General features: G+C 69.6%; 49 protein-coding genes, 5 pseudogenes and 1 riboswitch. Of the genes and pseudogenes, 22 read left to right on the top strand and 32 right to left on the bottom strand.

Annotated elements, in window-relative coordinates; translation table 11 throughout:
- The first annotated feature begins 229 nt into the window (after positions 1–229).
- A complete protein-coding gene (locus ACHBTE_RS33695; RefSeq protein ID WP_394729168.1) occupies positions 230–718 on the top strand; it encodes a DUF4396 domain-containing protein in 489 nt (162 codons plus the stop codon).
- A gap of 22 nt (positions 719–740) precedes the next feature.
- Here ACHBTE_RS33695 and ACHBTE_RS33690 read toward each other — a convergent pair whose 3' ends face one another.
- A complete protein-coding gene (locus ACHBTE_RS33690) occupies positions 741–1,373 on the bottom strand; it encodes a sulfite oxidase-like oxidoreductase (protein WP_394729166.1) in 633 nt (210 codons plus the stop codon).
- Positions 1,374–1,549: 176 nt separating this feature from the next.
- Here ACHBTE_RS33690 and bfr point away from each other — a divergent pair, with 176 nt between their 5' ends.
- Positions 1,550–2,026, top strand: a complete 477-nt coding sequence (bfr, locus tag ACHBTE_RS33685; protein ID WP_394729164.1) for a bacterioferritin — start codon at positions 1,550–1,552, stop codon at positions 2,024–2,026.
- Here the strand turns inward: bfr and ACHBTE_RS33680 are convergent.
- Positions 2,023–2,280, bottom strand: coding sequence for a bacterioferritin-associated ferredoxin (locus ACHBTE_RS33680; protein WP_394729162.1), 258 nt, complete (start codon positions 2,278–2,280; stop codon positions 2,023–2,025). The genes bfr and ACHBTE_RS33680 overlap by 4 nt on opposite strands.
- Positions 2,281–2,448: 168 nt before the next feature.
- Positions 2,449–3,801: a class II 3-deoxy-7-phosphoheptulonate synthase gene (locus tag ACHBTE_RS33675; protein ID WP_394729160.1), complete on the bottom strand. Its 1,353-nt coding sequence runs from the start codon at positions 3,799–3,801 to the stop codon at positions 2,449–2,451.
- Between the two features lie 96 nt (positions 3,802–3,897).
- Here ACHBTE_RS33675 and ACHBTE_RS33670 point away from each other — a divergent pair, with 96 nt between their 5' ends.
- Entirely contained in the window at positions 3,898–3,954 is a 57-nt protein-coding gene (locus ACHBTE_RS33670) for a trp operon leader peptide (protein WP_071528813.1), read from the top strand.
- A 94-nt stretch (positions 3,955–4,048) separates the two neighbouring features.
- Positions 4,049–5,986 carry an anthranilate synthase family protein gene (locus tag ACHBTE_RS33665; protein WP_394729158.1) on the top strand — a complete coding sequence of 646 codons (1,938 nt, stop codon included), beginning with the start codon at positions 4,049–4,051 and terminating at the stop codon, positions 5,984–5,986.
- A 66-nt stretch (positions 5,987–6,052) separates the two neighbouring features.
- On the opposite strand, the gene ACHBTE_RS33660 is transcribed toward ACHBTE_RS33665, so the two are convergent.
- The 4 genes from ACHBTE_RS33660 to ACHBTE_RS33645 all read right to left on the bottom strand — a co-directional run bounded on the left by ACHBTE_RS33660 (position 6,053) and on the right by ACHBTE_RS33645 (position 9,913).
- Positions 6,053–7,081: a 6-phosphofructokinase gene (locus tag ACHBTE_RS33660; protein WP_394729156.1), complete on the bottom strand. Its 1,029-nt coding sequence runs from the start codon at positions 7,079–7,081 to the stop codon at positions 6,053–6,055.
- Positions 7,082–7,219: 138 nt separating this feature from the next.
- Positions 7,220–7,921 carry a response regulator gene (locus tag ACHBTE_RS33655; protein WP_394729154.1) on the bottom strand — a complete coding sequence of 234 codons (702 nt, stop codon included), beginning with the start codon at positions 7,919–7,921 and terminating at the stop codon, positions 7,220–7,222.
- On the bottom strand, positions 7,918–9,147 hold the full coding sequence (macS, locus tag ACHBTE_RS33650; RefSeq protein WP_394729152.1) for a MacS family sensor histidine kinase: 1,230 nt from the start codon (positions 9,145–9,147) through the stop codon (positions 7,918–7,920). Before macS ends, ACHBTE_RS33655 begins: the two co-directional genes overlap by 4 nt.
- A 34-nt stretch (positions 9,148–9,181) precedes the next feature.
- A complete protein-coding gene (locus ACHBTE_RS33645) occupies positions 9,182–9,913 on the bottom strand; it encodes a lysophospholipid acyltransferase family protein (RefSeq protein ID WP_394729150.1) in 732 nt (243 codons plus the stop codon).
- A gap of 205 nt (positions 9,914–10,118) precedes the next feature.
- Here ACHBTE_RS33645 and ACHBTE_RS33640 point away from each other — a divergent pair, with 205 nt between their 5' ends.
- Both ACHBTE_RS33640 and ACHBTE_RS33635 read left to right on the top strand, forming a co-directional pair.
- A complete protein-coding gene (locus tag ACHBTE_RS33640) occupies positions 10,119–10,895 on the top strand; it encodes an alpha/beta hydrolase (protein ID WP_394729148.1) in 777 nt (258 codons plus the stop codon).
- Entirely contained in the window at positions 10,888–11,619 is a 732-nt protein-coding gene (locus ACHBTE_RS33635) for a hypothetical protein (protein WP_394729146.1), read from the top strand. The genes ACHBTE_RS33640 and ACHBTE_RS33635 overlap by 8 nt, the downstream gene beginning before the upstream one ends.
- An 86-nt stretch (positions 11,620–11,705) precedes the next feature.
- Here the strand turns inward: ACHBTE_RS33635 and ACHBTE_RS33630 are convergent, their stop codons facing one another.
- The 6 genes from ACHBTE_RS33630 to ACHBTE_RS33605 form a co-directional block, all read right to left on the bottom strand.
- Entirely contained in the window at positions 11,706–12,455 is a 750-nt protein-coding gene (locus ACHBTE_RS33630; RefSeq protein WP_394729144.1) for an endonuclease/exonuclease/phosphatase family protein, read from the bottom strand.
- Between the two features lie 126 nt (positions 12,456–12,581).
- Positions 12,582–13,535, bottom strand: coding sequence for an ROK family glucokinase (locus tag ACHBTE_RS33625; RefSeq protein WP_394729142.1), 954 nt, complete (start codon positions 13,533–13,535; stop codon positions 12,582–12,584).
- A 137-nt stretch (positions 13,536–13,672) separates the two neighbouring features.
- Entirely contained in the window at positions 13,673–14,203 is a 531-nt protein-coding gene (locus ACHBTE_RS33620) for a DUF5304 domain-containing protein (protein ID WP_394729140.1), read from the bottom strand.
- Between the two features lie 57 nt (positions 14,204–14,260).
- Positions 14,261–15,439 carry an ArsA family ATPase gene (locus ACHBTE_RS33615; RefSeq protein ID WP_394729138.1) on the bottom strand — a complete coding sequence of 393 codons (1,179 nt, stop codon included), beginning with the start codon at positions 15,437–15,439 and terminating at the stop codon, positions 14,261–14,263.
- A gap of 127 nt (positions 15,440–15,566) precedes the next feature.
- Positions 15,567–16,007 (bottom strand): SRPBCC family protein, encoded by a 441-nt coding sequence (locus ACHBTE_RS33610; RefSeq protein ID WP_394729136.1) that lies wholly within the window; start codon positions 16,005–16,007, stop codon positions 15,567–15,569.
- Between the two features lie 155 nt (positions 16,008–16,162).
- On the bottom strand, positions 16,163–16,960 hold the full coding sequence (locus tag ACHBTE_RS33605; protein WP_394729134.1) for a metallophosphoesterase: 798 nt from the start codon (positions 16,958–16,960) through the stop codon (positions 16,163–16,165).
- Positions 16,961–17,256: 296 nt separating this feature from the next.
- Here ACHBTE_RS33605 and ACHBTE_RS33600 point away from each other — a divergent pair, with 296 nt between their 5' ends.
- Positions 17,257–19,053: an AMP-dependent synthetase/ligase gene (locus ACHBTE_RS33600; RefSeq protein ID WP_394729132.1), complete on the top strand. Its 1,797-nt coding sequence runs from the start codon at positions 17,257–17,259 to the stop codon at positions 19,051–19,053.
- Between the two features lie 43 nt (positions 19,054–19,096).
- Here ACHBTE_RS33600 and ACHBTE_RS33595 read toward each other — a convergent pair whose 3' ends face one another.
- Together ACHBTE_RS33595 and ACHBTE_RS33590 are read right to left on the bottom strand one after the other, a co-directional pair.
- Positions 19,097–20,683, bottom strand: a complete 1,587-nt coding sequence (locus ACHBTE_RS33595; RefSeq protein WP_394729172.1) for a GMC oxidoreductase — start codon at positions 20,681–20,683, stop codon at positions 19,097–19,099.
- A gap of 238 nt (positions 20,684–20,921) precedes the next feature.
- Complete coding sequence (locus ACHBTE_RS33590; protein ID WP_394729130.1) at positions 20,922–22,064, bottom strand: glycosyltransferase family 4 protein; 1,143 nt, start codon at positions 22,062–22,064, stop codon at positions 20,922–20,924.
- A gap of 119 nt (positions 22,065–22,183) precedes the next feature.
- Here ACHBTE_RS33590 and ACHBTE_RS33585 point away from each other — a divergent pair, with 119 nt between their 5' ends.
- Positions 22,184–23,419 carry a glycosyltransferase 87 family protein gene (locus ACHBTE_RS33585; RefSeq protein WP_394729128.1) on the top strand — a complete coding sequence of 412 codons (1,236 nt, stop codon included), beginning with the start codon at positions 22,184–22,186 and terminating at the stop codon, positions 23,417–23,419.
- 676 nt (positions 23,420–24,095) lie between these two features.
- Here the strand turns inward: ACHBTE_RS33585 and ACHBTE_RS33580 are convergent.
- The 5 genes from ACHBTE_RS33580 to ACHBTE_RS33560 all read right to left on the bottom strand — a co-directional run bounded on the left by ACHBTE_RS33580 (position 24,096) and on the right by ACHBTE_RS33560 (position 29,511).
- The gene (locus ACHBTE_RS33580) at positions 24,096–25,289 is read right to left on the bottom strand and encodes a hypothetical protein (RefSeq protein WP_394729126.1); all 1,194 of its coding nucleotides are present in this window, start codon (positions 25,287–25,289) and stop codon (positions 24,096–24,098) included.
- Between the two features lie 71 nt (positions 25,290–25,360).
- Entirely contained in the window at positions 25,361–26,374 is a 1,014-nt protein-coding gene (locus ACHBTE_RS33575; protein ID WP_394729124.1) for an NlpC/P60 family protein, read from the bottom strand.
- 273 nt (positions 26,375–26,647) lie between these two features.
- Positions 26,648–27,682 (bottom strand): NlpC/P60 family protein, encoded by a 1,035-nt coding sequence (locus tag ACHBTE_RS33570; protein ID WP_394729170.1) that lies wholly within the window; start codon positions 27,680–27,682, stop codon positions 26,648–26,650.
- Positions 27,683–27,893: 211 nt separating this feature from the next.
- On the bottom strand, positions 27,894–29,237 hold the full coding sequence (locus ACHBTE_RS33565) for an NYN domain-containing protein (RefSeq protein ID WP_394729122.1): 1,344 nt from the start codon (positions 29,235–29,237) through the stop codon (positions 27,894–27,896).
- Between the two features lie 34 nt (positions 29,238–29,271).
- The gene (locus ACHBTE_RS33560) at positions 29,272–29,511 is read right to left on the bottom strand and encodes a hypothetical protein (RefSeq protein WP_394729120.1); all 240 of its coding nucleotides are present in this window, start codon (positions 29,509–29,511) and stop codon (positions 29,272–29,274) included.
- Positions 29,512–29,677: 166 nt separating this feature from the next.
- Here ACHBTE_RS33560 and ACHBTE_RS33555 point away from each other — a divergent pair.
- The 6 genes and pseudogenes from ACHBTE_RS33555 (at position 29,678) to ACHBTE_RS33530 (ending at position 32,123) form a co-directional block, all read left to right on the top strand.
- Positions 29,678–30,508 (top strand): annotated as a pseudogene (locus tag ACHBTE_RS33555) (rhomboid family intramembrane serine protease).
- Positions 30,505–30,786, top strand: coding sequence for an Lrp/AsnC family transcriptional regulator (locus ACHBTE_RS33550; RefSeq protein ID WP_095756134.1), 282 nt, complete (start codon positions 30,505–30,507; stop codon positions 30,784–30,786). Before ACHBTE_RS33555 ends, ACHBTE_RS33550 begins: the two are co-directional and overlap by 4 nt.
- A 214-nt stretch (positions 30,787–31,000) precedes the next feature.
- Positions 31,001–31,174 (top strand): annotated as a pseudogene (locus tag ACHBTE_RS33545) (small secreted hydrophilic protein); the annotation flags it as partial.
- Positions 31,158–31,737, top strand: a pseudogene (locus ACHBTE_RS33540) (two-component sensor histidine kinase); the annotation flags it as partial. The pseudogenes ACHBTE_RS33545 and ACHBTE_RS33540, both read left to right, overlap by 17 nt.
- 1 nt (position 31,738) lies before the next feature.
- Positions 31,739–31,879, top strand: a pseudogene (locus tag ACHBTE_RS33535) (glycerate kinase); the annotation flags it as partial.
- A gap of 19 nt (positions 31,880–31,898) precedes the next feature.
- Positions 31,899–32,123, top strand: coding sequence for a hypothetical protein (locus tag ACHBTE_RS33530; protein ID WP_394729174.1), 225 nt, complete (start codon positions 31,899–31,901; stop codon positions 32,121–32,123).
- Here ACHBTE_RS33530 and ACHBTE_RS33525 read toward each other — a convergent pair.
- The 3 genes from ACHBTE_RS33525 to trpD all read right to left on the bottom strand — a co-directional run bounded on the left by ACHBTE_RS33525 (position 32,078) and on the right by trpD (position 36,680).
- Positions 32,078–33,445 (bottom strand): aminotransferase class V-fold PLP-dependent enzyme, encoded by a 1,368-nt coding sequence (locus ACHBTE_RS33525; protein WP_394729118.1) that lies wholly within the window; start codon positions 33,443–33,445, stop codon positions 32,078–32,080. The two genes, ACHBTE_RS33530 and ACHBTE_RS33525, sit on opposite strands and share 46 nt — an antisense overlap.
- 144 nt (positions 33,446–33,589) lie before the next feature.
- Positions 33,590–33,706: riboswitch (SAM riboswitch) on the bottom strand.
- 247 nt (positions 33,707–33,953) lie between these two features.
- Positions 33,954–34,628 (bottom strand): undecaprenyl diphosphate synthase family protein, encoded by a 675-nt coding sequence (locus ACHBTE_RS33520; RefSeq protein WP_394729116.1) that lies wholly within the window; start codon positions 34,626–34,628, stop codon positions 33,954–33,956.
- 987 nt (positions 34,629–35,615) lie between these two features.
- Positions 35,616–36,680: an anthranilate phosphoribosyltransferase gene (trpD, locus tag ACHBTE_RS33515; protein WP_394729114.1), complete on the bottom strand. Its 1,065-nt coding sequence runs from the start codon at positions 36,678–36,680 to the stop codon at positions 35,616–35,618.
- A 557-nt stretch (positions 36,681–37,237) separates the two neighbouring features.
- Here trpD and ACHBTE_RS33510 point away from each other — a divergent pair.
- From ACHBTE_RS33510 to ACHBTE_RS33480, 7 genes are read left to right on the top strand one after another with little or no spacing between them, the layout of a single operon-like run.
- Complete coding sequence (locus ACHBTE_RS33510; RefSeq protein WP_394729112.1) at positions 37,238–38,197, top strand: 3-oxoacyl-ACP synthase III family protein; 960 nt, start codon at positions 37,238–37,240, stop codon at positions 38,195–38,197.
- A 59-nt stretch (positions 38,198–38,256) separates the two neighbouring features.
- The gene (locus ACHBTE_RS33505) at positions 38,257–38,937 is read left to right on the top strand and encodes a hypothetical protein (protein WP_394729110.1); all 681 of its coding nucleotides are present in this window, start codon (positions 38,257–38,259) and stop codon (positions 38,935–38,937) included.
- Between the two features lie 32 nt (positions 38,938–38,969).
- The gene (locus ACHBTE_RS33500; RefSeq protein WP_394729108.1) at positions 38,970–40,745 is read left to right on the top strand and encodes a thiamine pyrophosphate-binding protein; all 1,776 of its coding nucleotides are present in this window, start codon (positions 38,970–38,972) and stop codon (positions 40,743–40,745) included.
- 40 nt (positions 40,746–40,785) lie between these two features.
- A complete protein-coding gene (locus tag ACHBTE_RS33495; RefSeq protein WP_394729106.1) occupies positions 40,786–41,805 on the top strand; it encodes a phytoene/squalene synthase family protein in 1,020 nt (339 codons plus the stop codon).
- A 30-nt stretch (positions 41,806–41,835) separates the two neighbouring features.
- The gene (locus tag ACHBTE_RS33490) at positions 41,836–42,846 is read left to right on the top strand and encodes a beta-ketoacyl-ACP synthase III (RefSeq protein ID WP_394729104.1); all 1,011 of its coding nucleotides are present in this window, start codon (positions 41,836–41,838) and stop codon (positions 42,844–42,846) included.
- A gap of 28 nt (positions 42,847–42,874) precedes the next feature.
- Positions 42,875–43,114, top strand: coding sequence for an acyl carrier protein (locus ACHBTE_RS33485; protein WP_394729102.1), 240 nt, complete (start codon positions 42,875–42,877; stop codon positions 43,112–43,114).
- Positions 43,114–44,091, top strand: coding sequence for an aminotransferase class I/II-fold pyridoxal phosphate-dependent enzyme (locus ACHBTE_RS33480; RefSeq protein WP_394729100.1), 978 nt, complete (start codon positions 43,114–43,116; stop codon positions 44,089–44,091). Before ACHBTE_RS33485 ends, ACHBTE_RS33480 begins: the two co-directional genes overlap by 1 nt.
- A gap of 67 nt (positions 44,092–44,158) precedes the next feature.
- Here the strand turns inward: ACHBTE_RS33480 and idi are convergent, their stop codons facing one another.
- From idi to ACHBTE_RS33450, 6 genes and pseudogenes are all read right to left on the bottom strand, one after another.
- Positions 44,159–44,731, bottom strand: coding sequence for an isopentenyl-diphosphate Delta-isomerase (gene idi, locus ACHBTE_RS33475; RefSeq protein WP_394729098.1), 573 nt, complete (start codon positions 44,729–44,731; stop codon positions 44,159–44,161).
- Between the two features lie 281 nt (positions 44,732–45,012).
- Positions 45,013–46,647, bottom strand: coding sequence for a cytochrome bc complex cytochrome b subunit (locus ACHBTE_RS33470; RefSeq protein ID WP_394729096.1), 1,635 nt, complete (start codon positions 46,645–46,647; stop codon positions 45,013–45,015).
- 303 nt (positions 46,648–46,950) lie between these two features.
- A pseudogene (locus ACHBTE_RS33465) lies at positions 46,951–48,597 on the bottom strand (cytochrome bc complex cytochrome b subunit); the annotation flags it as partial.
- The gene (locus tag ACHBTE_RS33460) at positions 48,594–49,643 is read right to left on the bottom strand and encodes a Rieske 2Fe-2S domain-containing protein (RefSeq protein ID WP_394729094.1); all 1,050 of its coding nucleotides are present in this window, start codon (positions 49,641–49,643) and stop codon (positions 48,594–48,596) included. The gene ACHBTE_RS33460 and the pseudogene ACHBTE_RS33465, both read right to left, overlap by 4 nt.
- Positions 49,640–50,452, bottom strand: coding sequence for a c-type cytochrome (locus ACHBTE_RS33455; RefSeq protein WP_394729092.1), 813 nt, complete (start codon positions 50,450–50,452; stop codon positions 49,640–49,642). Before ACHBTE_RS33455 ends, ACHBTE_RS33460 begins: the two co-directional genes overlap by 4 nt.
- A 79-nt stretch (positions 50,453–50,531) precedes the next feature.
- Positions 50,532–51,152: a heme-copper oxidase subunit III gene (locus ACHBTE_RS33450; RefSeq protein ID WP_062143284.1), complete on the bottom strand. Its 621-nt coding sequence runs from the start codon at positions 51,150–51,152 to the stop codon at positions 50,532–50,534.
- Between the two features lie 145 nt (positions 51,153–51,297).
- Between ACHBTE_RS33450 and ACHBTE_RS33445 the strand changes: the two genes are divergently transcribed.
- Positions 51,298–51,699: a hypothetical protein gene (locus ACHBTE_RS33445; protein ID WP_394729089.1), complete on the top strand. Its 402-nt coding sequence runs from the start codon at positions 51,298–51,300 to the stop codon at positions 51,697–51,699.
- A 28-nt stretch (positions 51,700–51,727) separates the two neighbouring features.
- Here ACHBTE_RS33445 and ACHBTE_RS33440 read toward each other — a convergent pair whose 3' ends face one another.
- From ACHBTE_RS33440 to ACHBTE_RS33430, 3 genes are all read right to left on the bottom strand, one after another.
- On the bottom strand, positions 51,728–52,978 hold the full coding sequence (locus ACHBTE_RS33440) for an Ig-like domain-containing protein (protein WP_394729087.1): 1,251 nt from the start codon (positions 52,976–52,978) through the stop codon (positions 51,728–51,730).
- A gap of 129 nt (positions 52,979–53,107) precedes the next feature.
- Complete coding sequence (locus ACHBTE_RS33435; protein ID WP_394729085.1) at positions 53,108–53,506, bottom strand: cytochrome c oxidase subunit 4; 399 nt, start codon at positions 53,504–53,506, stop codon at positions 53,108–53,110.
- Positions 53,503–53,944 (bottom strand): cbb3-type cytochrome c oxidase subunit I (locus ACHBTE_RS33430; RefSeq protein WP_394729083.1); only part of this gene is annotated, 442 nt, incomplete at its 5' end. The genes ACHBTE_RS33430 and ACHBTE_RS33435, both read right to left, overlap by 4 nt.

The following is a 53,944-nucleotide window of genomic DNA, read 5'->3' as shown; positions in this document are numbered from 1 at the left end:
CCATCGCTGCCACACCGCACTCGGCGGCCAGCCACCGATCAGCCGTGTGAACAACCCTGCGGGTCAATACACCTAGGGCCTGTCGTTGGATCATGCCGACCTGATCCAACGAGAGACCCTGGCTCGCCGCCCGGCCCGCGCGGGGATTCCCCGGAGCATTCGGGAATACCCCCAGGGGGTATATGGTTCGACTCGATGCAGGCACCGCGAACCGGCATTGGGGGCACCCATGGAGCACCAAGCGCACCAGGCACCCGCTCAGCACCACCCGGTGGCCGTCGCCGGCACCTGGGCGATGGCCGTCCGGGCCACCCTGCACTGCCTCACCGGCTGCGCCATCGGCGAGGTGCTGGGCATGGTGATCGGCACCGCGCTCGGCTGGGGTGACGTGCCGACGCTGATCCTGGCGATCACCCTCGCCTTCGCCTTCGGCTATGCGCTCACCCTGTGGGGCGTGATGAAGGCGGGCGTCGGCCTGCGGGCCGCGCTCAAGGTGGCACTGGCCGCGGACACGCTGTCGATCGCGGTGATGGAGCTGGTGGACAACGGTGTGATCGTGCTGTGGCCGGGTGCCATGGACGCCGGACTCGCCGACCCGCTGTTCTGGTGGGTGCTGGCGATCGCGCTGGCCGTCGCCTTCGTACTGACCATGCCGGTGAACAGGTGGATGATCGGCCGGGGCAAGGGTCACGCGGTGGTGCACCGGTACCACCACTGACGGGCGGCGACGGGGCCGGGGATCAGAGCTCGGGGCCGTCCCCGGGCTCCTCCTGGTACGAGTAGCGCTGCTCTTTCCAGGGATCGCCGATGTTGTGGTAGCCGCGCTCCTCCCAGAAGCCGCGGCGGTCGGCGGTCATGTACTCCACGCCCCGGACCCACTTGGGCCCCTTCCAGGCGTACAGATGGGGGACGACCAGACGGAGGGGGAAGCCGTGCTCGGCGGTGAGCAGCTCGCCGTCCTTGTGGGTGGCGAAGATCGCGCCCGCGGCGGCGAAGTCGGCCAGACGGAGGTTGGAGCTGAAGCCGTACTCCGCCCACACCATCACATGAGTGACCGACGAGGCGGGCGGGGCGATCTCCAGGATCGTGCGGGCCGGGATGCCGCCCCACTCCGCGCCGAGCATGCTGAATTTTGTGACGCAGTGCAGATCGGCGACGACGGTGGTGTACGGCAGGGCCGTGAACTCCTCATGGGTCCAGCAGTGCTTCTCGCCGTCGGCGGTGGCCCCGAAGACCCGGAACTCCCAGCGCTCGGGACGGAACTTGGGGACCGGGCCGTAGTGCGTGACCGGCCAGCCGCGCTGCACTCGCTGTCCCGGCGGAAGTTCGGAGTGTGCTGCTGCTCCAGATTCGCGCTCCACCGGCTGACCCATGACTCCATCCTGACAGACCTCGGGCGGTGTACCGGACCACCCTCCCCTCAAACCACATCAAACCGGACTAAGCATGCCCTTACTTACTAAGTGAAGACTTACTGGACGATCTTCGCCGCCAGTGCAATCATGCGGCGCAACCTGCCAGTTCCCCCCGCTTGGAAGGAGCCGCTGCGATGCAGGGCGACCCCGAGGTTCTCGAATTCCTGAACGAGCAGCTGACCGGCGAGCTGACGGCGATCAACCAGTACTGGCTGCATTACCGGATCCAGGACAACAAGGGCTGGACCAAGCTCGCCAAGTACACGCGTGAAGAATCCATCGACGAGATGAAGCACGCGGACAAGATCACCGAGCGCATTCTGATGCTGGACGGCCTGCCCAACTACCAGCGGCTGTTCCATGTCCGGGTGGGCCAGACGGTCACCGAGATGTTCCAGGCCGACCGACAGGTCGAGGTCGAGGCCATCGACCGCCTCAAGCGCGGCATCGAGGTGATGAGGACCAAGGGCGACATCACGTCCGCGAACCTCTTCGAGTCGATCCTCGCGGACGAGGAGCACCACATCGACTACCTGGACACGCAGCTGGAGCTCATCGACAAGCTCGGTGAGGCGCTGTACATCGCCCAGCAGATCGAGCAGCCCAGCTAGGCCGCAGCCTCGCGGCCGGACCAGGCCGCGTCCTCCAGCTCGGAAAGCACCGGCCTGCCCTGGTCGGCCAGCTCACGGCGCGGGCACGCGCCCCTGCCCAGGATCGCCTGGATGCGTCGTACGCACGAGCCGCAGTCGGTGCCCGCCTTGCAGGCCGACGCGATCTGGCGGGGCGTGCAGGCGCCGCTCTCCGCGTGCTGCTGGACCTGCTGCTCGGTGACGCCGAAGCAACTGCACACGTACACGCGGTTCACCTCCCGCCGGGGTTCGATAAGTCGTGCCGTACCGATTTACCGAGTGACCCTCTTGATCGGTGAGGCTAACCTAACCTTACCCGGCGGACAGGAGCCGCAAAAGTGGGGTGGGGCGCGGATCGTATGTGATCCGCGCCCCAATCCATGCTCGGGTGGCAACCCGCCAGGTCACTGGTCCCGGTACATCTCCGCGACAAGGAAGGCCAGGTCGAGCGACTGGCTGCGGTTCAGCCGCGGGTCGCAAGCCGTCTCGTAGCGCTGGTGCAGATCGTCGACGAAGATCTCGTCGCCGCCGCCCACGCACTCGGTGACATCGTCGCCGGTGAGCTCCACGTGGATGCCGCCCGGGTGGGTGCCGAGGGACTTGTGGACCTCGAAGAAGCCCTTGACCTCGTCCAGCACGTCGTCGAAGCGGCGGGTCTTGTGCCCGGAGGCCGCCTCGAAGGTGTTGCCGTGCATCGGGTCGGTCACCCAGGCCACGGTGGCGCCCGAGGCGGTGACCTTCTCGACCAGCTCGGGAAGGCGGTCGCGGATCTTGTCGGCGCCCATCCGGACGATGAAGGTCAGCCGGCCCGGCTCGCGCTCGGGGTCGAGGCGGTCGATGTACTGCAGCGCCTCCTCGGCCGTCGTGGTCGGGCCGAGCTTGATGCCGATCGGGTTGCGGATCTTCGAGGCGAACTCGATGTGCGCGCCGTCCAGCTGCCGGGTGCGCTCACCGATCCACACCATGTGCCCGGAGACGTCGTACAGCTGCCCGGTCCGCGAGTCGACCCTGGTCAGGGCGGACTCGTAGTCGAGCAGCAGCGCCTCGTGCGAGGCGTAGAACTCGACCGTCTTGAACTCCTCCGGGTCGGCCCCGCAGGCGTGCATGAAGTTCAGCGCCTGGTCGATCTCGCGCGCGAGCTGCTCGTAGCGCTGGCCGGACGGGGACGACTTCACGAAGTCCTGGTTCCAGGCATGCACCTGGCGCAGGTCGGCGTAGCCGCCGGTGGTGAAGGCACGCACCAGGTTGAGCGTGGAGGCGGACGCGTTGTACATCCGCTTCAGGCGCTCGGGGTCGGGGACGCGGGCGGCCTCGTTGAAGTCGAAGCCGTTGACCGAGTCGCCGCGGTACGTCGGCAGGGTCACGCCGTCGCGGGTCTCGGTGCCCTTGGAGCGCGGCTTGGAGTACTGGCCGGCGATACGGCCGACCTTCACCACGGGGACGGACGCGGCGTACGTCAGCACTGCGCCCATCTGGAGCAGGGTCTTGAGCTTGTTGCGGATGTGGTCGGCGGACACCGCGTCGAACGCCTCGGCGCAGTCGCCGCCCTGGAGGAGGAACGCCTCTCCCTTGGCGACGGCCGCCATCCGGGCGCGCAGCTGATCGCACTCGCCCGCGAAGACGAGCGGCGGATACGACTCGAGGTCCGCAACGACTGCGCGCAGAGCCTCAAGGTCGGGGTACTCGGGCTGCTGCGCCGCGGGCAGATCTCGCCAGGTGTTGCCAGCGCTTGCGCTGGTCTTAGCGTTCACGGTCACGACCTCAACACTACGGGGTCGTGTCGGGCGTCCTGCCCCATGCCCAGCAATTGAGACACGAGGTACACGACTCGGACATGCGGTAGGGTGCCTGTCATGTTCGCGCACTCGACCCAGAACTGGTGGTGGACCGCTCATCCGGCGGCCCACTGACTGCGCGTACGACAGACTTCGCGAAGGCCGCCCGAGGGGCGGCCTTCGGTGTTTCCCGGGGTCCGTTCCTCCCAGCGAGAAGGAAAACGGACCCATGCAGCTGCTCGACCTGCTCGACGATCCCCGACCGTTCGCCCTGCTGCGCCGCCGCACCCCGGGCCACGACGAGGACACCGTGGAGGTGCTCCTCGGCCCGGTCGCCGCCTGCGACCGCATCGCCGATCTCCCCGACGAGGGCCTCGCCCTCGTCCCCTTCCGCCAGATCCGCGAGCGCGGCTTCGACGTGACGGACGACGGCACGCCGTTGTCCGTCCTGGTGCCCGAGGAGACGTACGGCATCTCCCTGGCCGACGCGCTGGCGCAGCTGCCCGCACATGACGTCCGGGTCGAGGGCGGCGGCTTCGACGTGGGCGACGAGGAGTACGGCGAGATCGTCGGGCGTGTGCTGCGGGAGGAGATCGGGCGGGGCGAGGGCGCGAACTTCGTGATCCGGCGGACGTACGAGGGCCGGATCCCCGGATTCGGGCGGGCCGACGCGCTGGCGCTGTTCCGGCGGCTGCTGGAGGGCGAGCGAGGCGCGTACTGGACGTTCGTCGTGCACACCGGAAATCAGACAGGGCCCGAAGGGCCTTCGTTGCAAGGGCGGGGGCGGGAGACGGGTGGGCGGACGCTGGTCGGGGCCAGCCCCGAGGTGCATGTGCGGATGTCCGGCGGGACCGTCGTCATGAACCCGATCAGCGGGACGTACCGCTATCCCGCCGAGGGGCCGACGCCCGAGCACCTGCTGGACTTCCTCGCCGACGGCAAGGAGATCGAGGAGCTGTCGATGGTGGTCGACGAGGAGCTCAAGATGATGTGCACCGTCGGTGACATGGGCGGGGTGGTCGTCGGGCCCCGGCTGAAGGAGATGGCGCACCTCGCGCACACCGAGTACGAGCTGCGCGGGAAGTCCTCGCTGGATGTGCGGGAGGTGCTGCGCGAGACCATGTTCGCGGCCACCGTGACCGGCTCACCCGTGCAGAACGCGTGCCGGGTGATCGAGCGGCACGAGGTCGGAGGGCGCGGGTACTACGCGGGGGCGCTGGCGCTGATCGGCCGGGACTCCGGCGGGGCCCAGACCCTCGACTCCCCCATCCTCATCCGCACCGCCGACATCGACGCGGACGGCGGCCTGCGGGTACCGGTCGGTGCCACGCTGGTGCGCGGCTCGGACCCGGCCGGCGAGGTCGCGGAGACCCATGCGAAGGCGGCGGGGGTGCTGACGGCCCTCGGCGTGCGTCCGTCCCGGTCGAGTGCGGAGCACGCGCGCGTGCGCCTCGCCGACGATCCACGCGTGCGTGCCGCGCTCGACGGGCGCCGGGCCTCGCTGGCCCCGTTCTGGTTGCGGATGCAGGAGCCCGCGGCGCGGGAGGCCGGGCTCGGCGGGCACGCGCTGGTCGTGGACGGGGAGGACACCTTCACGGCGATGCTGGCGCACGTCCTGCGGTCGGGCGGCCTGGAGGTCACCGTCCGGCGCTACGACGAGGAAGGGCTGCGGGAGGCGGTGCTCGCGCACGAGGGCCCGCTGGTGCTGGGCCCCGGCCCGGGTGACCCGTCCGACCTCACCGACCCGAAGATGAGCTTCCTGCGCGATCTGGCCTCCGAGGTCATCCGCGGCCATCGCCAGGGTGTGCTCGGCGTCTGCCTCGGGCACGAGCTGATCGCGGCCGAGCTGGGGCTGGAGATCGTACGCAAGGAAGTGCCGTACCAGGGCGCGCAGACCACGATCGACCTGTTCGGACGGCCGGAGACGGTCGGCTTCTACAACTCCTTCGTGGCGCGCTGCGACGACGAGGCCCTGGAGGAGCTCACCGCGCACGGCGTCGAGGTCAGCCGGGCCGGCAACGGTGAGGTGCATGCCCTGCGCGGCCCCGGGTTCGCCGGGGTCCAGTTCCACCCGGAGTCGGTGCTGACGCTGAACGGCGCGGCCGTGGTGCGGGAGCTGGTGGGCCGGCTGCGCGGCACGTTCTCCGAGCAGCCGTCGGCTTCGTAGGGGCGGCTTCGCGGCGGCCGGCGACGAGGGGCGCCGGCCGCCGCGCGTGCGGGTGCGTGTCCGGGATCAGCCGAAGAAGACCCCGACCTCGTCGTAGAGCTTCGGGTCCACCGTCTTCAGCCGGGCCGTGGCGTCGGCGATCGGGACGCGGACGATGTCGGTGCCGCGCAGGGCGACCATCTTGCCGAAGTCGCCGTCGTGGACGGCCTCGACGGCGTGCAGCCCGAAGCGGGTGGCCAGCCAGCGGTCGAAGGCGCTGGGCGTACCGCCGCGCTGGACATGGCCGAGGACGGTCGTGCGGGCCTCCTTCCCGGTCCGCTTCTCGATCTCCTTGGAGAGCCACTCGCCGACGCCGGACAGCCGGACGTGCCCGAAGGAGTCCAGCGACTCGTCCTTGAGGACCATGTCACCGTCCTTGGGCATGGCGCCCTCGGCGACGACCACGATCGGGGCGTAGGACGCCTTGAAGCGCGAGGTCACCCACGCGCACACCTTGTCGACGTCGAAGCGCTGCTCCGGGATGAGGATGGCGTTGGCGCCGCCGGCCAGGCCGGAGTGGATGGCGATCCAGCCCGCGTGACGGCCCATCACCTCGACGACCAGGACACGCATATGGGACTCGGCGGTGGTGTGCAGCCGGTCGATGGCCTCGGTCGCGATGCCGACGGCGGTGTCGAAGCCGAAGGTGTAGTCGGTGGCGGACAGGTCGTTGTCGATGGTCTTCGGCACGCCGACGCAGGGCACGCCGTACTCGTCGGACAGCCGGGTGGCGACGCCGAGGGTGTCCTCGCCGCCGATCGCGATGAGCGCCTCGATCTCCTGTTTGGCGAGGTTCTCCTTGATACGGCGGATGCCGTCCTCCTGCTTGAGGGGGTTGGTGCGCGAGGAGCCGAGGATGGTGCCGCCGCGGGGCAGGATGCCGCGCACGGCGGGGATGTCGAGACGGACGGTGTCGTTCTCGAGCGGACCTCGCCAGCCGTCCCGGAAGCCGACGAAGTCGTAGCCGTACTCCTGCACGCCCTTGCGGACGACGGCCCGGATGACGGCGTTGAGACCGGGGCAGTCGCCGCCTCCGGTCAGTACTCCGACCCGCATGGAAATATCCCTTCGCCGCGGTTGCCTGGTGAGGCCACGCTAATGGTGAGCCAGGTCACAACGGGATGGGTCGGAACGGCAATTCCGGTGAACCGCCGGGTGTTCGGTTTACGCGCCGTCAAACGGACGACCGTTGGATCACTCGTCGTCGAGGCCGCGCTCTATCGCGTACCGCACCAGCTCCACGCGGTTGTGCAACTGGAGTTTGCCGAGGGTGTTCTGGACGTGGTTCTGGACCGTGCGGTGGGAGATGACCAGGCGTTCGGCGATCTGCTTGTAGCTCAGGCCCTTGGCGACGAGGCGCAGCACCTCGGTCTCACGCTCGGTGAGCTGCGGGGCTCCCGGCTGGTCGGCGTCGAGCGCGGCGGGCGCCGGTTCGGAGGCGAGGCGGCGGTACTCCCCGAGGACCAGTCCGGCGAGGCCCGGGGTGAACACGGGGTCGCCGACGGCGGTACGGCGCACCGCGTCCAGCAGCTCCTCGGTGGACGCCGACTTCAGCAGATAGCCGGTGGCGCCGGACTTCACGGCCTCCAGGACGTCGGCGTGCTCTCCGCTCGCGGACAGGACGAGGACGCGCAGGGCGGGGTTGTGGCCGACGAGTTCCTTGCAGACCTGGACGCCGGGCTTGGCCGGCAGGTTCAGGTCGAGAACGAGGACGTCGGGGGCGGCGGCCTTGGCGCGGCGCACCGCCTGGTCGCCGTCGCCCGCGGTGGCGACCACGTCGAAGCCGGACTCGGCGAGGTCGCGGGCGACGGCGTCGCGCCACATGGGGTGGTCGTCGACCACCATGACCCTGATCGTGCCCTGCTGTGCGTCCGGTCCGCTCGCGGTGTCCGTCATCGCTGCCTCGCCTTCCCCCGTGAAGCGCTGCTGTGCTTCGGTACTTTCAGTTCCACTTCGGTGCCCTGCCCCGGTACCGAGATCAGCTCGGCGCTCCCGCCGAGGTCCCGCAGCCGCCCCCGGATCGACAGGGCGACCCCGAGCCGCCCCTCGCCCTCGGCCTGCGCGAGCCGGCCCTCGGGGATGCCGGGGCCGTCGTCGCGCACGGTGACGATCACCTCGTCGGGCTCGTCCTCGACGAGGATCCACGCGCGCGCGTGCTCCCCCGCGTGCCTGCGGACGTTGTCCAGGGCGGCGCCCACGGCGGCGGCCAGCTCACGCGCGGCGGCCGGTGCCAGCGGGACGGGCGCGCCGGGCTCGGCGAGGCTGACCTTCGCGCAGGCGTACGGGGCGAGCAGCGCGCGCAGATCGACCGGTCCCGCGGCGTCGTCCGGTTCGTCCACGGCGTGTACGAGGGCCCCGTCGGCGGCGTCCTCCGAGACCCGTGAGACGGGCACCAGCCCGCCCGAAACCAGCGTGCGCAGCGCGACCTCCTGCTCGCCTGCCATCCGGCCGAGCTCGGCCGCCTCACCGCCGATGACGGCGCCACGCCGCTGCACCATCGCCAGCACCTGGAGCACGCTGTCGTGGATGTCCCGGGCGAGCCGCTCCCGTTCACGGGTGGCCGCCTCGATCTCCAGGGCGCGGGCGAGGGTGCGCTCGGAGGCACGGGCGACCTCGACGACGTAGCCGATCGCGATCGAGGCGATCCACACGAGCAGCACCATGTGGACGGTGTCCCGGGTGGGCACCCCCGAGCGTTCGATCAGGTTGGCGGCGGCGACCAGCGTGGAGGCGAACGCGGCCCAGCGCCAGCCCCCCTTGATGGCGAACGCCAGCACGGCGCCCGCCGTCCATATCGACGGCAGGGTCGGAGCGCCGGCGTCGATCCGCTCGGGCGACTCGGCGAGCCGGGTGAGCAGGATGCCGGTCAGGGCGATGGTGAGGTCCACGGCGAGGAAGCGCCTGGTGCAGCTCGCCGCGCCCGCGACCCTGGGCAGGGTGGCCAGCGTCCAGACGGCCAGGACCGCGTAGTAGGCGATGGCCACCCAGGGCCTGGCGACCTGGTCGTGGGCGCTGATGAACAGCCCGATCGCGTACACCAGGGTCAGCACGCGGTACCCGGTGAGCGCACGCCACAGCGGCTGCTCGACGGACATCCTCATGACCCGCTCGCGCTTCGCCACTGGCCCCCACCCCCCGGCTCGGATGCCGCCGACTCTATTCGGACTGTTCCTTCTTCTTCCGCGCCTGTTCCTTCTCGGCCTTCGCCGCCTCGGCGATCTGGCGCTTGGCGGCCGTCGCGTACATGTCGACGTACTCCTGGCCGGAGAGCTTCATGATCTCGTACATGACCTCGTCGGTCAGCGCGCGCAGCACGAAGCGGTCGTGCTCCATCCCCTGGTACCGGCTGAAGTCCATGGCCTCGCCGATCCGGATGCCCGGGCGCATGAGCTTGGGCATGACCTGGCCCGGCGGCTGGATCTTCTCCGTGTCGATCATGGCGACCGGGATCACCGGCGCGCCGGTGGCGAGCGCCACGCGCGCGAGGCCGCCGGGCTTGCCCCGGTACAGGCGGCCGTCGGGCGAGCGCGTGCCCTCCGGATAGATGCCGAACAGCTCACCGCGCTCGAGCACGTCTATGCCGCTCTTGATCGCCGCCTCACCCGCACCGCGCCCTCCGGAGCGGTCCACGGGCAGCTGGCCGACGCCCTTGAAGAACGCGGCCGTGAGCCGGCCCTTGACGCCCGGCGTCGTGAAGTACTCGGCCTTCGCGATGAAGGTGACCTTGCGGTCGAGGACCGCGGGCAGGAAGAACGAGTCCGAGAAGGACAGGTGGTTGCTCGCCAGGATCGCGGGCCCGTCGGCGGGAATGTGCTCCAGCCCTTCCACCCAGGGCCTGAAAGCGACCTTCAGCGGTCCCCCGATGGCCACCTTCATCGCGCCGTACAACAACCGAGTGCCTCCTGTGTCTGTAGATCAGACCTTAACCCGGAGCACTGTCAAAGACTCCGACGACCCTGGTCGGTGTCAGTGCGGTCGCGTACGGTGAAGCACACCTGGCTGTATCGCCGTGCGGCTCGGCCGCGTGGGTTCGTGCCGCCGCGCTCGTTGTGCCCGTTCCTGCCGTCCTTCTCACGAACAGGAGACCGTCAAGGTGCCGCTCCTTCCCGGAGCCGAGCCGTACCGCCATGAGGGCGGGGAGGTCGGAGTGCTGCTCTGCCACGGCTTCACCGGTTCCCCCCAGTCGCTGCGCCCGTGGGCGGCGTATCTCGCCGAGCGCGGGCACACCGTCTCGCTGCCGCTGCTGCCGGGGCACGGCACCCGCTGGGAGGACATGCAGCTCACCGGCTGGCAGGACTGGTACGCCGAGGTGGACCGCGCCCTGCGCGACCTGCGTGACCGCTGCGAGCGGGTCGTCGTGGCCGGCCTGTCCATGGGCGGCACGCTCGCCCTGCGGCTCGCCGCGAAGCACGGCGAGGACGTCGCCGGTGTCATGGTCGTCAACCCGGCGAACAAGGTGCACGGCGTGTCCGCCTCCGCCCTTCCGGTTCTGCGCCATGTGGTGCGTACGACGCGCGGGATCACCGGGGACATCGCGCAGGGCGGCGTGGAAGTCGGGTACGACCGGGTGCCGCTGCACGCAGCGAACTCGCTGCGCACCTTCTACCGCATGGTCGACGGCGAGTTGCCGCAGGTCACCCAGCCGCTGCTGGTGCTGCGCAGCGCCCACGACCATGTGGTCCCGGCGGCGGACACGGCGCGGATCCTGAGCAGGGTGTCCTCGACGGACGTAACGGAGATCGTGCTGGAACAGAGCTGCCACGTCGCGACGTTGGACCATGACGCGAACCGGATCTTCGAGGAGAGCCTCGGCTTCATGGACCGGCTCGCGACCGGCGCCGGCAGAGAAGGGACGACCGCAGGTGGCTGAGCACGACTCCGACCGCGACAGGCGCGAGGACAGCGACGATCGCGAGCCGGAAGAGCAGCACGTCCCGTTCGACGAGGACGCCGCCTGGGCCGCGATCGTCGCCGGGTACGGCGACGAGCCGGCGGACCCGCCGGGTACGAAGCCCTTCAAGTCCATCAAGGACCTGGCTCTGCCGGAACCCGACCCGAAGGACGGCACGAACGACGCCGCGGGCGACGGGACGGGCGACCGGCCGAGCGGGAAGTCCAGGTCCGCGACCGGCACGCAGGACGCCGGGGCCGACCAGGATGAGGCGTCCGAGGAGCGCGTGGAGGCCGGGGAGCCGGCGGAAGCAGGTGAATCCGCTGGGGCTGCGGGGGTCGGGGTGGACAAGCCGGTCAAGCCGCTCGGCAGCTCCATCTCCTTCGCGCCCGGTGTCGGACCGCGCGACTACACCGTGCCGGAGCCGTCCGAGGACGACTTCGACGCCGACGACGAGGGTCATTTCGTACCGCCGGAGCCGCCCCCGCTGCCCGTCGCCGACGCGACGGCGAAGTTCGCCTGGCTCGGGGTGCTCGGCGGGCCGGTCCTGCTGCTGCTCGCCGTGGTGTTCGAGTGGGACATGACCTGGTGGCTGGGCACGCTGGGCGTCGGCGGGTTCCTGGGCGGCTTCGCCACGCTGGTGATGCGGATGCGGCCGGACGACGAGGACGACGACGATCCGGGGCGGGGCGCCGTGGTCTGACCCGAGGCGAGGCGCTCCCGCCGCCCGGTGTACCGCGTTCGCCCGGCGTACCTCGTTCCTGAGCCGCCCGGCGTACCTCCTTCGACCTAGTGAACCGCGGGAATTCTGAGGGCGGCCAGCACCGGAAGGTGGTCCGTGGCCGCCCTCAGGTCTGCCTCCGTCACCCCTGGGTGGCCCACGGGGACTCCGCAGCCGAGCACCTCGACGGCCTTGGTGGCGAAGATCGCGTCGATGCGCTGATGCGGGTCGAGGGGGGTCGAGGTGTACTCGCCGCCCCAGGGCGCGGTGGCCCAGCAGTCCTGAAGGCCCTCGGCGATACGGCGGAAGGTGCGGCCGGCGGGGCGTTCATTGAGGTCGCCGCCCGCGACGGCGTGCTCCACGCCCATCGCCGCCAGCCGGTCGAGCAGCATGCCGCCCTGCTCGAGCCGTTCGTCCTTCTGCAAGGAGAGGTGGCAGCTCAGGACGCCGAGGCGGGCGCCGCCGAAGCGGACCACAGCGGTGGCGAAGCCACGCCGGTGCAGTCCCGGGGTGAGGGGCAGCAGGACATCCTCCGTGCGCTCGACGGTGGCCCTCAGGTTGCAGAGGATCGCCGGGCCCGCAGCCGTGGCGCCGCCGGTGAGGATGACGAGGTTCGCCGCGTGGGCCAGGCGGGAGAGCTTCTTTCGCCAGCGGAAGAAACGCGGGGCTTCCTGGACGAGGACCAGATCGGGGTCGCAGGCGTCGATGACGCGGGCGAGGGCGGTGGTGTCGTCGCGCATCGAGCGGATGTTGTAGCTGAGGACGCGGATGAGTGCGGAACCGTCGGGCTCTGTGTGGGAGTTGGGCAGCAGCTCCATGTCGATCAATCTACGCCCAATGACTCGGGGCGCGAGGTCGATGCGCGAGTGCCGGTCGGATGTGGCTCGTCGCGCAGTCCCCGCGCCCCTGAAGACGTGGCAGCCGCCGTCGCGGAAAGGCGGGCCTTACATGATCGGGTCCGGCTCGCGGGCCAGGTCCGCCGCGCCCACCAGCCCGGCCTCGTTGCCCAGCTGGGCGGCGATGACGTCGGCCACCGGGCGCCAGTTGCCGCCGACCAGCCAGCGCTTGTAGGACTTGCGGATGGGGTCGAGGACCAGTTCGCCCTCGTCCGAGAGGCCGCCGCCGACGATGAAGGCGGACGGGTCGAACAGGGAGGCGAGGTCCGCGAGGCCCGCACCGGCCCAGCGGGCGAGCTCGCGGTAGGAGTCGACGGCGACCGCGTCGCCCTGGCGGGCGGCCATGGAGATGTGCTTGCCCTCGATGCCGTCGGGGGTGCCGTCGCCCATGCCGAGGAGTATCTCGGCGTTCTCCGGGGTGGCGTTGGCGCGCTGCTTGGCGTAGCGGACGAGGGCCCGGCCGGAGGCGTACTGCTCCCAGCAGCCCTGGCTGCCGCAGCCGCACAGCAGGCCGTCCGGCACCATGCGGATGTGGCCGAACTCGGCGGCCACGCCGTAGTGCCCGCGGCGCAGCTTGTTGCCGATGATGATGCCGCCGCCGAGGCCGGTGCCCAGCGTGATGCAGATGACGTTGCGGTGACCCTTGCCCGCACCGAACTTGTATTCGCCCCAGGCCGCCGCGTTGGCGTCGTTCTCCACGACGACGGGGAGGCCGACGCGGGCCTCGACCTGCTGCTTCAACGGCTCGTTGCGCCAGTCGATGTTCGGGGCGAAGTACACCTCCGAGCGCTGGCGGTTGACGTATCCGGCCGCACCGATACCCACGCCGACGATCTCGTGCCCGGCGCGCGCGCCCTCCACCGCGGAGGCGATGGCGTCCACGATGCCCTCGGGCGTGCCCGGGGTCGGCACCTTGTGGGTCGAGAGGATGTTGCCTTCCTCATCGACCACGCCGGCCGCGATCTTCGTGCCGCCGATGTCGACGCCGATGGTGAGTCCCATGAATCCCTCAGTTTCGGTCGAGCCCCGCTACGGCCAACCGTACCCGAGGCCCCGCCGTGGGGTTCTCGTCGTCCGCCGGGCGGACAGGCCCATGGCCAGGCGGCGCACGGGCTCCGCCCGGCGGCCGTCCCGGGGGATCAGTCGAGGTCGATGCGCTGGCCGGGCCCGGTGTCGTCGCCCCGGTCGGGGCGCTCCTCGAGGTCGTGGCCGTCGGTGTCGCCGGCCGTCCAGCGGCGTTCTTGCGCCTGGACCGCGGAGCGGTAGGCGGCGAGCAGTTCGCTGCCGGCCGCGGCGAGGTGGTCGAAGACGTCCGGGTTGCGCTCTATGACCGGCTCGACGGCGGCCCTGGCCTGGTCCACGACCTGCTTGACCACCTGCTGAGCTGCGGGTCCGGCCACCGCGCCGAGCAGCGGGGACTGGATGCCCGACAGCTTGTCCGCGACGGCGTCGACGAGCTTGCGCAGCTCCTCGGCGGCCGAACCGGGGGGCGTGCCGCGCTCGGCGCGGCGGCGGGCCTTCTCCGACTCGAGGTCCTCGGCGCACGCCGTGGCCCAGGCGTCGGCGTCGGTCGCCCGCACCTCGTCGATCGCCTCGTGCTCTCCCCCGCTCTCGGGTTCGCTCGACCGGGGGGACCCCCACGCGTCGGACGGGGGGAGCTCTTCGCTCATGACGGACTCCTGACTACGGTTCGTCTCTCCGACGTTACCCGAACGGGCGTACCTGCTTCACCGGGTCCGCGGCCACAGGTCCGGATCCGGCGCGAACCGGATGCGCAGCTCGCCGTCCCGCAGCGCCGCCCCGGCCACCCGGCACCGGCGCAGGGCCGACGGAAGGGGCACGATACGCCGGAACCGGGCGGCGGTGACCACGAGTTCGTCGCCGCGCCGGACGAGGTCGAGTTCGTCGCGTACGGCGCCGGGCAGGGGGATGTGCCAGACGAGGACGCCGTCGTCGGCGAGCCGGTCGGTGACGGGCCACTCGACGGTGGAGGACGTGTCGTTGACGGCGGGCGGCACGGCGAGGGCGTCGAGGTCGTCGGTGCCGCGCGGGTCGTGGCCGAGGTGGGTGACGGTGTGCACGTCGTGCTGCTCCCGCCATTCCTCCAGGACCTTGCGCTGCTGGGTGACGGGGCCGGAGAGCCAGCTGCCGGCCGGCGCCTCCGTCTCCGGCAGCAGCCGGTTGGCGATCAGCAGGTCGGGGCGCAGGCCGCGCAGGGCGAGGGCGAGGGTGGCGTCACGGACGGCGTCGGCGCCGCCCGGGCCGGGTTCGGCGACCAGCCGTACGACGGTGTCGCGGTCGGTGACGACGGCTTGGACGGCGGCGAGTTCGACGTCCCAGCGGGCCGCGGTCTCGTAGAGCCACTCCGCGGGCATCGGGACCCCGGCCAGCCGGCCGAGGACGGGGCGCAGGGCGCGGGCCGCCTGCCGCTCGGAGGGCAGCAGGCGGCGCAGATAGCGGCGCAGTTCCTCGGGGAGTGAGAGGAGGGCGAGGGCGTGCGGGGTGGCGGGGAGGTCGACGACGAGGAGGTCATGGGCCTCGGCGAGGGCGGCGTCGCGCAGGGCACGCAGCAGCGCGAGTTCCTCGGCCCCGGGCAGGGGGGTGACCTCTTCCGGGTCGAGGCGGGAGGCGCCGAGGAGGTCGAGGGCGGTGGTGGCGCGTTCCTGGAAGGCGGCGAGGTCGTCGCGGAAACCGGCGGCGGCGTCGGGGCGCCAGGCGGTGAGGTTCTCGGTGACCTCGGTCGGGGTCACGCCCGTGGTCACGCCGAGGGCGGCACCCAGGGTGTCGGTGCGGTCGGCGCTGAGGACCAGGGTTCTGGTGCCGGTGGCCGCCGCCGTCAGCGCGGTGGCTGCGGCGACGGTGGTACGGCCGCTGCCGCCGGGGCCGGTGATCAGGATGGTGCGCATGGGGGTGAACGGTAACCGAGACGGCCCGGGGGACGCCGGGCCGTGTCCACCGTGCGGCTGCACCGTGTGGGCGCGGGAAAGCCCAGGTCCGCGCCCGGGCAGCCCGTCGGCGCCCCGTCGGCGGGTCCTACTTGCCCGACTCCACGCGCTTCTTCAGGCCCGCCAGCGCCCGGTCGATGATGACCTTCTCGGCCTTGCGCTTGATCATGCCCAGCATCGGGATCTTGACGTCGACCGTCAGCTGGTAGGTGACCTCGGTGGCACCCGCCCCGGCCGGCTTGAGGATGTACGAGCCGTCCAGCGACCGCAGCATCTGGGACTTCACCAGCGTCCAGGACACCTCGTGCTCACCGCCCCAGGTGTACGCCAGCACCTGGTCGTCCTTGATGGCGCCGGCGTCCATGACGAGACGGACCTGCTCGGCGCGGCCCTCGGTGTCGGTCTTGAGGACTTCCGCCTCCTTCACCTCGCCGGTCCAGTCCGGGTAACGGGCGAAGTCGGAGATCACCCCCATGACGTCGGCCGGTGCCGCCTCGATCGTGATGCTCGAGCTGGTGTGTTCCGCCATCGCCGTGGCTCCTCCAGATGCGGGCCGGTATGAAGTCGTGGTGCGCACGCGTGCGCCGCGTGAAGGCTACCGCGCGCCCGACCAGCCGACTTCACCCCCACCTGCGCGGTCGTCGGGAAACCGCCCCCGGGATCACAAAGTGGCCCCGGATCCGCTCACCATTGCAGTGCCCAGGGCTTCCCGGACGCCGCGAAGTGCCCGACGTTCACGCACTCCGTCGCACCGATCCGCATCCGCCGGACCAGCGGCTGATGGACATGGCCGAAAAGGGAGTAGCGGGGGCGGGTGCGGCGAATCGCCTCCAGCAGTGCCCGGCTGCCGCGCTCGAAGCGCCGCGCCACCGTGTCGTAGACCAGCTCCGGCACCTCCGGCGGGATGTGCGTGCACAGCACGTCGACCTCCCCCACGGCCTCGATCTTCGCGGCGTACTCCTCGTCGCTGATCTCGTACGGGGTGCGCATCGCTGTGCGCAGGCCGCCGCCGACGAACCCGAAGGTCCAGCCCCCGATCTCCACCCGCTCCCCGTCCAGCACGGTCGTGCCGGGCCCGGCGTACTCCGGCCACAGGGGCGGCATGTCGACATTGCCGTAGGTGGCGTACGTCGGCGTCGGGAGCACCGCGAACATCTCGGCGTACTGCTTGCGCACCGCCTTCTCGATCACCGCGCGCCGGTCCCCGCCGATCCCTGCCCACAGCCGCGCCCCGAACTCCCGGGCCTCCTCGAAGCGCCGGGCGGTGCGCAGCTCCACGATGCGGTCGGCGTTCGCCACGCCGAACAGGTCGGGGAAGATGCCGCGCGAGTGGTCGGCGTAGTCCAGGAACAGCACCAGGTCGCCCAGGCAGATCAGGGCGTCGGCTCCCTCGCCGGCCCTGGCCAGGTCGCGGGCGTTGCCGTGCACATCGCTGACCACATGCACGCGTGTCGTGCGGTTTCCCGTCGGTGTGGGTGCCATGGCGATCAAGGGTAGGCGTGTGCGGCATACGTGAACAGTGGCGGCCGTACCCCTGGTTACTGGCCAGTCGTCAGACCGCTCGACTACTGTGCGCGCAGAAACACCAATCCGTGTGACGCAGCGAACATCTCGCCGGGAACCCCTGTCGAAGAAGCCATACCGGCGGGTAACGTCCGGTCGGTCCAGTCGTGCTCAGGATTTCAACATGTGAATCCCCGAGCACTTGCCCGAGCCTTGGACCACCCCGTCGCATCACACAACGTCGTGGCGCCGGCGCCCTATGAGGAGCAGCAGTCTTGCGCGAGTTCAGCCTTCCGGCTTTGTACGAGGTCCCTGCGGACGGAAATCTCACCGACATCGTCCGCAGAAACGCCGCGCAGCACCCGGACGTCGCCGTCATCGCCCGCAAGGTGGGCGGTGCCTGGCAGGACGTGACGGCCACCGCGTTCCTGGCCGAGGTGCGCTCGGCCGCGAAGGGGCTCATCGCCGCCGGGGTGCAGCCGGGCGACCGGGTCGGTCTGATGTCCCGTACCCGCTACGAGTGGACCCTGCTCGACTTCGCGATCTGGTCGGCGGGCGCGATCACCGTGCCGGTGTACGAGACCAGCTCCCCGGAGCAGGTCCAGTGGATCCTCGGCGACTCGGGCGCGACCGCCATGATCACGGAGCTGGACGGCCACACGGCCGCCGTCGAGTCGGTGCGCGACCGGCTGCCGTCGCTCAAGCACGTCTGGCAGATCGAGGCCGGCGGCATCGAGGAGCTGGGCCGGCTCGGCCAGGACATCAGCGACGCCACCGTCGAGGAGCGCAGCTCGCTGGCGAAGGCCGACGACCCGGCGACCATCGTGTACACCTCCGGCACCACCGGGCGCCCCAAGGGCTGTGTGCTCACCCACCGCAGCTTCTTCGCCGAGTGCGGGAACATCGTGGAGCGCCTGCGCCCGCTGTTCCGTACCGGCGAGTGCAGCGTGCTGCTCTTTCTGCCGCTCGCGCACGTGTTCGGCCGCATGGTCCAGATCGCACCGCTCGTGGCGCCGATCACGCTGGGCACGGTCCCGGACATCAAGGACCTCACCGACGAGCTGGCTTCGTTCCGCCCGACGCTGATCCTGGGCGTGCCCCGGGTCTTCGAGAAGGTCTACAACTCGGCGCGCGCCAAGGCCCAGGCGGACGGCAAGGGCAAGATCTTCGACAAGGCCGCGGACACCGCGATCGCGTACAGCAAGGCGCTGGACACCCCGTCGGGCCCGGCCTTCGGGCTGAAGGTCAAGCACAAGGTGTTCGACAAGCTCGTCTACAGCAAGCTGCGCGCGGTCCTCGGCGGCCGGGGCGAGTACGCCATCTCCGGCGGTGCCCCGCTGGGCGAGCGGCTCGGGCACTTCTTCCGCGGCATCGGCTTCACGGTGCTGGAGGGCTACGGCCTGACCGAGTCCTGTGCCGCCACCGCCTTCAACCCCTGGGACCGGCAGAAGATCGGCACGGTCGGTCAGCCGCTGCCGGGTTCCGTGGTGCGCATCGCGGACGACGGTGAGGTGCTGCTGCACGGCGAGCACCTGTTCAAGGAGTACTGGAACAACCCGGGCGCGACCGAGGAGGCGCTGGCCGACGGCTGGTTCCACACCGGTGACATCGGCACCCTCGACGAGGACGGCTATCTGAGGATCACCGGCCGCAAGAAGGAGATCATCGTCACCGCGGGCGGCAAGAACGTCGCGCCGGCCGTGATCGAGGACCGCATCCGGGCACATGCCCTGGTCGCGGAGTGCATGGTGGTGGGCGACGGGCGGCCGTTCGTAGGCGCGCTGGTCACCATCGACGAGGAGTTCCTGGGCCGCTGGGCCGCCGAACACGGCAAGCCCGCGGGCTCCACCGCGGCGTCGCTGACCGGGGACGCGGACCTGAACGCCGCGATCCAGGCCGCGATCGACGACGGCAACGCCGCGGTGTCGAAGGCGGAATCGGTGCGGAAGTTCCGCATTCTGCCCTCCCAGTTCACGGAGGATTCGGGCCATCTGACGCCGTCGCTGAAGCTCAAGCGCAACGTCGTGGCGAAGGACTTCGCGGACGAGATCGAGGCGATCTACCGCAAGTAGCAGGCCCTCCCCGAAGCGGTGTCCGGGGCGGCGGTACGACGGCTCATGGCGCGGTGTCCTCCACGAGGACCCGCGCCATCGTCCGTTCGGCGAGCGCGGTGATCGTGACGAACGGGTTCACCCCGATCGACCCGGGCACGAGCGAGCCGTCGGTGACGTACAGCCGTGAATACCCTTTCACCCGGCCGTAGTCGTCGGTCGCCTTCCCCAGCACGCAGCCGCCCAGCGGGTGGTAGGTGAAGTCGTCGGCGAAGACCCTGCTGCCGGAGCCGAACAGGTCGTACCGGTAGATGGTGGCGTTCGCCCTGTTGATCCGGTCGAACAGCTTCTTCGCCATGCCCATCGACACGGCACTCTGCGCCGCGCTCCACCCGAGCCGCACGGCGCCGCTGCCCGAGTCGTACGCGAACGACGCCCGCTGCGGGTTCTTGGTGATCGCCAGATAGAGGCTGACCCAGTGTTCCAGCCCCGTGGGCAGGGGCGCGATCTCGGCGAAGACGGGGTTGGCGGTGTTGGCCCAGTCGTCGATGCCCATGACCGGGATGGTCGACTGGTTCGCCCCGACCGTGTCCCACAGATGGTTGGCCCGCCCCAGCATCACATTGCCGTTGGGCCCCCATCCGGTGCCGACGCTCGGGTCCAGGGCGGGCAGGGTGCCCGACTCGCGGGCGCGGACGAGGAGTTCGGTGGTGCCGATGCTGCCGCCGCCGAGGAAGAGGTACGTACAGCCGTACTCCTTGGTCTCCACGACCGTGCCGGTGTCGTCGATCCGGTCGGCGGTCAGCACATAGGTTCCGTCGGCCGCCCTGCTGACCGTCCGCACCTTCTCCAGGGTGTGGATGGTGACGTTCCCGGTGCCGAGCGCGGCGGCCAGATACGTCTTGTCGAGGGTGCGCTTGCCGTGGTTGTTGCCGTAGATGACCTCGCCGGCGAGCGCGGACCTGGTCGCCGTACCGGCCGCCTCGCGCTGCATGTGGCCGAAGTCGTAGACGTTGGGGACGAAGGTGGTCCGCAGACCGGCCTTGGCGGCGTGCTTGCGGGAGATCCGGGTGAAGCGGTACCACTCCGTGGACTCGAACCACGCCGGATCGACGGTGTTGACGCCGAGCATGGAACGGGCGCGTGGGAAGTACGTGCTGTACATCTCCGCGGTGTCCACGGTCGGGAACTGCTCGGCGAAGTAGGACTGGAGCGGGGTGACGGCCATGCCGCCGTTGACCAGGGAGCCGCCGCCGACGCCTCGGCCGACGTACACGGACATGTGGTCGTAGTGGACGCGGTCGAGGACGCCCGGGTAGGGGCTGATGTCCTTGTTGACGACGTCCAGCCACAGGAAGGTGGCGAGCGGGGCCTCGGTCCGGGTGCGGAACCACATGGAGCGGCGGTCGGGGGTGCGGGTGGAGCAGTACACCTTGCCGTCGGGACCGGGGTCGGTCCAGAGCCGGCCCATCTCCAGGACCAGGGTGCGGATGCCGGCCTGTCCGAGGCGGAGGGCGGCGACCGCGGCGCCGTAGCCGGAGCCGACGACTATGGCGGGGGCGTGCTGGACCGCCTCGGGCTCGGCGGCCTGAGCGGACTGGAGGCCGATGCGGGTGAGGCCGGCCGCGGCGGCTGTCTGGAGGGCGACCATCCCGAGGATGTGACGTCTTGTCAGCTGACGCTGCATCAGGTTTGATGTCATGTGCGCAGCATGGGCGGATTATTGGGTTCCGCCTAGTGGGGTGCGGCTTATTCCTGATGGGCGACTTCGGCGGGCGACGCCGGTGGGCGACACCGGTGAGCGTCTCCTGGTTGGCGACTCCTGGTTGGCGTCTCCTGGTGGGCATCTCCTGGTGGGCGATCGTGCCCCCGGGGCCCTGGGCGTTGCCCTACAACAGCGTCTGCAGGTTCTCCGCCAGCAGGTCCCAGCGCCACTTCTCCTCGACCCACTGCCTGCCCCGCTCCCCCATGCGCCGGCGCAGTTCGGCGTCTTGCAGGAGGGTGACGATGCGGTCGGCGGCCTCCTGAGGGGAACCGCCCCGGACGACCCACCCGGTCTCGCCGTCCAGTACCGCGTCCGGCGCCCCGCCCGAGTCGCCGGCGACGACCGGCAGCCCCGTCGCCGATGCCTCCAGGTAGACGATGCCGAGCCCCTCCACGTCGAGCCCCCGCCGCCTCGTCCGGCACGGCATCGCGAAGACGTCGCCGGCGCCGTAGTGGGCGGGCAGCTCGGACCAGGGGACGGCGCCGGTGAAGCGGACCGAGTCGGCGACACCGGTCTCCCGGGCCATCCGGCGCAGGTCCTGCTCGTACGGCCCGCCTCCCACGATCAGCAGGACCGCCTCCGGCTCGGCCGCCAGGATGCGGGGCATGGCCCGGATCAGGGTGTCCTGGCCCTTGCGGCGGACCAGTCGGGAGACGCAGACCACGACCGGGCGGTCCGTCAGCCCCAGCCGTGCCCGGATCTCCTCGCCGCCGGAGCCCGGGTGGAAGGTCTTCTCGTCGACCCCGGGCGGCAGCTGGGCCATCCGGGAGGCGGCCTCGGGCGTCAGCGCGGTCGCGATCCGTGAGCGCGTGTACTCGCCGAGGTAGGTGATCGTGTCCGTGGACTCCCCGATCCGGCGCAGCAGCTGCCGGGCCGCGGGCAGCTGGGCCCACCCCGCCTCGTGCCCATGGGTCGTGGCGACGAGGCGCTCGGCGCCCGCCTTGCGCAAGGCCGGTGCCATCAGGCCGAGCGGGGCCGCCGCGCCGAACCAGACCGACGTACAGCCGTGCTCGCGCAGCAGGCCGACCGCACGCCGGGTCGCCGCGGGCGTCGGCAGCAGCATCGTCGTACGGTCCCGTACGACCGTGAAGGGCTGCTCGGCGTCGAAGGCGGCGGTGGCCTCGATGCCCTCGCGGGTGCGCTTCCAGGTGGAGGCGTAGACGACCAGCCGCTCGGGGTCGAGCCGCAACGCCATGTTGTGCAGGAACGCCTGGATGCCGCCGGGGCGGGGCGGGAAGTCGTTGGTGACGATCAGGGTCTTGTGCATCGCCGCCGACCTTATCGAAACAGTCGTACACGGCCGGGGCCCGGCCGTGTATGTGGCCCGCTCACAGCCGGACAGGACATCATGTTCTTCTCGGGCGGAATCGAACGGCAGGGGATCCGGTGGAGACGAAGGGCACGCGGCGGTCCCTGGCGCTGCCGTCGGTGGTCTGGGCCCTGACCAGGGTGGCCCTGCTGCTCTGCGTGTTCAAGGTGTACGTGTTCCCGGGGCCGGACGTCACCACCGACGTGTCGGTGATCTACCAGGGCTGGTACGACGTCCTGCGCACCGGAGCGTTCCCGCAGGACGACGTCACCTGGCAGTACCCGCCCGCCGCCGCGCTGCCGGTCCTCTCCCCCGCCCTGGTGTTCTGGCTGGACTACCCGTCGGCGTTCTTCGTCCTCTGCTTCACCGCCGACCTGGCCGTTCTGCTGCTCCTGCTCCACACCGGGCTGCGCCCCGGCCGGACCCTGCGCGGGGCCTGGGTCTGGGTGGCGGGCCTACCGCTGCTCGGACCGACGGTGTACGCCCGCTACGACGTGATGGTCACCGCCGCGGCCGTGGCCGCGCTGCTCGCGGGTGTCCGGCATCCCCGGCTGATGGGGGCGCTGACGGCGTTCGGGGCGATGCTCAAGGTGTGGCCGGTGCTGCTGCTGGTGGCGGCCCGCAGGCGGAGCACCTGGGTCACGGCGGCGCTGACCGCAGGCGCCCTGTCGGCGCTGTTCGCCGTCGCCATGCCCGGCGCCTTCGCCTTCCTGACCTTCCAGCGGGACCGCGGCACCGAGGTGGAGTCGCTGGGCTCCCTGGTCTTCCATGTGGCCCGGCAGTACGGCTGGGACGGCGAGGTGCTGTTGAACTACGGCTCGGTGGAGTTCCTCGGGCCGTACGTCGACGTCGTCAGCCATGCCGCCCTCGCGCTGAGCGCGATCGCCTTCGGCTGGCTGCTGCTGTGGCGGCTGAGGGCACGGCGGTTCGTGTCGCACACGCTCGCCGACGCGGCGTTCGTGGCGGTGCTGATGTTCGTGACGACGAGCCGGGTGATCAGCCCGCAGTACATGGTGTGGCTGGTCGGCGTCGCGGCCGTGTGCCTGTGCTTCCGGGGCAGCCGGATGACGCTGCCCGTCGGACTGGTCCTCGCGGCGTGCTTCGTGACGGTCCTGGAGTTCCCCGTGTATTTCGCGCACGTCGTCGCCTCCGACAGCCTCGGCGTCACCCTGCTCTTCCTGCGCAACGGCCTGCTGGTCCTCGCCACCCTCCTCGCGGCCCGCGCGCTGTGGCGCGACACGGTGACCCGGCCCGCCCCGCTGCCCCTACCGCCTCAGGCCACCCGCGCCAAGGAGACGTCGCTGCCCTCCTGACGCCGGGCCCGGCGGAGCAGCACCAAGGGCGCCGGCCACTGCACGGCCACGGCGACCGCCGGTGCCAGGCACACCCCGGGCAGCCGAGCCCGACAGACCCGTACGCGAGCGACAGCCGGACGACCGTGCCCAGCACGGTCCGGGCGCCGGGCGAGCGACAGCGGGGCGGCCGTGTCCAGCACGGTCGAGGCGACGGCGACGGCGACGGGCCACAGGGGAGGCGGAGCGTGCCTAACACGGTCCGGGCGGCACCCGAGCGACGGCCAGACGGCCACACCCAGCACGTCACGCCGACGGCGACGGGCCGCGGGCGAGGCGGAGCGTGCCTGGCAAGGTCGGGGCGACGCGCGGGGCGACAGCGGGACGGCCCCACCCAGCACGGTCCAGCCGACGGCGACGGGCCGTGGGCCGCGGGCGGCGGGCGACGGCCGCGGGCGAGGCGGAGCGCGCCTGGCACGGTCCGGGCGACGCGCGGGCGACAACCGGACGGCCACACCCAGCACGATCCAGGCGACACCCGAGCGACAACCGGACAGCCGCACCCGGCACCGTCCAGGCCACCGCGACGGGCGACGGGGCAAGGCAGCGCGTGCCTGGTCGGCGGAGGCCGTCGCGCGGCTGGAGCTGCTCGGCTGAGCCGTGCGGCGCCCGCGGGACCGCGCCCCGCACGGCCCGATCAGCCCAGCTGGGCCCGCAGATACTCCCGCCACTCCTGTGTGAAGCGTTCCGTCGAGATGCCCAGCACCTCCCGCAGCGCCCCCTCGACGGCCCCGGCCCGCCGCTCGTGCGCGCCGACGGCCCGGTAGAACTCCAGCAGCCGGACCTCGCCCCAGCGCTCGGCGATCATCCGGCAGGCCGTCCACCCGCTCTCGTACGCCATCGCCAGCTCGCCCGCGGCGCCGCTGAAGCCGAAGTCCGCGTCCGCCGGGAGGGCCTGCGGCATCCGTCCCTCGGACACCGCGCGGGACAGCTCCGGCGCGGCCTGCGACGGGGACCGGCCGCTGCCGAGGTAGCCGACCCAGTCGGCGTAGCCCTCGGACAGCCAGAGCGGGGTCGCGGCGGTGGTGTCGGCCCGCGTGGCGACATGGGTGGCCTCATGGGTCAGGACGACCTGTTTGCCCGCGTCGCCGAGAACGCCGTACGCCTCGGGGTTCACGATGATCCGGTCGGCGGGCGCCCGCTCCCGGGCGCCGGTCTCGCCGGTGGTGACCGCGGCGATCCCGCGATAGGACGAGGCGGGTGAGCCGAGCAGCCCTGCCATCGCCTTCAGGGACCGCGGTACGAGGACGACGACCTGCCCGGCCCAGTCCGCGCCCCACACCCGGGAGACGGCGGGCACCGCGCGGTCCGCCAGCGCCGCGTACGAGCGCAGCGACTCCTCGGAGTGTCCGACGCCCAGGACCATGCTGTGCGCACCGGAGACGACACTCACCTCGCCCTGGTCCCACAGCTGTTCGGCGGAGCCCTTCGCGGGCCGCTCCCGCTCGACGTACCAGTGGCCCTCCGTGTCCCGGCTCAGGTTCAGGACGCGGCCGACGCCGACCGGCGCGCGGTCGTGGCCCCGGACGCGATAGCGCAGTTCGGCCCGGGCGGTCGCGGTGTCTCCGGTGAGCCGCACTTCGGTGAGGTGGTACGACCAGTCGGCGAGGGGCACCGCGCGCAGATTGCCGAACCGGTCCCGGGCGCCGGTGCGCAGATACGCTCTCTCGTCGTGGTCGAGGAGCGCGGCCGAGCGCCGCTCCAGGAGGCGCTGCACCTCGGCCTTCGCGCCGTCGGTGGCGGGCCGCGCGCCGCAGCCCACCAGCGAGACGAGCAGCAGACAGAGCGCGATGACGACCCGCGCTCCCGACACCCGCCCTCGACCAGCCATTTCCCGATCGTACGGCGACGAGGGCGCGGAGGTCAGACCCGTGTGAGCAGTACCTCCGGCGCCGGGGCGTGTCAGACGCGGGTGACCGTCGCCCCCGGCATCATGCCCACCGGGTCGTAGCGCACGGGGGCGCCCGGGTAGGGCGCGTGGATCACCTGGCCGTTGCCCATGTACATCCCGACATGGCTGGCGTCCGAGCGGTAGGTGACGACGTCTCCGGGCTGGGCCTCGGAGAGCGGGACCTGCCGTCCGGCGTACCGCTGCCCCTGAGAGGTGCGCGGCAGGGAGACCCCGGCCTGGGCGTACGACCACTGGATCAGGCCCGAACAGTCGAAGCCGGAGGGCCCGTTGGCGCCCCAGATGTACGGCCTGCCCAGCGCGGACTGGGCGGCGGCGACGGCGGCTGCGGCGCGGCCCGAGGCGGCGACCGCCCCGCCGAAGTCGGGCAGGTCGGCGCGGCCGGAGCGGGAGGCGCGGTCGAAGGCGGCACGGTCGGCCGCCGACAGGGAGTTCAGCAGCCTGCGGGCCTGGGCGAGTTTGCGCTCGACGGTCCGCTTGTGGGTGGCGACGGCCTTGCGGCTGCGCTCCAGCTCGGTGAGCTTCCTGGCCGCCTCGGCGCGCTCCTGGGCGATGACCCGCATGGCCTCCTGGAGGTCCTCCAGCTCACCGGCCTGGTGGGCGCTGAGCCGGGCGATGCGGGCGGCCTTGTCCAGGTAGTCGGCCGGGTCCTCGGAGAGCAGCAGCGCGAGGGAGGGATCGAGGCCGCCGGCGCGGTACTGGGCGCCGGCCAGCGAACCGAGGGCGTCCCGCTTGGAGTTGATGCTCGCCTGCTGGCGGGCGATCCGGTCCTGGGCGTCGTTCACCTGGCCGCGGAGCTTGTCGGCGCGCTCGTCGGCCTTGTTGTAGGCCTCGGTGGCCTGCTCGGCCTCCTCGTAGAGGCGGTCCACCTTGGCCCGGGTGTCGTCGTGCGGCGCGGCAGTGGCCGGTACGACCCCGAGGGCCGTGGCGGCGGCCGACATGACACAGAGCGCTGCACCGGCCCCCCGGTCGAACCCGGACGATGCAAGGCGGCGATGGGACCCCACGGGAAGCCGCTCTCCTTCCGCTGGCGACAAGGACCTTCCCCGGGCGACCGGGGAAACGCGGCAGACAGTAGCTCCGTGCGGGGGCGACGACCAACGACCGCGCCGGGCACGCAACGTGACGCCCCGCCTCTGACGCAGGTCATCGGCGGGGCGCGGGGTCAGCGAGTGTCGTGGTGATTCGCCCGTTCGGGCGGCACGTCGTGTTGATCTTGCGGCCGTGAGGCCGGGATCAGCGCGGGGTCGGACCGGGGTGGGGCCGGGGTGGGGCCGGGATCAGATGCGCACGCCGAACTGGAACGGCATGTTGTTGATCGACTCGTAGCGGACGACCGTGCCGGTGCGCGGGGCGTGCAGGATCTGGCCGTTGCCCGCGTAGAAGCCGACGTGATGCAAGTCGCCGTAGAAGATGACCAGGTCGCCGACCTTGAGCTCGGACTGGCTGTAGATGCGCGTGCCGGCGTTGGCCTGGTCCTGCGAGATGCGCGGGATGGAGACGCCGGCCTGGGCGAAGGCCCAGGAGGTCAGGCCCGAGCAGTCGAAGGAGGACGGGCCGGTGGCGCCGTAGACATAGGGCGAGCCGATCTTGCCCTGGGCGGCCTGGAAGGCGGCCATGGCCCGGCCGGAGGCGGGGCCGGTGTTGCCCAGGTCCACCCGGTCGGCGGCGGAGCGGCTGGCGCGCTGCTCCTCGGCGGCGAGGGCGGCCTTCTCCGCGGCCGAGAGGCTGTTGAGGAGCTTCTGGGCCTCGGCGAGCTTGCCCTGGACTTCCTTCTTCTTCTCGCCCAGCTCGGTGCGGGTGGAGGAGAGGTCCTTGAGCTTGTCGGCGGCCTCGGCGCGCTGCTGCGCGAGCTCGCGCTGCTTCTGCTGGATCTTCTTCAGCGAGTCGACCTGCTGAGCGCTGAGCTGGTCGGCCGTGGACGCCTTGTCCAGGTAGTCGTCCGGGTTCGACGACAGGAAGAGCTGGAGGGAGGAGTCGATGCTGCCGGTGCGGTACTGGGCGGCGGCGGCCAGGCCCATCGCGTCGCGCAGCTCGTTGAGCTCTTCCTGGCCGCGGGCGACGTCGTCCTGGATGGTGGAGATCTCCTTCTGGAGCTTCTCCTGCTTCTCCTTGGCCCCGTTGTACTTCTCGGTGGCCTGCTCGGCCTGCTCGTAGAGCTTGTCGACCTTGGCCTTGACCTCGTCCTTGCTCGGCTTCTCGCTGGGGGCCGCGTTGGCGGCCTGCGAACTGATGGCCACGGCAGCAGCGGCAGCGGTGGTCAGCACGGTCACACGTGCTCGGCTGGGCTGCTTGGGTCGACGGTGGGACGCCACGGAGGTGAAACCCTTCTTGTGAGTGATCACCCGCTCGGAGGTTCGACGCCAGACCCTAGTGACCCGCTTGTGATCAGATCAAATCCTCACACGAAAAATCTCGTCACACACATCATTCTTTACACACAACTCACATGCGGTGACGCGGGCTTGACCCTACGTCGCGTGACAGTCGGGCCAATTCGGGCATTGCGGCCGTACGTTGGCCCATTCAGGACAGTCGCTTGAGAAGTACCGCAGAAGCCACCGGCCGCGCCCCGGCCCGGGCGACGCCGTCGGCCACCTCGCGGTCGGTCGAGGCCACGATGACCGGCCGGCCCGGCGGCTCGGCCCGCACCAGCTGGCGGATCAACTCGTCCGCGGTCACGCCCGGCTTGGAGAACAGCACCCGTACCCCGCGCGGCGGCGCGAGCAGCACCGGCGCGGCCAGTTCGGCGCCGTCGAAGACACAGGTCACCTCGGCACCGGTCTGCGCCGCCAGCTGGGAGAGCTGGCCCAGCAGCCTGAGCCGCTGCTTCTCCAGGGGCATCTGGGGATAGCCGGTCTTGGTGACGTTGTAGCCGTCGACCACGAGATGGGCCTGCGGCAGGGCGAGCAGCTGGTCGAGGATCGCGGGGTCGTTCTCGGACAGCGCCCGCGCGGCGATGTCCTTCGGGGTCATTCGCCCCGGTTCGACCGCGTCCACGGTCTCGGCGGGCCGCACGGACACCGGTGGCAACGCCAGTTCCCGACGCAGCCCTTGGGTGGCGTCGAGCAGGGTGTCCAGCAGCAGCCGTACGCGCATGTCCTCGACGCTGCGTCCCTCGCGGGCCGCTCGGCGGGTGGCCTCCACGGCGGCCTCGGCCTCCCCCAGCCGCGCCTTGAGCCGCCGGGTCTCGCTCTCGGCCGCGGAGACCTGGGCGTGCCCGTCGGCCCGCACTGCCTCGATCTCGCCCTGGGCCTTGCGCAGGGCCGCCTCGCCGCGCTTGACGTCACTGAGGGCGGAGCGCAGCTTGCGGTGCAGCGACTCGGCTTCCTTCTTGGCCGCGTCCAGCTCGGTGCGCAGCCGTTCGGTCTCCTGCCGGGTGTGCTCGCGGGCGTGGGCGAGTTCCTCGCGCAGCCGCTCCAGCTCGGCGCGGCTCTCCTCGTCGGCACGCTCGGCGTCGGCCCGCTGGGCCTCCTCGCCGGCCGCGGCGACCAGCTTGACCCAGCCGGTGGGCCGCAGAACATAGGCCGCGGCCGCCACGTCGAGCGGGTCCGCGGCCGGGGGCGCCGAGCCGGAGTCGAGGGCGCCGGCGAGTTCCGGCTGGGCCTCTCTGAACTTCTCCCCGATGCGCTGGCGGAACAGCGGATCCGTCTCCAGCGCCGCCGCCATGGCGTTGCCGGCGAACTTGGCGCGGCGGTTCGGGGCGAACCGGGCGTACTGCCGCAGCTGCGCGGGCAGTTCACCGACGGTCAGCCCGCCGAACCCGTCGGACACGATCTGCACGACCCTGCGCCGTACCCCGTCGGGCAGCGGACGGTCGAGCACCTCGGCGGCGCCGTCGCCCGGCCCCCCGCCTTGTGTCTCCACCATCCGTCACCCCAATGCCTGTGCGGGCCCGCTCCTCTCAGGAGCCGGCGCCCGGCCTGTCCACGAGTTCCACCTTGTCCACGGCGTTGCACCAGCGGCAGCGCACCGACTCGATCGTCTCACTGAGCACCTCGCGCTCCTCGATCTTGGGCTCACCGGCCAGATCGAGGTGGACGTACTCCACGACCTTGGACGAGCGCGTCACGTCGAAGCGCGTGAGGTTGCCGCAGAGGGTGCAGCGCCAGCGCGTGGTGGCGGTCGGCAAGGGAACCGTCATCGTGACCGTGCTCTTTTCTACTAGGCCTTCTATTGTCCGTGACGCCCCGGAGTCCCCGGTGCGTGTGGCTCGTAACCCTACGGCCTGGCGGGTACCCACCGCCTGTCCGTCTCGGGCGGCGAGGCGGTCTGTGCGCGTGCGTCCCGTTACGTCATGCTCTGTAGCCATGATCGGCAACTGGAGCGTGGCGCATTTCGGTACGCGGTTCGGCAGGGCCGCCCGATGGCTCTCCCGGTCGCCCGCGCCGGTGACGTACGGGCTCATCGCCCTGTGCTGTCTGCTCTTCCTGACCGGCCCCGCGGCTGGGCTCAATCCGGCCTACGGCGCCGGTGACGGCCTGCTCGCCGCACAGCGGGCCTACTTCCACCGGTGGGGCGTGGTGCCCGCGGAGCTCTTCGAGGGTGCGCCCCGGGCCGCCCTCACCCTCGCCACGGCCCTGTTCGTCCACGGCAGCTGGGTGCATCTGCTCGGCAACATACTCTTCCTCTACGTCTTCGGGGTGATGGCGGAGGAACGGATGGGCCGCCTCCAGTTCACGCTCTTCTACCTCGGCTGCGGCTGTCTCGCCCTGCTCGGCTACGCGGCGGCCCACGACGATTCCACCCAGTCCCTGGTCGGCGCGTCCGGGGCGATCTCCGCGGTCCTCGGCGCGTTCCTGTTCCTCTTCCCCGGGGCGCGGGTGACAAGCCTGCTGCCCTTCCTGCTCTTCCTGCCGCTGCGTTTCCCGGCGTGGGTGGTGCTGCCCTTCTGGGCGGCTCTGCAATGGGTGGCGGCGGGGCGGGCGGAACAGGGACCGGGGGTGGCGTATCTGGCGCACCTGGTGGGGTTCGGGGCGGGGTTCGGCTACGCGTGGGCCAGGTTCGGGAAGCGCGGAGGCGGGTAGCGCGGCTCCTCGGGGCGGTGGACGGCGACGGGCGTGCGACCGAAGGGCGATGGGCGTGCGACTAAAGTGAGTGCCGCCCCTGCTCCGGCCCCCGAGGGAGAGAACCAGCCGTGATCACCGCGATCGTCCTCATCAAGACCAGCGTGGACCGGATCCCCGAGATCGCGGAGTCGATCGCCGCGCTGGAGAGCGTCAGCGAGGTCTTCTCGGTCACCGGGACCTACGACCTGATCGCCATGGTGCGGGTCAAGCAGCACGAGGACCTGGCGGAGGTCATCCCGGGCCGGATCAGCAAGATCCCCGGCGTGGAGGCGACGGACACGCACGTGGCGTTCCGGACGTACTCGCAGCACGACCTGGAGGCCGCCTTCGCCATCGGCCTGGACAGCTGAGCCCGGCCGCGTCCCCGCGGGGGAGTTCCCACGGCCGCATCCCCATGGCGCAGGACCGGACGGAGTCCCCGCGGCCGAGCCGAGCCCCATGGCCGACCCTCGTGGCCGAGCCCTCTACCTGAGCGCCACCACCGACGGCACTCCGGCCCGAAGATGAAGAGTTCCTCATCCTGGGCTCATCCATACGGCCGGGTGCCGGGGCAGGCTCGCTCACATGGTCTTCTCGCACCGGATCGCGGCCCTGGCCGCCGTCGTGGCCAGTCCGCTGGGCATCGCCGCGACCAGCTTCGCCCTCACCGACACCCCTCAGCCGCCCAAGGTCCCGGCCGAGGTGGAGCTGCACAGCGGGTCTCCCACTCCGGCGTCCACCCGTGCGGGACGTGGACCACCGGGTGAACGGGCTGCTCGCCCAGGAAGCCGGCGAGTTCGCCAACTTCGAGGAGCGGGGCGTCGATCCCGAGACCGGCCGCCCCTTCACCGTCCGTCCCGGCTGCTGCGCGAGTTCCTGGTACGTCAGTACGCCGACCCGGACGAGGAACTGCTCGGGCTGGTGGGCCGGCCGGGGCGGAACCCGGCGCAGATCATCCAGCCGCGCGACCTCCCCGTCGCCGTTCCCCTGCACGAGGACACCGGTGCCCGCCGCCGGGTCTTCGACTCGCCCGACTCCACCGGCACGGTGCACCGGGCATCCGGCGAGATCCGCTGGGCCAAGGTCACCGTCGCCCGGGCCGGCGGCGAGGCGGAGGCCGCGTTCGTCGTCGCCTTCCACCCGGGCGCGAACAGGCCGCGGTGAACGAGGAGTTCCGTATCCTGCTCGCCATCTCCGGGGTCGCCCTGCTGATGACGACCGGGATCGGCTGGGCGGTGGCCGGACGGATCCTGAAGCCCGTACGGCTGGTGCACACCGCGGCGGCGCACCTCACCGAGCAGGACCTCTCCCCTTCGTATCCCGGTGCTGCTGGTCGCCTGCAACCCGTACAACGTGCTGCGCGGCGAGCGCGGTGTGGCCCGGGTCTTCGGCCCGCAGAAGGGGGCGACGCCCGCACGCTCGGCGAGGGCGCGCAGGACGTTGCGGGGGTGGGGACGCCTGTCACGCGATCGCGCCCGCGCCGATGCCGCCGGCCGAGGCGCTGGACCGGGCGGGCGAACGGCTCACGGACGCCACCGAGCGCGCCCTGCGGATGATCGCGCTCGGCACACGCCTACCGCTGGTGCTGCCGGGCGCCGGGGCGGAGCACCAGGCCCGCGGCGAGGCGTCGCAGCCTGAGGCCCGGGCGTCGCAGCCGCAGGCTCACGCCGTCGTGTCGGGCACGCAACGCCCGTCCTCCGTACGGTAGTTCCACCGCGCTCCGTCGGTGACGAGCTCCTTCACCGCTCGTACGAACCGTTCGACGTGCTCGTCCGGGGTGCCCGCGCCGAAGCTCACGCGGATGGCGTTGAGGGACTTCTCGCCCGGAGCGGCCTCGGGGGCGCCGCACTCGCCCTGCGTCTGCGGGTCGCTGCCCAGCAGGGTGCGGACGAGGGGGTGGGCGCAGAACAGACCGTCCCGTACCCCGATGCCGTACTCGGCGGACAGGGCGGCGGCGAAGTGCGAGCTGTTCCAGCCCGCGACGACGAAGGAGAGCACCCCGACGCGCGGAGCGTCGTCGCCGAAGAGGGACAGAACGCGGACCTCGGGGACCTCGGCGAGGCCCGCGCGGACCTTCTCGATCAGGTACCGCTCGCGGGCGACGAGGTCCTCGAACCCGGCCTCGGTGAGGGCCTTGCAGGCGGAGGCGATGGAGTAGGCGCCGATGACGTTCGGGGAGCCGGCCTCGTGCCGGGCGGCGCTCTCGTGCCACCGCACGTCCACTCCCCCGTCCTCGCGGCGGGTGACGGTTCGGCTGGCGCCGCCGCCCGCGAGGTAGGGCTCCGCCTCGCGCAGCCAGTCGGCGCGGCCGGCGAGGACTCCGGAGCCGAACGGGGCGTACAGCTTGTGGCCGGAGAAGGCGACCCAGTCGACGTCCAGGTCACGGACGCTCACGGGGTGGTGCGGGGCCAGCTGGGCGGCGTCCAGCACGATCCGGGCGCCGTGCGCGTGGGCGGCGGCGGCCAGCTCGCGGACCGGCCACAGCTCACCGGTGACGTTGGAGGCGCCGGTGACGCAGACCAGGGCCGGGCCGTACGGCTCCCGGTCGGCGAGGGCGCGCTCCAGGGTCTCGACGGCCTGGCGGGGGGTGCGGGGGGCGTCGAGGTAGGTGACGCGGGTGTCGCGCCAGGGCAGCAGGGAGGCGTGGTGCTCGGTCTCGAAGACGAAGACCTGGCAGTCGGCCGGGAGGGCGGCGGCGAGGAGGTTGAGCGAGTCGGTGGTGGACCGGGTGAAGACGACCTGGTCGGTCTCCCGGCAGTCGAGGAATTCGGCCACCGTCCGGCGGGCGTTCTCGAACAGGTCGGTGGAGAGCTGCGAGAGGTACCCGGCGCCGCGGTGGACGCTGCCGTAGTACGGGGCGTAGGCCGCCACGTCGTCCCATACGCGCTGGAGCGCGGGGGCGCTGGCGGCGTAGTCGAGCGCGGCGTAGGTGACCTCGCCGCCGGTGACGAGCGGGACGGTCACATCACGGCCCAGAACGGGCAGGGGGGAACAAACGGACTGGTCGAGGGTAGCGGCGGAGACGGACATGGCGGAGCTCCCGTGAGAGGAAGGGGGGAAGTGAAAAAGGGTGTGCGGAGGCGGGGCTCGGCGGCCCTATCGCATTCGCTTGCTCACGAGAGACTCCTCGACGACCAGGACCCCTGGCCTCACGCTTGTGCCAAGCGTTCGAGGGGTCCGCGCTTGCCGTAGACCTCACTGCCTACGGCCTGGTCTTCACCCGGGGCACCCCGCCACGGACGGAGGGTTGCCGGACAGTCGGCCGGGGCCTCATGACTGTCACTCATGACCTGCACAGGAAGGTACGCGGACTGATCGCCGCGCCGCAACTCGCGTCCGCATACCGGGACGTCCCCGCCAACAGGGGGCGCACGCCCGTCGAGTGGACCGAGGATTCATCGGCGCCGGTCGGTGCTTCATCGGCACCCGTCCGGCGGACCGCCGACCTGCCCGGTACCGGCCCGGCTGGGCCCGGCACGCGCGCAGGTCGTGCGGATCGTCCGTCACAGGGCCGGTCGAGGCGTCCGGCCGAATCCGGTCAGCGCGCTTCGGACGCGGCGCCGGTGGGGTAGCGGCCGTAGCGGCGCTCCCGCTGCTGGAGGTCCTTCATCGCGGTGTCGAAGTCGGCCCGGGTGATGTCGGGGAACAGCAGCGGCGAGAAGTACAGCTCGGCGTACGGCGACATCAGGGGGAAGAACGACGACATGCGGACGGCGCCGCCGGTGCGGATGAGGAAGTCGACGTGCTGCGGGACGTACGCGTGGCCGGCGAGGATTTCCTCGGTCATCTCCGGGATCTTGCCGTTGAGCTTGTTGAAGATGCCGATGACCTCACGGGAGAGGGACATCCCCATGATGTAGTGCAGCGTGAACTCCGACTCCTTGTCGGAGGAGTCCCGCAGCTTTTCCAGCGATTCGAGGTACCGGGCGGGCACGAGGTCGAGGGACCCGGAGAAGTCGAAGTTGCAGGTGCCATGGACGCGTTGTGCCAGGTCGTCGAAGGCGTCCAGGAAAGTGGTCACGGCGGACTCGGGGCGCTCGAAGTTCGCGGCGGAGGACGTCGTGATGTAGAGAGTCGTGATGCCTTCCTCTCTGGCCCAGCCTATGAACTCGACGAGCTTGTCCGCCATCGCCTTGTAGCCCTCGTCGAGGGAGACGCCGTTCTCGATGGACCAGCGGCGCATGCCGTCCGGAAGAAGCATCAGATTGGTCACCGTATTCTCCTTTGCTGAATGCGCTGTACGCGAAAGGGCGCGCTTGTGCATCGACATCGTGAGGGAGGAAAAAACCGCAAGGGGATGAGAGGCGGCGGCGTCAGAATCCCGGGCGGTGAACTGCCCGAGTCGCCGAGTTATCGCCGTGTTCTGTTCGCGCCGCGCCCGCCGGCCGGGCCGGATGTCGGACACAGGTCCGCCACAGCCGCCGAGCGCGTGCGTCTGCGCCGCCGAACTTCAGGGCAGCCCGATGAGCGGCCGGAACGCCGAAGGCGAGAGGAGGAGCGGAGCAGCTGCCCGTGGACATGGACATGGACCTGGACATGGACCTGGAGCTGATGCCCGGTGACGAAGGCACACGCATCTCCGGAAAAGGAAGAGCTGCGGTGCGGGGCCAGGGTGCGTTCCGGCCTGACGGAATTCGGACCCGGATGCCCATTACTTACGCACACTTCATGGAACAGGGAGGTACGTGATGCCCTGCTGGTTTCCCTGCTTGATTTCCGCGGCGGCATGGAAGCCGATGGCCGCGCACTCTCGGATAAGCTGACCGACACCAGGGGTTTGACCACCTGTGCAGTCACCCCGGTCACAATCCCGGGCCGCAACGACCGGAGCCCCGGTCCAGGGCTCCTGGCTCATGACTGAGTACCGTCCGCATTAATGACCCCCGTCATCCCTCTGCTGTCCCCGTCCGGACCGGCACTCCAGCCCGAGCAAGAGCACACGAATCCCACGAGGGAATGCACATGACATTAGCATATACATTCCCCCGTCCGTCACGCCAGTATTTTTTGGCGACGGCAGCACCGCCCCGGCATGACCGGGCATACCGGCATACGGGCATGGGAAGTGGCGACACCGGACTTGGGCCTGCATGACCGCTCATGACTTCGCCAATGAATGACCCTGCCGAACGCGTTCCGGCACGAACGCGTTCCAGAAGAACCCGGACCGCGGACCGTGCGGGGCCAGGGTGCAACACGCCTAGGCGTTGGTGACCGCGACCCATCTCTCGAGGACCCGCTGCGCCGCCCCCGAGTCGATCGCTTCGGCCGCGCGCTCCATCCCGTCCCGCAGCTGCTCGGCCAGGGACGCGGACCCCGGTTCCAGGGCCACCAGTGCGGCGGCCGAGTTCAGCAGCACCGCGTTGCGCACGGGACCGGCCTCGCCGGCCAGCAGGCGCCGCGCGACATCCGCGTTGTAGGCCGAGTCGGCTCCCCGCAGCGCCTCGACGGGCACCAGGTCCAGCCCCACGTCCCGCGGGTCGAAGGACTCCTCGGTCACCTTGCCGTCGCGTACGACCCACACACGTGACGTGGCCGTGGTCGTCAGCTCGTCGAGGCCGTCGTCCCCGCGGAACACCAGGGAGGAGTGGCCGCGCTCGGCGAACACGCCGGCCATGATCGGCGCCATCCGGGGGTCGGCGACACCGACCGCCTGGGCCTTGACCTTGGCCGGGTTGGCCAGCGGCCCGAGCGCGTTGAAGACGGTCCGGATTCCCAACTGCCCGCGCGCGGCGGCGACATGACGCAGCGCCGGGTGGAACTTCACCGCGAAGCAGAAGGTGATCCCGACCTCCTCGGCGACCTCGGCAACCCGCTTCGGCGTCAGCTCCAGATTGACCCCGAGCTTCTCCAGCACATCGGACGCGCCCGACGCCGACGACGCGGCCCGGTTGCCGTGCTTGACGACCTTCGCACCGGTGCCGGCGACGACGATCGACGACATCGTGGAGATGTTGACCGTCTTCGCACCGTCCCCGCCCGTGCCCACGATGTCGACGGTCTTCCCGGACACCTCGATGACATTGGCGTGCTCGTACAGCGCGGCCACCAGTCCCGTGATCTCCTCGACCGTCTCGCCCTTGGCCCGCAGGGCCACCACGAACCCGGCGATCTGCGCGTCGGTGGCCTCGCCGCGCATGATCTGGTCCATCGCCCAGAACGTCGCACCGGCGTCCTGATCACGCCCGGACAGCAGGCCGTTCAGCACCTCGGGCCAGGAACGGTCCGCCACGGTCTCGCCTCCGGCGGGGGTCATAGCGCTCATACGGCCGCTCCTGAGTCATCGGTTCCAGCTGCGTCGCCCCTGCGCGAGGAGCCAAGCCCACCCTATCCAGCCATACGCGCACACGGGGATCCACTCTCGGACCCTGGACACATCGCCCTCGGAGTACGCCCGCCACCAGCCACTGGGGGCAGAAGAGGAATCTCTCGTTCAGCCCCGGAAAACCCCGCCCGACGGCTCGGGGGACCCGGTTTCCCGCACATCCGGACAACTTGCGGACAACATCCGGACAACAAGGGAAATCTACAGTGCACGGCGAATGTTACCATCTGGTGATCCAAGCGTGATCTTCTCGTTATTATGATGATCATAGAGTTAACATCGATTTTGCGTCACGTGCGGAGCGTGCTCGGCTTGAATGCCGATCCGGCGTACAACGCCATCCAGGGGTCTACGGGGGATCACGGGGGAATCTTGCAGCACAGTGCTTTCTTTGCCATGCCTCCCAACATCGCCTGATTCATGCACGACCAGCACTAGTATCGCGAAGATTGGGAAGTCTTTTGGTGTCGACTCGTATTGTCGATGTAGTCAATTTCATGCCCGAAAGAGTGGTCCGCAACGATGAATCGGGCGCCGACGGAAGCGACCTGAGCGACCACGCCTTTTTTGCGGGGGTCCGGGAACGGCGTTTTGCGTGGCCTGAATACTCGTCCGCCCGGTTAGGTGCTGCCGCCCTCGGCAAACTGCTCGAGCGCAACGGCGTCGACGCGGCAGCGGTGGATCTCATCATCTGCGCGTCCCAGCTCAACGACGCCTTCTCGCCCGGCGTGGGCGCAGCGATTCAGCACGCGGTCGGCGCGACGTCGGCGGCCGTGCTCCAGGTGGACAACGGCTGTTGCTCCTGGATCTCCTCCATCAACACGGCCAAGGCGTTCATCGACTCCGGCCAGTACCGCACGGTGGCCGTGGTCACCGTCACCAACTTCGTCTCACGGCTCGAAGAGTTCCAGAAGACTCCGGAATCCCGGGTCCTCGGCGACGGAGCCTCCGCGACCCTGCTCACCGCCGGTCCGCAGCCCACCATTCTCTCGGTGCACGAACAGGCCTTCGGTGAGAACTGGGGCGCCCTCAAGGTGGAACCGAATTCCGTCGACGGCATGGAAGTCCCGTACTGGGCCGCCGGTTCCGGCGCATTGACGGTGAAATTCGACCCGAAGATGCTGGCCCGTCTGTGGACCGTCACCATGGAACAGCTGCCGCGCGCCGTCGACATCGCGCTTGAAAAAGCCGGCGTACGGAACGAAGATGTCGCGCGCCTCATCACGCACCAGCCGAACGAGAAGTATGTCGCCGAGTGGCGGAAGCGCTGCGGTTTCGATGATTCACGGGCGCACGACACTCTGAGCACCTATGGAAACATGTTCCAAGGCACGCTTCCCGTGACCTTCGCCGACGCCCTGGAGAAGAACCTCATCTCTCCAGGTGATCTCGTCGCCTTCGGCACTTTCTCCCACGGTGGCGAACTCGTCGCCTCCATGGTCTGGCGCTGGAACTGAGCCGTCAGGCACCTGCGCCCTTTCTACCTTTCACCACTACTTCTTCATCAGGAGGAAGCATGGCTACGCGCGTCCCCGACGAGTCGGGTCTGGCCCAGAACTACGTCCTCGACCGGTCCGATCTTCAGGACCTGGGCCTGGTGTGGAACGAGAACACCGGCATGGACGACATGATGAAGCTGATGGAGAGCAAGACCCAGGAGACGTACGACCACTCCGAGGTCTTCGGTCAGTACTGCTCCCTTGCCGAGCACATCAACGTGCCCTACGACATCGTGTTCGAGTACGCGGCCAACGCCCGTTCCCTGGAGGAGTGGACGTACAGCATCCGCAACATGAAGCACCTGGGCGGCGGCCTGTACCGCGCCGACGAGATGATCCAGCCGAACACGGACATCTACATCCGCGCCGACGCGCAGAAGGGCCCCGAGCACGGCCTTGTGATCTACCCGTGCGCCTGGGACCAGGGCCATGAGCTCTGGATGCGCTACTACCTGACGATCATCGACTCGTCGAAGGTCCTCAACAAGCCGGGCACCGTGGTGCTGTGGACCAACTGCAAGCACCCGTACTACGACCGCTCGACGCCGAACGTGCCCGACTACATCGCCGAGGGCCGCAGCCGCACCGACCGCGTCTGGGTCGGTGACATCTGGCCCATGTTCCACGCGGGTCACAGCATCGAGATGGGCAACCTCAAGCGGATCCTCGAGCACCGTTTCGGTGCGACGGAGAGCTGAGGCGGCACAGCACTACGAACGGGGGCACAGGAATGCGGCTGGCTGACGCATTGGTCACGGTTCTGCGTGACCTGAACACCAGGTATGTCTTCGGTGTCAGTGGCGCGAACATCGAGCACGTCCACGACGCCATCGAACGACTCGGGCAAGGGCGCCTCACCTCGGTGCTGGCGAAACGAGAGGACGGGGCGGCCTTCATGGCCGACGCCCGGGCCCGGATCCACCGCACGCTGGGCGTGTGCTGCTCCACGTCGGGCGGCGGAATGATGAACCTGGTGGCCGGTCTGGCCGAGTCCCACGCCGAGTCGGTGCCGGTGCTGGCCCTCGTGGGCCAGCCGCCGGCCGCCCTCGACGGCAAGGGGTCCTTCCAGGATTCCTCCGGTGTGGGCCGGACGGTGGACGCGCTGCCCATGCTGAGCGCCGTCACGAAGAAGACCGTACGGATCACCGATGCCGAGGCGTTCTGGCCCGCCCTGCGGGACGCCATCGGCACGGCGCTCAGCGGCTGCCCGGGCCCGGTGGCCCTCCTCCTGCCCCGGGACAGCTACGAGCTGGAGGTCGGTGAGCAGCCCGCCGACTGGCCGCGCGACCTCGACGCCTTCGTCGATCCGGGGCCGGTCGACGAGACGGCGGTGCGCGCGCTCTTCGAGCGGCTGAGCGAGGCCCGTTCGCCGGTCCTGCTGCTCGGTCATGGGGTCCGCCGGTCGTCCGCACCCGAGGCCGTGCGGTCGTTCGCGGAGCGGACCGGCATCCCCGTCGTGACGACCATGGGCGCCCGAGGCGAGTTCCCGAACGACGATCCCCTGTATCTGGGCGTCGTCGGCGAGGGCGGTCATCCCTCCGCCGCGGCCTACGTGGAGCGGTCGGACCTCGTGGTGCTGGTCGGCACCGGGCTGACCCTGATGACCAGGAAGGCGATACGCGGCTGGGACCCGTCGAAGGCCGCCGCGGTCAACGTCGATGTGGGCCAACTGACGCGTTACTCCGCCGACTTGCTGGTGCGAGGCGACGCCGGCAGGGTCTTCCGGCTGCTGGAACGGCTGCGGGAGGTGAGCCCCTTCACGGCCCCGGCTGTCGAGGGGTACACCATGACCCGCTTCGTTCCCCGGCGGGCGGCTCGGCTCCCCGGCCGAAGCGCTCCGGCCCAGCACGACGTGCTCATGCAGAGCGAGGCCGTCCAACTGATCCAGGAGCACCTGCCGGCCGGCGGGCATCTGCTGTTCGACGCCGGCAACTGCAGTGTCGCCTCCATGCACTACGGCTCCGTACCCCCGGGCTCCACGTCGACGATCGCGCTGGGCATGGGCGGCATGGGGTACAGCATCGCGGGGGCGATAGGCGCCCAGCTCGGGGCGTCCGAGGGCACCCGGACCGTGGTGTTCTGCGGTGACGGCGCCTTCCTGATGAGCGGTCTCGAGATGCACACGGCCGTCGAACTCGGTCTGCCCATCCTGTACATCGTCTTCAACAACGGTATGCACGGGATGTGTGCCACCCGCCAGCAGACCTTCTTCGACTCCCGCATCACGGCGGTGGAATACTCACCGGTCGACGTGAGCACGGTGGCACGGGGGCTCGGCGGTCCCGGCCGGCTGTGGGTGGCCAGTGCGGGAACCCGTGCGGAACTGGCTCGTCACCTGGACGACTACCGGCTCGCCCCGCCCATGCCCGGCGTTCTGGAGCTGCGTCTGCCCGTCGAGGAGATGCCGCCCTTCGCTTCCTTCCTGGCCGCCGACGAACCCACCGTGTCGGTGCCGCGGCAGCGGCAGTCCTCCGTCGCGTACGAGATGAGCGCAAGCACGCGCTAGACGTCGGCCCCGGCACCGCCCACAAGGAAAGACAGTAGACATGACCATCGTTCAAGAACTGGACCAGGCGGGCATCACCGACTCCGGGCTGCGCGCCGACTACATCACGGTGTCCCGGCTGTTCCGTGAGATCGGCCGCGGCCGTTACCTCGGCCGGTTCATGTTCCCCGCGGCCAAGCGACCGTACTTCGACGCCTTCATCACTTTTGTCGCCTACGTCGACAACCTGACCGACGACATCAACCACAGCGTCGAGGTCCGTGCTCGCCGGCTCGACGAGTGGGAGCGCACCTACCTGGCGGTCGCCAAGGGTGACGCGCCGTCCGCGGACCGGCCGCTGTCCCGCTCGGAGCAGACGGATGCCGCCGTCGCCCGGGCCCTCGTCCACACCCTGCGGACCTGGGATCTGCCCTATCTGCGGGTGCCGGAGTTCGTCGACGGGAATCGCAAGGCCCTGACGACCTACGAGTACGCGAACGACGAGGCTCTCGACGAGTTCCTCGAGACGGTGACCCTGCTGCCCGCCGTATGGATCAACCAGATCTTCGAACCGCGCAGCGCCGAGGCCGAGGAGCTGTGCCGGCACACCATCACGGCGTTCCAGCTGCTGGACTTCATCTGGGATCTGCGCGAGGACCTGGATCTCGGGCGCCTCTACCTGCCGATGGAGCATCTCGACCGGTTCGGTGTGACCCGCGCGGACCTGGACCGTCAGATCGGCAGCGGCCATCTGACCGACAACGTACGGGAGTTGCTCCGGTTCGAGATCGGCCGGGCCAAGAAGCACCTGGACGCCGGCCGTGGCTGGCCGCAGTCGTTGCATCCGACGTCCCGGACGTTCATGGAGGCCGACATCCAGCTGCACGACTCGATGTTCCCCCAGCTGACCAAGAACGGATACGCCTTCTTCAAGACTGCGAAGGCGGGGCTGGGGCTGACCTCCGGACTCATGATCGCGCGTACGGCCTCGGCCATCGCCCGTGCCCGGAAGATCAACCAGCAGGCGATACGCGGCGGCTACCGGGTGCGCGCTCCTTTCCAGGACGGCGTCACCGAGTAGCCACCGGCTCACTTCCCTAGGAGCAAGACCATGACACGCAGCGCGGTCCTCAGCGGTCTGGGGACCTGGGTCCCTCCTCAGGTGGTCACGAACGACATGCTCGCGGCCGAACTGGACACGACCGACGAATGGATCAGAACCCGCACCGGCATCACCCGGCGCCATGTGGCGTCCGACGGCATGAGCACCGGGTATCTGGCGACCCAGGCCGCACGCAATGCGCTGAAGTCGGCCGGTGTCGACCGGGTGGACCTGGTGGTGGTGGCCACGAGCACCCCGGACCGCCCCTGCCCCGCGACCGCCCCTGTGGTGGCCGACGCCCTGGGGCTCGGCGGCGCCGGTGCGTTCGACGTGGCCGCGGTGTGCACCGGCTTCGTGTACGGGCTGGCAGCCGCGGCGGGACTGATCGGCACTGGAGTGGTCGACACGGCCCTGGTGATAGGCGCGGACACCTTCTCCACGATCCTCGATCCCGGTGACCGCACCACCCGGGTCATCTTCGGCGACGGCGCCGGTGCCGCGGTGCTGCGGGCCGGCGACCCGGGCGAGGACGGCGCGCTCGCCGGGTTCGACCTCGGCAGCGACGGCCGGGGAGTCGACCTCATCACCGTCCCGGCCGGCGGTTCGCAACAGCGGCTCAGCGAGACGGAACCGGCCCCGACGGACGCGTACTTCCACATGGACGGGCCTCAGGTCTTCGCCCGTGCGGTCCGGCACATGAGCGCTTCGGTACGCGGCGTCCTCGACCGCGCCGCGCTCGCACCGGACCGCCTCGCGCATCTGGTCCCGCACCAGGCCAATGTGCGCATCCTCGACACCTGCGCCAGGGAGTTGGGGCTGCCGCCGGAGCGCGTGGTGAAGAACATCGACCAGGTCGGCAACACGGTGGCCGCGTCCATTCCCCTGGCACTCGCATCGGGCGCGACGGCCGGACGGTTCACGGCCGGTGACTCGGTCGTCCTCACCGGCTTCGGCGGTGGGCTGACCTGGGGATCGGCACTGCTCACCTGGCCCGGACCGCTCGTCGCGGTCACCGAATGACCGTCGTAACCAAGGAATGAGAACCACCATGGGCGCTTTTGACAAGAACTTGAGGTCGCTGCTCGACGAGCGCTTCCCCAAGTCCACCGAATCCCTTTTCGCAGGGGCCACGTTCAAGGAATCGGGCATCGACTCGATGGGTGTCGTCGAATTCATCGTGGAGTTGGAGCGCTGTTTCAAGACCCCGATGCTGAACGGAAACGAGCTGAGCGTCGATTCCACGCTGGACGATGCGCGCGACCTCCTCATATCCGTGGGTGCGAGCTGATGCCCCTGGAACACCTGTTGACGCTCAACGAGAATCCGCTCCCACCGCTCGAACCCGTCGCCGAGGAGATCGCCCGCCACGTCGCAGCGGTCAACAGATACCCGGAGTTCTACCCGGAACGCCTGAAGGGCGTGATCGCCGACTGGCTCGGGGTCCCTCACGAGAGCGTCGTCGTGGGATCCGGCTCCGTGGGGGTCGCACTGCAGGCCCTCCAGGCAACTGTGCGTTCCGGCGGTGGCCTCGCCTACGCGTGGCGGAACTTCGACGCGTACCCGCTGCTCGCCGGGATGACCGGCGCGCGTCCCTTGGAAGTTCGGCTGCTGACGAGCGGGCATCAGGATCTCACCGGCCTGGCGAAGGCGTCACTGGACGCCGACGCGGTGATCGTTTGTAATCCGCACAACCCGACCGGCCGGTTCATCCCGGCGGAGGAACTGAGAGAGTTCCTCGCGCTGGTCCCGGCCGACACACTGGTCGTGCTGGACGAGGCCTACATGGAGTTCGTCGACGCGGGGGAAGCCGCGCAGTCGGTGGACTGGGTGCGGGAGCACCCCAATCTGCTGGTGCTGCGGACGTTCTCCAAGGCCTACGGGCTGGCCGACATGCGGGTCGGCTACGGAGTGACGAGTCCGGAACTGGCGCGGCGGATCAACGCCTTCCAGCTCCCCTTCTCCATGAGTTCCCTGTCCACGGTCGCGGTGGAGGCGTCCCTGCGTGAGCAGCAGGCGCTCAGGGAACGCGTGCGGTCCATCGTGCGGGAACGGAACCGGGTGGCTCAGGAGTTGATCCGGGCCGGTTGGAACGTGTTGCCCAGCCAGACGAACTTCCTGTGGTTCGAGGAACCCGAGCGCGTCCAGGAGATCCGTGCGGCGCTGGAGGAGAACGGCGTCCTGGCCCGCTGCTTCGCGAACGAGGGCGTCCGGCTGACGATCGGCGACACACAGGCCAACGCGGCGGTGCTGCGGGCCTTGGCGTAACCGTCTCCGCAAAGGATCTGCCGTGGGCGCTCAGCGTCCACGGCAGATCCTTTGTGCATCGGCAGGTCTACCAGCCGCCCCCCGGGGCGACGCGGACCATGCCGGGGGTGGCCGCGTTCAGGACCGTCATGAACCAGGCGGAGAACGGCTCCTGCCCGCGAAGGTCGTCGAGTTCCGCACGGTTCACGTAGCGGAAGTCACCGACCTCGGCCGGATCCGGTTCGGGCTTCTCGTCCACCACGCCCACGAACAGGTGGTTGTACTCCTTCTCCACCAGCCCCGATATGTCGTCGGGGTGCTCGTACGTGACCGTGCCGGCCGCCTCCAAGGAGAGGTTCTCCAGACCGAGTTCCTCCCGGACCCGACGGGCGGCGGCGACATGCGGAGGCTCGTCGGGGTAGGGGTGACCGCAGCAGGTGTTGGACCAGACACCGGGCGAGTGGTACTTCGTGTGGGCTCGCTGCTGAAGCAGCATGCGTCCGTCGGAATCGAAGAGGAAGACCGAGAAGGCGCGGTGCAGTCGACCGGGGGCCTGATGCGCCGAGAGCTTCTCGGCGACGCCGATCGTCCGGCCGTCGTCATCCACGAGTTCAAGAAGAATCGGCTCGGTCGTGGTTCCGGTGGCTTGCACAGAGGTCATTACTGAAGTCTCTTTCATCGGAGGCTGTGGCCGACAGGGATTTCGCATTCGCCGGATCCGGCATTCGCCCATCCATCCCCGATACAAGGCCGAGGGAGCACCCATGCGGCGCAATCGCCCCCCGGCTCAAGATCACGACCTTTGGCGATCCTACTATCCGACCCCGTAGCGGGTCTAACAAATCCCCGACGCGCCTTCGGAAGTGATGGACAAGCAGCGGCCCCCGGAACACGACTGTTTATGTTCCGGGGGCCGCAAGTCGTAGTGGTGAACGCGGCGAATCAGTGGCCGTGGCCGCTGGTGATCTCCTTGTACTCCTCGACCGTCGGCTTGGCGATCTGGTTGTCGCGGCCGAAGTACGCCTCGCTGAGCTTTGCGCGCAGCTTCTCGGAGCCCTTCACCTTGCGCTCGACGCCGTTCTCGTCGACCGTCGGACCGATCTCCAGTGGCTTGTACTGCTCGTGCGAGGTGAGGGTGTGCAGCGCGTCCTGGCTGAGCGGCTCGTGCACCTCGATGAACTCACCGTGCGGCAGCCGCTTGATGATGCCCGACTCCCGCCCGTGCAGCACCTTGTCCTTGTCCCGGCGCTGAAGCCCCATGCAGATCCGCTTGGTGACGATGAAGGCGATGACCGGACCCGCGAAGAAGCTGATGCGCACGAACCACGTCACCGCGTTGATCGACAGATTGAAGTGGGTGGCGACGATGTCGTTGCCGCCACCGATCAGCATGATCATGTAAGCGGTGATCCAGGCGACGCCGAAGCCGGTACGGGTCGGGGCGTTGCGCGGCCGGTCCAGGAGATGGTGCTCGCGCTTGTCCCCCGTGATCCATGCCTCGATGTACGGGTAGAGGGCGATGGCGCCCAGGAAGAAGCCGAAGATCACCAGCGGGACGAGGACGCCCAGGACGAGGGTGTGGCCCCAGAAGTTGATCTCCCAGCCGGGCATGGCGCGGACCAGCCCTTCGGCGAAGCCCATGTACCAGTCCGGCTGGGCGCCGGTCGACACCATGTCAGGGCGGTAGGGGCCGAGCGCCCAGATGGGGTTGACGGACGCGACGCCGGCGAGCACCGCCGTGACCCCGAAGACCAGGAAGAAGAAGCCTCCCGCCTTGGCCATGTAGACCGGCAGCAACGGCATGCCGACGACGTTCTTGTTCGCCCTGCCGGGACCCCCGTACTGGGTGTGCTTGTGGTAGAAGACCAGGATCAGGTGGGCGACCACCAGGCCGAGCATGATGCCCGGCAGCAGCAGGATGTGGATCGAGTAGAACCGCGGGACGAAGTCCGTGCCGGGGAACTCTCCGCCGAACAGGAAGAACGAGATGTACGTGCCGACGATCGGCACGGACAGGATCGCACCCTGGGTGAAACGAACCCCCGTGCCGGAGAGCAGGTCGTCGGGGAGCGAGTAGCCGGTGAAGCCGGTGAACATGCCCAGCACGAACAGCAGGAAGCCGAACAGCCAGTTGACCTCGCGCGGCTTTCGGAACGCACCCGTGAGGAACACGCGCATCATGTGCACGAACATCCCGGCGAGGAAGATGATCGCCGCCCAGTGGTGGATCTGACGGATCAGCAGGCCCCCGCGTACGTCGAAGCTGATGTCCAGCGTCGAGCTGAAGGCCTCGCTCATCAGCTGCCCCTGGAGCGGGACGTAGCTGCCGTGGTACTCCACCTCGGTCATGGACGGGTGGAAGAAGAACGTCAGATACACGCCCGTGAGGATGATGACGAGGAAGGTGTAGAGGCAGACCTCGCCCAACATGAACGACCAGTGGTCGGGGAAGATCTTGCGCATGTTGGCCTTGGCCAGGGAGTAGATCCCCAGCCGGCCGTCGGCCCAGTCGGCGAGGCGCTCGCCGCCCGGTGCCTTCCCGCGAGATCGGGACCCGGTCGTCTTCGCAGTGCTCATCCGCGCTCCCAGATCGCAGGACCGACGGACACATGGGACGCGCCGGGCCGTCGGGCCTTTCGTCCTGGTTACGGTACTACGCGACTTCTATGCCTATATCGCAGCATTGGGCCAGTTGGGGGCACATTTCATAAGGTCGGCGCAGTGGCCCCGCCCAAGGCTGCTCAGCTGCGGACAAAAAAGAGGTGACCCCACGGACGACAGTCCGTGGGGTCACCCCTGCGACGTTACAACGACAGTGGATCAGTGACGGCCGTGGCCGCTCGGGATCTCGTTGTGCTCCTCGTCCCGCGGCTTCGGGACGTGGTGGCCGTGGCCATGGTCATGGCTCTCGGCGATCTGCTTGTACTCCTCGACGGTCGGCTTGGCGATCTGGTTGTCCTCGCCGAAGTACGCCTCGCTGAGCTTGGCGCGCAGCTTCTCGGAGCCCTTCACCTTGCGCTCGACGCCGTTCTCATCGACCGTCGGGCCGATCTCGAGCGGCTTGTACTGCTCGTGCGCGGTGAGGGTGTGCAGCGCGTCCTGGCTGAGCGGCTCGTGCACCTCGATGAACTCACCGTGCGGCAGGCGCTTGATGATGCCCGACTCGCGGCCGTGCAGCACCTTGTCCTTGTCCCGGCGCTGAAGACCGAGGCAGATCCGCTTGGTGACGATGAAGGCGATGACCGGACCCGCGAAGATGGCGATCCGGACGAACCAGGTCACCGCGTTGATCGACAGGTGGAAGTAGGTCGCCCACAGGTCGTTGGCACCACCCACCATGGCCACGGCGAACAGCGTGAGCCAGGCGACGCCCAGGCCGGTACGGGTCGGGGTGTTGCGCGGCCGGTCCAGGATGTGGTGTTCGCGCTTGTCCCCGGTGATCCAGGACTCGATGAACGGGTACACCGCGATCGACACCAGCATCAGACCGAACACGATGAGCGGGATGAACACACCCAGGACCAGTGTGTGGCCCCAGAGGGTGATCTCCCAGCCCGGCATGACACGCACGAAGCCTTCGGAGAAGCCCATGTACCAGTCGGGCTGGGCACCCGTGGACACCTGGTCCGCGCGGTAGGGGCCGAGCGCCCAGATCGGGTTGATCTGCGCGACCGCCGCGATGACCGCGATGACACCGAAGACCAGGAAGAAGAAGCCTCCGGCCTTGGCCATGTAGACCGGCAGCAGCGGCATGCCGACGACGTTCTTGTTGTTCTTCCCGGGACCCGCGTACTGCGTGTGCTTGTGGTAGAAGACCAGGATCAGGTGGCCGACCACCAGGCCGAGCATGATGCCCGGCAGCAGCAGGATGTGGATCGAGTAGAACCGGGCGACGAAGTCGGTGCCGGGGAACTCTCCGCCGAACAGGAAGAACGAGATGTACGTGCCGACGATCGGCACGGACAGGACAAGTCCCTCACCGATCCGGACGCCCGTGCCGGAGAGCAGGTCGTCGGGGAGCGAGTAGCCGGTGAAGCCGGTGAACATGCCCAGCACGAACAGCAGGAAGCCGAACAGCCAGTTGACCTCACGCGGCTTGCGGAACGCACCCGTGAAGAAGACGCGCATCATGTGCACGAACATGCCGGCGAGGAAGACCAGCGCCGCCCAGTGGTGGATCTGCCGGATGAGCAGACCGCCACGCACGTCGAAGCTGATGTCCAGCGTCGACTTGAACGCCTCGCTCATCAGCTGCCCCTGCATCGGGACGTAGCTGCCGTGGTACTCCACCTCGTTCATCGACGGGTGGAAGAACAGCGTCAGATACACACCCGTGAGGATGATGATGATGAAGCTGTAGAGGCAGACCTCACCCAACATGAACGACCAGTGGTCGGGGAAGATCTTGCGCATGTTGGCCTTGGCCAGGGAGTAGATCCCCAGCCGGCCGTCGGCCCAGTCGGCGACGCGCTCGCCGGCCGGTGCCTTCCCGCGAGAGCGGGACTCGGTCTTCTCTGTAGTGCTCATCCGCGCTCCCAGAATGCAGGACCGACGGGCTCTTCGAAGTCGCCGAGCGCCTCGAGGTAGCCCTCGTCGTTCACGCCGATGCGCAGCTGCGGCAGGGCGTGACCGGCCGGGCCGAAGATCACTCGGGCACCGTCGGAGAGGTCGAAGGTGGACTGGTGGCAGGGGCAGAGCACATGGTGCGTCTGCTGCTCGTACAGGGAGATCGGGCAACCGACGTGGGTGCAGATCTTCGAGTACGCGACGATGCCCTCGTGCGACCACTCGAGCTCGCGCTTGTCCTTGATGTCGGCGGGCTGGAGCCGGACGATCATCAGGGCGGCCTTGGCGATCTCGTTCTGGAAGTCGTGGTCGTGCTCCTCGAGGCCCTCCGGCTTGGCGAAGGTGAGGGAGCCGACCGCGACGTCCGAGGGACGCAGCGGCTCGTTGGTGTTCATGTTGACGAGCAGCTTGCCCTTGGACCACAGGGTGTGGCGCAGCTTGGTGCCGGGCAGCGGACCGAGGTCGCGCAGCAGGACGACACCGGAGAGCGGGAACAGGGCCAGCGCGCCGAACATGGTGTTGCGGATCAGCTTGCGGCGACCCAGCGCGGACTCCTTGGCGCCCTGCTTGAAGTCGGCCATGACCTTGGCCTTGACCTCGGGCGACGCCGCGATCGGGTGCCGCTCGTCCGCGACCTCCACATCGGACATCAGGGTGCGGGCCCAGTGGACCGCGCCCGCGCCGATGCAGAACAGCGCCGCACCGAGGGTCAGGCCCAGCGCGAAGTTCAGCGCGTTGAGGTGACCGATCGGGAAGACGAAGATCGACTTGTCGTGCGGGATCGCGACGAACGAGGCGATGAAGCCGACGGTGGCCAGCATGGACACCGTGAACAGCAGGGCGACCGTGCGCTCGGACCGCTTGGCGGCCCGCTCGTCGATGTCCTGGATCCGGTGCTCGTGGGGCGGCAGGCCGGGGTCGGCGAAGGGGTTCTTCTCGTCCGCTACCGCGACGTGGGTGTCCTGCTCAGCGGGCAGGTTCTCTTCTGGAATGTCTTGGCTACTCATGACTTCTTGGCCTTTGCGGTCCGAGCGGCGACCCAGACGGCGACCGCGATCAGTGCCCCGAGACCGAAGATCCAGCCGAACAGGCCCTCACTGACCGGGCCGAGGCCGCCCAGTTCCAGACCGCCCGGGTTGACCGTCTCGTCGCTGTTGACCGCGTGCAGGTACGCGATGATGTCCTTCTTGTTCTGCTCCGACAGTGTGGTGTCGGGGAACGACGGCATGTTCTGCGGGCCCGTCTGCATGGCCTCGTAGACGTGCTTCGGGTCGACGTCCTCGAGCGAAGGCGCGTACTTGCCGTGCGTCAGCGCGCCACCCTTGCCGGTGAAGTTGTGGCACTGGGCGCAGTTGTTGCGGAAGAGCTCGCCGCCCTTGGCGATGTCCGCTCCCTCGGGGCCGTACTGCTCCTCGGTCGGGATGGACGGGCCGGCGCCCAGCGAGGCGACGAACGCCGCGAGCTGGTCGATCTCGGCCTGCGAGTAGATGTTCTTCTTCCGCGGGACCTGGGCGCCCTGGGAGGTGGCGGCCGGCATACGGCCCGTGGCCACCTGGAAGTCGACGGCTGCGGCGCCGACGCCCACCAGGCTCGGACCGTCGGAGGTGCCCTGACCATCGGTTCCGTGGCAGCTGGCGCAGCCGACGGTGTAGAGCTTCTTGCCCTCCTCGATGGTGAGGGACTGGGCGGTTTCCTCGGCCTGCGCCTTGTCCGCGGGCGCGAACACGGCGTACAGCCCCCCCGTGCACGCCAGCGCGAGGAGTAGGACGACGATCGCCGCCAGCGGATGGCGTCGTCGTGCGGAGAGCTTTTTCACGGATTACCCCGGTGTCAGGATCTTCTGCGTCGATGCTTCTGGTTGGTGCGTTGTGGAACGCGCGCGGGATCGGGCCCGGCTACTTGATCATGTAGATCGTGGCGAAGAGGCCGATCCAGACGACATCGACGAAGTGCCAGTAGTAGGACACGACGATCGCGGCGGTCGCCTGCTCGTGCGTGAACCTCCGGGCCATGTACGTGCGGCCGAGGACCAGCAGGAAGGCGATGAGACCGCCCGTCACATGCAGGCCGTGGAAGCCGGTGGTCAGGTAGAAGACCGAGCCGTACGGGTCGGACGAGAGCGAGAGGCCCTCGTGCTTGACCAGCTCGGTGTACTCGTACACCTGACCGCCGATGAAGATCGCACCCATGATGAAGGTGACGATGAACCAGCCCCGGAGCTTCTTCACATCACCGCGCTCGGCGGCGAAGACGCCGAGCTGGCAGGTGAGGGAGGAGAGCACCAGGATCGTGGTGTTCGTCGCCGAGAACGGGAAGTTCAGGGCGTCCGCCTTCTCATGCCAGAAGTCCGGACCCGTCACCGATCGCAGGGTGAAGTACATCGCGAAGAGGGCCGCGAAGAACATCAGCTCGGAACTCAACCAGATGATGGTTCCGACGCTGGTGAGGTTCGGTCGATTGACCGACGGGTGCGCGTGACCCTTGTCTACTGTCGTTGCTGTCGCCACGACCGACATTATGTCGGTCGCTTATCCCGCCCTCACTCCGGGGGGTGCCGTTCGGAGTGTCTTCGCCGTTCATACCGGTGTTGACGTGGGGTTCGAGGGAGTAGCATCCGGCCCAACAGGCCTGTCCTTACGACGCTGACGTCACGGAGGAACAATGCAGCCGACCGCCACGGTGCTGGTCTACAGCGACGACTCCAACACCCGCGAACAGGTGAGGCTGGCGACGGGGCGCAGGCCCGCTCCGGACGTCCCTGTCGTGGAGTTCGTGGAGTGCGCGACCCCGGCCGCCGTCAGCAAGGAGCTGGACAAGGGCGGGATCGACGTCTGCGTCCTGGACGGCGAGGCGGTGCCCATGGGGGGCATGGGGGTCTGCCGGCAGATCAAGGACGAGGTGTTCAACTGCCCGCCGGTGCTGCTGCTGATCGGGCGCCCGCAGGATGCGTGGCTGGCCACCTGGAGCCGGGCCGAGGCGGCTGTGACGCTGCCTGTGGAGCCGGTGGAGTTCGCGGGGGCGCTGGCGTCCCTGTTGCGTACGAAGAGGCTCCAGAGCGCCTAGGAGGCCCAGAGAGCCGTCCTGGGGGCGTTCACACGCTCTGCGGTCGCAGTCTCGCGCGTTCCGCGGGGCTCGGGCCGTCCGGTGTGTCGCCCACCAGGGCGCTGCCGACGCGCCACTTCTTCCACGGCAGGTTCCAGTCGCCGAAGCCGTTGCCGAAGGGGGCCATGGTGTCGCCGCCCGAGTTGACGACCTCGACGAGGTCGCCCTCGCTGATGGTGTCGTAGAACCACGCGGCGTTCGCGGTGCTCATGCCCGTGCAGCCGTGGCTGACGTTGGCGTATCCCTGGGAGCCGGTCGACCAGGGGGCGGCGTGGACGTACTCGCCGCTGTTGGTGACTCTGACGGAGTGGTGGACGGTCAGGTCGTAGAAGTCCGAGGCACCTATGCTCGCGCTGGTCATGCGAACGGTACCTTCCTTGGCCAGTACGACCTTGACGCCGTTGCGGGTGTCGTAGCCGGGCTTGCCGGTGGTGACCGGTATCTCCCGGATGACCTCGCCGTTCTTGTAGACGGTCATCTGGTGCGTCGCGGCGTCCGTGACGGCGATGACCCGGTCGCCCGTGGTGATGGTCAGGGGCTTGGCCTTGCCGCCCCGCAGCCGGTCGCCGATCTTGATGCCCTCCAGGTTGCTGTGGGCGTGCACGGTGGCCTGCGTGGGCCAGTACTCCGCGGGGCGGTAGTGCAGCTTCTTGTCGTCCACCCAGTGCCAGGCGCCCTTGACCGCGGGTATGGAGTCGACCTTGAGGGCACTCTCGACCGTCGCCCGCTGCTTCTTGTCCTTGACGGGCCGGTTCAGTTCGGCCGTGATGGGCTGTCCCACGCCGTACTTGCCGGCCTTGGGGCCGAACGTGACCGTCAGCCGTTTCGTGGTCGGCCTGCTGGTGTCGAAGGTGAGGACCTTGCGGCCGGGGGCGCCGTCCTCGTCCTCGGTGCTCACACGCACCGTGTAGCGGGCGTTGGCGGCGAGCGGGGAGGTGCTGTGCCAGCGGGTGCCGTCGGCGGAGAGTTCGCCCGCGACATAGCGTCCTGCGGCGTCCCTGGCGGTGACGTCCGTGATGCGGCCGTCGGAGTCCTCCGTGGTGACCTCCAGGGGCTTGTCGGGGTCGGCCTTGCGGCCGTCGCCCGAGGGCCCGTTGAAGGCGATCTGGTCCGCCGCGTCGTACGGGGCGGCGGACAGCGGGTTTCCGTCGCTGCCGCAGCTGGTGACACCCACCCCGAGGGCTATGACCAGCAGCGTGCAGCCTATGGCGGTGCTCGTGCGCGATGGCATGTGGCTCATGGCTTCACGCTAGGAAGCCGCGTCAAGCATGGCGCGCGGAGTAAGGCGTACGAGTGATCCCGGTTGCTGCAAAAGCAGGAGCCCGGACCCCTCCTCGCGGAGGGTCCGGGCTCCTGAAGAGCTCAGCTGCTACTGGGTGCGGTTCTCACCGCGGTAGTACTCGAACACCCAGCCCCACAGACCGACCAGGATCAGCGGCGCCGAGAAGTACAGCAGCCACCAGCCGACGGCGATCGCCAGGAAGGCGAGGGCGCCGCCGATCGCGAGGGAGAGCGGCTGCCAGCTGTGCGGGCTGAAGAACCCGACCTCGCCGGCGTCGTCGGCGACGTCCGCCTCCTTGTTGTCCTGCGCACCCGTGTCGACCCGCTTGGCCGTGAAGCCGAGGTAGAAGCCGATCATGATGGCCAGCCCGAAGGCCAGGAAGAGGGCCGTGGTACCGGCCGGCTCCTTCGACCACACGCCATAGACGATCGCCATGGCGAGGATGAAGACGCTCAGCCAGATGAACATCCTGCCTTGGACCTTCACTTGCCGGCCTCCTTGCCACCAGCCAGAGCCTTGTCACCGTGAGGCGCGTTCTCGAGCTGGTCGAGAGCGGCGATCTCAGGGTGATGCAGGTCGAACGCCGGGGATTCGGAACGGATCCGCGGCAGAGTGAGGAAGTTGTGCCGCGGCGGCGGGCAGGACGTCGCCCACTCCAGCGAGCGGCCGTAGCCCCACGGGTCGTCGACGCCGACCGGCTTGCCGTACTTCGCCGTCTTCCAGATGTTGTAGAAGAACGGCAGCAGCGACGCGCCGAGGACGAACGAGCTGATCGTCGAGATCGTGTTCAGGGCGGTGAAGCCGTCGGCCGCCAGGTAGTCGGCGTAACGACGCGGCATGCCCTCGGCGCCCAGCCAGTGCTGGACGAGGAAGGTGCCGTGGAAGCCGATGAACAGCGTCCAGAAGGTCATCTTGCCCAGGCGT

This window comes from Streptomyces sp. M41 (assembly GCF_043673425.1).
Classification (GTDB): Bacteria; Actinomycetota; Actinomycetes; order Streptomycetales; family Streptomycetaceae; genus Streptomyces.
This window is presented reverse-complemented; position numbering and strand designations above follow the sequence as displayed.

Coding starts and splice junctions, on each gene's coding strand:
- ACHBTE_RS33580 (WP_394729126.1), bottom strand. CDS start 25,289: ATGGCTGGTCGAGGGCGGGTGTCGGGAGCGCGGGTCGTCATCGCGCTC.
- bfr (WP_394729164.1), top strand. CDS start 1,550: ATGCAGGGCGACCCCGAGGTTCTCGAATTCCTGAACGAGCAGCTGACC.
- ACHBTE_RS33620 (WP_394729140.1), bottom strand. CDS start 14,203: ATGAGCGAAGAGCTCCCCCCGTCCGACGCGTGGGGGTCCCCCCGGTCG.
- ACHBTE_RS33615 (WP_394729138.1), bottom strand. CDS start 15,439: ATGCGCACCATCCTGATCACCGGCCCCGGCGGCAGCGGCCGTACCACC.
- ACHBTE_RS33470 (WP_394729096.1), bottom strand. CDS start 46,647: ATGAGCACTGCGAAGACGACCGGGTCCCGATCTCGCGGGAAGGCACCG.
- ACHBTE_RS33500 (WP_394729108.1), top strand. CDS start 38,970: ATGCGGCTGGCTGACGCATTGGTCACGGTTCTGCGTGACCTGAACACC.
- ACHBTE_RS33595 (WP_394729172.1), bottom strand. CDS start 20,683: ATGGTCGCCCTCCAGACAGCCGCCGCGGCCGGCCTCACCCGCATCGGC.
- ACHBTE_RS33655 (WP_394729154.1), bottom strand. CDS start 7,921: ATGACGGACACCGCGAGCGGACCGGACGCACAGCAGGGCACGATCAGG.
- ACHBTE_RS33660 (WP_394729156.1), bottom strand. CDS start 7,081: ATGCGGGTCGGAGTACTGACCGGAGGCGGCGACTGCCCCGGTCTCAAC.
- idi (WP_394729098.1), bottom strand. CDS start 44,731: ATGACCTCTGTGCAAGCCACCGGAACCACGACCGAGCCGATTCTTCTT.
- ACHBTE_RS33590 (WP_394729130.1), bottom strand. CDS start 22,064: ATGCACAAGACCCTGATCGTCACCAACGACTTCCCGCCCCGCCCCGGC.
- ACHBTE_RS33605 (WP_394729134.1), bottom strand. CDS start 16,960: ATGGCACCCACACCGACGGGAAACCGCACGACACGCGTGCATGTGGTC.
- ACHBTE_RS33490 (WP_394729104.1), top strand. CDS start 41,836: ATGACACGCAGCGCGGTCCTCAGCGGTCTGGGGACCTGGGTCCCTCCT.
- ACHBTE_RS33485 (WP_394729102.1), top strand. CDS start 42,875: ATGGGCGCTTTTGACAAGAACTTGAGGTCGCTGCTCGACGAGCGCTTC.
- ACHBTE_RS33460 (WP_394729094.1), bottom strand. CDS start 49,643: ATGAGTAGCCAAGACATTCCAGAAGAGAACCTGCCCGCTGAGCAGGAC.
- ACHBTE_RS33450 (WP_062143284.1), bottom strand. CDS start 51,152: ATGTCGGTCGTGGCGACAGCAACGACAGTAGACAAGGGTCACGCGCAC.
- ACHBTE_RS33505 (WP_394729110.1), top strand. CDS start 38,257: ATGGCTACGCGCGTCCCCGACGAGTCGGGTCTGGCCCAGAACTACGTC.
- ACHBTE_RS33625 (WP_394729142.1), bottom strand. CDS start 13,535: ATGGGACTCACCATCGGCGTCGACATCGGCGGCACGAAGATCGCGGCC.
- ACHBTE_RS33480 (WP_394729100.1), top strand. CDS start 43,114: ATGCCCCTGGAACACCTGTTGACGCTCAACGAGAATCCGCTCCCACCG.
- ACHBTE_RS33630 (WP_394729144.1), bottom strand. CDS start 12,455: ATGGAGCTGCTGCCCAACTCCCACACAGAGCCCGACGGTTCCGCACTC.
- ACHBTE_RS33560 (WP_394729120.1), bottom strand. CDS start 29,511: ATGACGGTTCCCTTGCCGACCGCCACCACGCGCTGGCGCTGCACCCTC.
- ACHBTE_RS33530 (WP_394729174.1), top strand. CDS start 31,899: ATGCCGCCGGCCGAGGCGCTGGACCGGGCGGGCGAACGGCTCACGGAC.
- ACHBTE_RS33695 (WP_394729168.1), top strand. CDS start 230: ATGGAGCACCAAGCGCACCAGGCACCCGCTCAGCACCACCCGGTGGCC.
- ACHBTE_RS33495 (WP_394729106.1), top strand. CDS start 40,786: ATGACCATCGTTCAAGAACTGGACCAGGCGGGCATCACCGACTCCGGG.
- ACHBTE_RS33610 (WP_394729136.1), bottom strand. CDS start 16,007: ATGGCGGAACACACCAGCTCGAGCATCACGATCGAGGCGGCACCGGCC.
- ACHBTE_RS33690 (WP_394729166.1), bottom strand. CDS start 1,373: ATGGGTCAGCCGGTGGAGCGCGAATCTGGAGCAGCAGCACACTCCGAA.
- ACHBTE_RS33440 (WP_394729087.1), bottom strand. CDS start 52,978: ATGAGCCACATGCCATCGCGCACGAGCACCGCCATAGGCTGCACGCTG.
- ACHBTE_RS33510 (WP_394729112.1), top strand. CDS start 37,238: ATGCCCGAAAGAGTGGTCCGCAACGATGAATCGGGCGCCGACGGAAGC.
- ACHBTE_RS33565 (WP_394729122.1), bottom strand. CDS start 29,237: ATGGTGGAGACACAAGGCGGGGGGCCGGGCGACGGCGCCGCCGAGGTG.
- trpD (WP_394729114.1), bottom strand. CDS start 36,680: ATGAGCGCTATGACCCCCGCCGGAGGCGAGACCGTGGCGGACCGTTCC.
- ACHBTE_RS33525 (WP_394729118.1), bottom strand. CDS start 33,445: ATGTCCGTCTCCGCCGCTACCCTCGACCAGTCCGTTTGTTCCCCCCTG.
- ACHBTE_RS33445 (WP_394729089.1), top strand. CDS start 51,298: ATGCAGCCGACCGCCACGGTGCTGGTCTACAGCGACGACTCCAACACC.
- ACHBTE_RS33665 (WP_394729158.1), top strand. CDS start 4,049: ATGCAGCTGCTCGACCTGCTCGACGATCCCCGACCGTTCGCCCTGCTG.